General features: G+C 69.4%; 50 protein-coding genes (2 of these 50 only partly in view). 26 read left to right on the top strand and 24 right to left on the bottom strand.

All coding sequences use genetic code 11. The features are described 5' to 3' along the window. Positions 1-213, bottom strand: partial view of a serine hydrolase gene (locus HUA74_RS07755; protein WP_174454009.1) — the 5' portion only. The gene continues 1,074 nt to the left of window position 1, outside the view; only the first 213 of its 1,287 coding nucleotides appear in the window; its start codon is at positions 211-213; its stop codon lies beyond the left edge, outside the window. A gap of 75 nt (positions 214-288) precedes the next feature. On the opposite strand from HUA74_RS07755, the gene HUA74_RS07760 reads away from it, so the two are divergent. The 6 genes from HUA74_RS07760 (at position 289) to trxA (ending at position 5,927) form a co-directional block, all read left to right on the top strand. Further along, positions 289-930, top strand: coding sequence for a TetR/AcrR family transcriptional regulator (locus HUA74_RS07760; protein WP_174454010.1), 642 nt, complete (start codon positions 289-291; stop codon positions 928-930). A 143-nt stretch (positions 931-1,073) separates the two neighbouring features. Next, positions 1,074-1,733: an LON peptidase substrate-binding domain-containing protein gene (locus tag HUA74_RS07765; RefSeq protein WP_141642161.1), complete on the top strand. Its 660-nt coding sequence runs from the start codon at positions 1,074-1,076 to the stop codon at positions 1,731-1,733. A gap of 95 nt (positions 1,734-1,828) precedes the next feature. After that, positions 1,829-3,721, top strand: a complete 1,893-nt coding sequence (nadE, locus tag HUA74_RS07770; protein ID WP_174454011.1) for an NAD(+) synthase — start codon at positions 1,829-1,831, stop codon at positions 3,719-3,721. A gap of 146 nt (positions 3,722-3,867) precedes the next feature. Beyond that, the gene (locus HUA74_RS07775; protein WP_174454012.1) at positions 3,868-5,037 is read left to right on the top strand and encodes an outer membrane protein; all 1,170 of its coding nucleotides are present in this window, start codon (positions 3,868-3,870) and stop codon (positions 5,035-5,037) included. A 146-nt stretch (positions 5,038-5,183) separates the two neighbouring features. After that, entirely contained in the window at positions 5,184-5,507 is a 324-nt protein-coding gene (locus HUA74_RS07780) for an FKBP-type peptidyl-prolyl cis-trans isomerase (protein WP_141642158.1), read from the top strand. Between the two features lie 39 nt (positions 5,508-5,546). Then, positions 5,547-5,927: a thioredoxin gene (gene trxA / locus HUA74_RS07785; protein WP_141642157.1), complete on the top strand. Its 381-nt coding sequence runs from the start codon at positions 5,547-5,549 to the stop codon at positions 5,925-5,927. Between the two features lie 103 nt (positions 5,928-6,030). Here trxA and HUA74_RS07790 read toward each other — a convergent pair whose 3' ends face one another. Beyond that, complete coding sequence (locus HUA74_RS07790) at positions 6,031-6,624, bottom strand: DUF2378 family protein (protein ID WP_141642156.1); 594 nt, start codon at positions 6,622-6,624, stop codon at positions 6,031-6,033. 66 nt (positions 6,625-6,690) lie between these two features. Beyond that, the gene (locus HUA74_RS07795) at positions 6,691-7,569 is read right to left on the bottom strand and encodes a hypothetical protein (RefSeq protein ID WP_174454013.1); all 879 of its coding nucleotides are present in this window, start codon (positions 7,567-7,569) and stop codon (positions 6,691-6,693) included. Positions 7,570-7,704: 135 nt separating this feature from the next. On the opposite strand from HUA74_RS07795, the gene HUA74_RS07800 reads away from it, so the two are divergent. Both HUA74_RS07800 and HUA74_RS07805 read left to right on the top strand, forming a co-directional pair. Then, positions 7,705-10,251 (top strand): TonB family protein, encoded by a 2,547-nt coding sequence (locus HUA74_RS07800; protein ID WP_174454359.1) that lies wholly within the window; start codon positions 7,705-7,707, stop codon positions 10,249-10,251. 163 nt (positions 10,252-10,414) lie between these two features. Then, entirely contained in the window at positions 10,415-11,254 is an 840-nt protein-coding gene (locus HUA74_RS07805; RefSeq protein WP_174454014.1) for a hypothetical protein, read from the top strand. Positions 11,255-11,264: 10 nt separating this feature from the next. On the opposite strand, the gene HUA74_RS07810 is transcribed toward HUA74_RS07805, so the two are convergent. Next, positions 11,265-12,512, bottom strand: coding sequence for a sterol desaturase family protein (locus tag HUA74_RS07810; RefSeq protein WP_174454015.1), 1,248 nt, complete (start codon positions 12,510-12,512; stop codon positions 11,265-11,267). Between the two features lie 66 nt (positions 12,513-12,578). On the opposite strand from HUA74_RS07810, the gene HUA74_RS07815 reads away from it, so the two are divergent. Continuing rightward, entirely contained in the window at positions 12,579-13,166 is a 588-nt protein-coding gene (locus tag HUA74_RS07815) for a Crp/Fnr family transcriptional regulator (protein ID WP_174454016.1), read from the top strand. Between the two features lie 14 nt (positions 13,167-13,180). Here the strand turns inward: HUA74_RS07815 and HUA74_RS07820 are convergent, their stop codons facing one another. From HUA74_RS07820 to HUA74_RS07875, 12 genes are all read right to left on the bottom strand, one after another. After that, positions 13,181-14,149 carry a WD40 repeat domain-containing protein gene (locus tag HUA74_RS07820; protein WP_254614129.1) on the bottom strand — a complete coding sequence of 323 codons (969 nt, stop codon included), beginning with the start codon at positions 14,147-14,149 and terminating at the stop codon, positions 13,181-13,183. A 39-nt stretch (positions 14,150-14,188) separates the two neighbouring features. Beyond that, positions 14,189-15,181, bottom strand: a complete 993-nt coding sequence (locus tag HUA74_RS07825; protein WP_174454017.1) for an Ig-like domain-containing protein — start codon at positions 15,179-15,181, stop codon at positions 14,189-14,191. A gap of 117 nt (positions 15,182-15,298) precedes the next feature. After that, on the bottom strand, positions 15,299-16,006 hold the full coding sequence (locus HUA74_RS07830; protein WP_174454018.1) for a hypothetical protein: 708 nt from the start codon (positions 16,004-16,006) through the stop codon (positions 15,299-15,301). A gap of 155 nt (positions 16,007-16,161) precedes the next feature. After that, complete coding sequence (locus HUA74_RS07835; protein ID WP_174454019.1) at positions 16,162-16,806, bottom strand: hypothetical protein; 645 nt, start codon at positions 16,804-16,806, stop codon at positions 16,162-16,164. Positions 16,807-16,946: 140 nt separating this feature from the next. After that, on the bottom strand, positions 16,947-17,552 hold the full coding sequence (locus HUA74_RS07840) for a hypothetical protein (protein WP_254624963.1): 606 nt from the start codon (positions 17,550-17,552) through the stop codon (positions 16,947-16,949). A 51-nt stretch (positions 17,553-17,603) separates the two neighbouring features. After that, complete coding sequence (locus HUA74_RS07845) at positions 17,604-18,260, bottom strand: hypothetical protein (RefSeq protein ID WP_174454020.1); 657 nt, start codon at positions 18,258-18,260, stop codon at positions 17,604-17,606. Between the two features lie 312 nt (positions 18,261-18,572). Continuing rightward, positions 18,573-20,024, bottom strand: coding sequence for a sulfatase-like hydrolase/transferase (locus tag HUA74_RS07850; RefSeq protein WP_174454021.1), 1,452 nt, complete (start codon positions 20,022-20,024; stop codon positions 18,573-18,575). A 69-nt stretch (positions 20,025-20,093) separates the two neighbouring features. Next, a complete protein-coding gene (locus tag HUA74_RS07855; RefSeq protein ID WP_141642147.1) occupies positions 20,094-20,663 on the bottom strand; it encodes a MarR family winged helix-turn-helix transcriptional regulator in 570 nt (189 codons plus the stop codon). A 188-nt stretch (positions 20,664-20,851) separates the two neighbouring features. Next, on the bottom strand, positions 20,852-21,481 hold the full coding sequence (locus HUA74_RS07860) for an EcsC family protein (protein ID WP_174454022.1): 630 nt from the start codon (positions 21,479-21,481) through the stop codon (positions 20,852-20,854). Positions 21,482-21,519: 38 nt separating this feature from the next. Next, on the bottom strand, positions 21,520-21,963 hold the full coding sequence (locus HUA74_RS07865; RefSeq protein ID WP_141642145.1) for a hypothetical protein: 444 nt from the start codon (positions 21,961-21,963) through the stop codon (positions 21,520-21,522). A gap of 101 nt (positions 21,964-22,064) precedes the next feature. Further along, positions 22,065-22,457, bottom strand: a complete 393-nt coding sequence (panD, locus tag HUA74_RS07870; protein WP_141642144.1) for an aspartate 1-decarboxylase — start codon at positions 22,455-22,457, stop codon at positions 22,065-22,067. Positions 22,458-22,551: 94 nt separating this feature from the next. Further along, positions 22,552-23,394, bottom strand: a complete 843-nt coding sequence (locus HUA74_RS07875; RefSeq protein ID WP_141642143.1) for an LEA type 2 family protein — start codon at positions 23,392-23,394, stop codon at positions 22,552-22,554. Between the two features lie 174 nt (positions 23,395-23,568). Between HUA74_RS07875 and HUA74_RS07880 the strand changes: the two genes are divergently transcribed. The 5 genes from HUA74_RS07880 to HUA74_RS07900 all read left to right on the top strand — a co-directional run bounded on the left by HUA74_RS07880 (position 23,569) and on the right by HUA74_RS07900 (position 29,218). Beyond that, positions 23,569-25,014: an alpha/beta hydrolase gene (locus tag HUA74_RS07880; protein WP_254624964.1), complete on the top strand. Its 1,446-nt coding sequence runs from the start codon at positions 23,569-23,571 to the stop codon at positions 25,012-25,014. A gap of 13 nt (positions 25,015-25,027) precedes the next feature. Next, positions 25,028-25,762 (top strand): ATP-binding cassette domain-containing protein, encoded by a 735-nt coding sequence (locus HUA74_RS07885; RefSeq protein ID WP_174454024.1) that lies wholly within the window; start codon positions 25,028-25,030, stop codon positions 25,760-25,762. Next, entirely contained in the window at positions 25,759-26,928 is a 1,170-nt protein-coding gene (locus tag HUA74_RS07890; RefSeq protein ID WP_174454025.1) for an ABC transporter permease, read from the top strand. Before HUA74_RS07885 ends, HUA74_RS07890 begins: the two co-directional genes overlap by 4 nt. Positions 26,929-27,023: 95 nt before the next feature. Next, the gene (locus HUA74_RS07895; protein ID WP_174454026.1) at positions 27,024-28,091 is read left to right on the top strand and encodes a DUF2804 domain-containing protein; all 1,068 of its coding nucleotides are present in this window, start codon (positions 27,024-27,026) and stop codon (positions 28,089-28,091) included. Between the two features lie 11 nt (positions 28,092-28,102). Beyond that, positions 28,103-29,218, top strand: a complete 1,116-nt coding sequence (locus tag HUA74_RS07900; protein ID WP_174454027.1) for a zinc ribbon domain-containing protein — start codon at positions 28,103-28,105, stop codon at positions 29,216-29,218. A gap of 29 nt (positions 29,219-29,247) precedes the next feature. On the opposite strand, the gene HUA74_RS07905 is transcribed toward HUA74_RS07900, so the two are convergent. The 3 genes from HUA74_RS07905 to HUA74_RS07915 form a co-directional block, all read right to left on the bottom strand. Then, positions 29,248-30,606, bottom strand: coding sequence for a phosphoenolpyruvate kinase (locus tag HUA74_RS07905; protein WP_174454028.1), 1,359 nt, complete (start codon positions 30,604-30,606; stop codon positions 29,248-29,250). Between the two features lie 24 nt (positions 30,607-30,630). Beyond that, complete coding sequence (locus HUA74_RS07910; RefSeq protein ID WP_174454029.1) at positions 30,631-33,183, bottom strand: M1 family metallopeptidase; 2,553 nt, start codon at positions 33,181-33,183, stop codon at positions 30,631-30,633. A 103-nt stretch (positions 33,184-33,286) separates the two neighbouring features. Then, complete coding sequence (locus HUA74_RS07915) at positions 33,287-33,826, bottom strand: hypothetical protein (protein ID WP_174454030.1); 540 nt, start codon at positions 33,824-33,826, stop codon at positions 33,287-33,289. A gap of 144 nt (positions 33,827-33,970) precedes the next feature. On the opposite strand from HUA74_RS07915, the gene HUA74_RS07920 reads away from it, so the two are divergent. The 3 genes from HUA74_RS07920 (at position 33,971) to HUA74_RS07930 (ending at position 37,877) form a co-directional block, all read left to right on the top strand. Continuing rightward, positions 33,971-36,040 carry an MASE1 domain-containing protein gene (locus HUA74_RS07920; RefSeq protein WP_174454031.1) on the top strand — a complete coding sequence of 690 codons (2,070 nt, stop codon included), beginning with the start codon at positions 33,971-33,973 and terminating at the stop codon, positions 36,038-36,040. Positions 36,041-36,203: 163 nt separating this feature from the next. Further along, positions 36,204-36,866, top strand: coding sequence for an NlpC/P60 family protein (locus HUA74_RS07925; RefSeq protein ID WP_174454032.1), 663 nt, complete (start codon positions 36,204-36,206; stop codon positions 36,864-36,866). 69 nt (positions 36,867-36,935) lie between these two features. After that, positions 36,936-37,877 (top strand): biosynthetic peptidoglycan transglycosylase, encoded by a 942-nt coding sequence (locus HUA74_RS07930; protein WP_174454033.1) that lies wholly within the window; start codon positions 36,936-36,938, stop codon positions 37,875-37,877. Between the two features lie 28 nt (positions 37,878-37,905). On the opposite strand, the gene HUA74_RS07935 is transcribed toward HUA74_RS07930, so the two are convergent. The 3 genes from HUA74_RS07935 to HUA74_RS07945 form a co-directional block, all read right to left on the bottom strand. Further along, on the bottom strand, positions 37,906-39,822 hold the full coding sequence (locus tag HUA74_RS07935) for a DNRLRE domain-containing protein (RefSeq protein ID WP_174454034.1): 1,917 nt from the start codon (positions 39,820-39,822) through the stop codon (positions 37,906-37,908). A gap of 222 nt (positions 39,823-40,044) precedes the next feature. Further along, positions 40,045-40,632, bottom strand: coding sequence for a hypothetical protein (locus HUA74_RS07940; RefSeq protein ID WP_246137867.1), 588 nt, complete (start codon positions 40,630-40,632; stop codon positions 40,045-40,047). Continuing rightward, positions 40,629-41,360, bottom strand: a complete 732-nt coding sequence (locus HUA74_RS07945) for a hypothetical protein (RefSeq protein ID WP_254624965.1) — start codon at positions 41,358-41,360, stop codon at positions 40,629-40,631. The genes HUA74_RS07940 and HUA74_RS07945 overlap by 4 nt, the downstream gene beginning before the upstream one ends. A 238-nt stretch (positions 41,361-41,598) precedes the next feature. Here HUA74_RS07945 and HUA74_RS07950 point away from each other — a divergent pair, with 238 nt between their 5' ends. The 9 genes from HUA74_RS07950 (at position 41,599) to HUA74_RS07990 (ending at position 51,186) form a co-directional block, all read left to right on the top strand. After that, positions 41,599-42,159, top strand: a complete 561-nt coding sequence (locus tag HUA74_RS07950) for a MarR family winged helix-turn-helix transcriptional regulator (protein ID WP_254623611.1) — start codon at positions 41,599-41,601, stop codon at positions 42,157-42,159. Continuing rightward, positions 42,146-44,020: a chloride channel protein gene (locus HUA74_RS07955; RefSeq protein WP_174454035.1), complete on the top strand. Its 1,875-nt coding sequence runs from the start codon at positions 42,146-42,148 to the stop codon at positions 44,018-44,020. The genes HUA74_RS07950 and HUA74_RS07955 overlap by 14 nt, the downstream gene beginning before the upstream one ends. A gap of 5 nt (positions 44,021-44,025) precedes the next feature. Beyond that, complete coding sequence (locus HUA74_RS07960) at positions 44,026-45,399, top strand: DUF2156 domain-containing protein (protein ID WP_174454036.1); 1,374 nt, start codon at positions 44,026-44,028, stop codon at positions 45,397-45,399. Positions 45,400-45,593: 194 nt separating this feature from the next. After that, positions 45,594-46,907, top strand: a complete 1,314-nt coding sequence (locus tag HUA74_RS07965) for a cytochrome-c peroxidase (RefSeq protein WP_174454037.1) — start codon at positions 45,594-45,596, stop codon at positions 46,905-46,907. A 13-nt stretch (positions 46,908-46,920) separates the two neighbouring features. Beyond that, positions 46,921-48,039 (top strand): metallophosphoesterase, encoded by a 1,119-nt coding sequence (locus HUA74_RS07970; protein ID WP_141641362.1) that lies wholly within the window; start codon positions 46,921-46,923, stop codon positions 48,037-48,039. A 15-nt stretch (positions 48,040-48,054) separates the two neighbouring features. Further along, a complete protein-coding gene (locus tag HUA74_RS45500; RefSeq protein ID WP_254624966.1) occupies positions 48,055-48,879 on the top strand; it encodes a c-type cytochrome in 825 nt (274 codons plus the stop codon). Positions 48,880-48,925: 46 nt separating this feature from the next. Continuing rightward, on the top strand, positions 48,926-49,594 hold the full coding sequence (locus HUA74_RS07980) for a TIGR02269 family lipoprotein (RefSeq protein WP_174454038.1): 669 nt from the start codon (positions 48,926-48,928) through the stop codon (positions 49,592-49,594). Positions 49,595-49,598: 4 nt separating this feature from the next. Further along, positions 49,599-50,318, top strand: coding sequence for a double-CXXCG motif protein (locus tag HUA74_RS07985; RefSeq protein ID WP_174454039.1), 720 nt, complete (start codon positions 49,599-49,601; stop codon positions 50,316-50,318). 139 nt (positions 50,319-50,457) lie between these two features. After that, positions 50,458-51,186: a 2OG-Fe dioxygenase family protein gene (locus HUA74_RS07990; RefSeq protein WP_174454040.1), complete on the top strand. Its 729-nt coding sequence runs from the start codon at positions 50,458-50,460 to the stop codon at positions 51,184-51,186. A gap of 28 nt (positions 51,187-51,214) precedes the next feature. Here HUA74_RS07990 and HUA74_RS07995 read toward each other — a convergent pair whose 3' ends face one another. Next, positions 51,215-55,273: an MG2 domain-containing protein gene (locus HUA74_RS07995; RefSeq protein ID WP_174454041.1), complete on the bottom strand. Its 4,059-nt coding sequence runs from the start codon at positions 55,271-55,273 to the stop codon at positions 51,215-51,217. Positions 55,274-55,486: 213 nt separating this feature from the next. After that, positions 55,487-56,417 carry the final stretch of an MG2 domain-containing protein gene (locus HUA74_RS08000; protein WP_174454042.1) on the bottom strand. It continues 3,266 nt past the right edge of the window, so 931 of the gene's 4,197 nt are visible here — the last part of the coding sequence; the start codon falls outside the window, past its right edge; the stop codon is at positions 55,487-55,489.

The raw sequence follows: 56,417 nt of genomic DNA on the forward strand, positions 1-56,417 counted from the left end.
GACGATGACGACGGCCCCGACGATGCGCTGGTCCGCGAGCGCCTTGTCGATGACCGGGTCCAGGCTCGCCGCGAGGGCGCTCGATTCAGGACTCACGACGACAGCGCTCGGTCGGGCGCTCGCCTCGACGGCGCGCGGCTCCGGCTTCACGGACGTTGCGGGAGAGACACCAAGACCTGCGGCCACCAGGAAGGTGGCGATGGCGGAATGCATCGGGCGGAACTCCTATTTATGTAGCGAGTGTTTTATAAATAGGAAGCCCATTTCCTGATTTCAATAGTGAGCGTTATGAAAAGCGACATCGCCCCTCGGCCCCGGCCGCGCGGAAGGCCCCGCGAGTTCGATGAGACGAAGGCCCTGGACCTGGCCGTGGAGGTGTTCTGGCGGCTGGGTTACGAGGGCGCGTCGGTGGCGGACCTCACTGGCGCCATGGGCATCACCGCGCCCAGCCTCTACGCGGCCTTCGGCTCCAAGGAGGGCCTGTACCGGCGCGTGCTGGAGCGCTACCAGCAGGGCCCCGGGGCCCACACGTGGCTGGCGCTCACCGAGGAGCCGACCGCGCGGGGCGCCATCGAGCGGGTGCTCCGGGAGTCGGCCCGGGCCTTCACCCGCCGCAAGCAGCCGCCCGGGTGCATGATTTCGACGGGTGTCCTCCGGTGCGCGGAGGCCCACCAGCCCGTCGCCGACCTCGTCGCGGGCCTCCGCTTGAACGCGGTGAAGTTGGTTCGCGAGCGCATTGCCCGGGGAATCGCCGCCGGGGAGCTGCCCCCGGAGACGGACGCGGGGGCCCTGGCGCGGTATTTCGGCGCCGTGGTCCAGGGCATGTCCATCCAGGCGCAGGACGGCGCGAGCGAGGCGGAGCTGCTCGGCCTGGTGGAGGTGGCGATGCGGGCCTGGAATGGAGGGGCTGGCCGCCCGCGCGCACGGTAGTCGTCGAAGGGGCGTCCCGACGGAAAGTCCCTGCGAATCCAGTGGGTTGTGCCCGGCCCCTCCGGTGCGGGCCGCGGTGGGACGCGGGTTTGCGGTGCGACGGGCGCCCGAGAGGCTTATCAACACGGGTAAGGATGCCCGACATGACCGCCCAAGAACGCGTCGAGCGCGCCGCCGCCAGTGCGCTGAAGGTCTTCCCGCTGCCGTCGGCGGTGCTCTTCCCCCATACCGTCATCCCCCTTCACATCTTCGAGCCGCGCTACCGGGCCATGGTGAAGGACGCGCTCGCGACGGACCGCGTGGTGGCGCTGGCCCAGTTGGAGGACGGCTGGGAGGGCAAGTACGAGGGCCGGCCACCGATGCAGTCCATCATGTGCGCCGGCGTCATCGTCTGGGACGAGGAGGTGGAGGAGGGGCGCTACAACATCCTCCTCCAAGGTGTCAGCCGCATCCGCATGGTCACCGAGCTGACCACGGACAAGGCGTACCGAGAGGTGCAGGCGCTGTCGCTGCCGGACCTGCCGTATCAGGGGCCGGAGGAGGAGCGGCTGCGTCAGGCCGTCTTCGAGCTGGCCGGGCGCGTGCCGCCGACGTTCGCGGAGAACCTGCTGCCCGTGACGGCCCGTGCGGCGGGCGGCAAGCTCGCGGACGTGGTGGCCTCCGCCATCAGCCCGGAGGCCGAGCGGCGCCAACAGCTCCTCGCGGAGCTGGACGTGAAGCGCAGGCTGGAGGCGGTGCTGGAGGACGTGGGCGAGCTCATCGCCCGGCTCCAGCCCGTGCGGCCCCTGGGCCCGTTGAACTGACCCACCCGTGCGCCCCGGGGCTTGGGGCTTGCCTTGTGCTTCGCTCCGAGCATTGCTGAGCCCCGCGTCGGAAGCGAAAGGGGAGCGGGAGAATCATGCGGCTCGTGAAAGTCGGCATCGCCAGCGTCAACACCACCGTCGGAGCCTTCGTTCGCAACACGGACCGGGCCCTCGTCCTGGCGAAGCGGATGTCCGAGGACGGCGTCACCGTGGGCGTCTTCCAGGAGCAGCTCCTCGCCGGCTACCCCGCCGAGGACATGGTCCAGTGGCAGGGCTTCATCGACCGACAGTGGCCGGAGCTGGAGCGCTTCGCGCGCGAGACGGCCGCGCTTTCCACCGTCTTCGTCGTCGGCGTGGGCGTGGCCCTCCAGGGACAGCGCCTCAACTGCGCGGCGGTGGTCGCCGGAGGCCGCGTGCTGGGCCTCGTCCCCAAGGAGAAGCTGCCGACCTACAGCGTCTTCTATGAGGCGCGGACGTTCGGCCGCGGCCAGCCCGGCATGAAGGAGCGCTACCGGGGAGTTCCGCTGGGTGACTACCTCTTCCAGTTCGACTTCGGCCTCGTCGCGCCGGAGGTCTGCGAGGACATCTGGAGCGCGGACGGTCCCATGCGCCGGCGCACGTACTCCGGCGCGGAGCTGGTGGTGAACATCTCCGCCTCGCCCTTCCGGCTGGGCTTCGTGGAGACGCGCCGCGAGCTCATCGCCACCCGCGCCGCCGACCACCAATGCACCATCGCCTACTGCAACGCGGTGGGCAGCAACGACGGCCTCATCTTCGACGGAGGCGGCTTCCTCAACCAGAACGGCCGCCACGTCATGGAGACGCCGCGCTTCCAGGAGGGCTTCGCTGCCGCCGTCGTGGACCTGGACCGCACCTTGCGCCTGCGCGGCGAGGCCACCACGTGGCGCGTGGACCGCGAGGCGTGGCTGACCACCGGTGGCCAGGGCACCGCGGTGCTGGACTGCACCGACGCGGTGCGTACCCGGCGCGAGTCCCTGACGTACCCCGTGCCCGCGCACCGCAGCTTCTTCCTGCCGACCCCGGACAAGCGAAGGCCCGCGCGCGAGGCGCTGTGCGAGGACATCCTCGACGCGCTGTCGCTGGGAGTGGGCGACTACTTCGAGAAGACGCGCGCCTTCAAGGTGCTGGGCATCGCCCTGTCCGGTGGCCGTGACTCGCTGTTGACGCTGCTCATCGCCCACCGCTACGCGAAGCGCGCGCGGCCGGAGAACCCCGGCTCGCTCATCCAGGCGTTCTACATGCCCAGTCGCTTCTCCAGCGACTCCACCCGCGACGCGGCGGAGACGATTGCCCGCGAGCTGGGCGTGGCCTTCCAGGTGGTCTCCATCGACGAGGCCTTCGAGCGCGAGCGCGACGTGGCCGCGCGGATGCTGGGCGGTGTCCCCGTCACGCCGATTACCGAGCAGAACATCCAGGCCCGCCTGCGCGCCCAGCGCATGTGGAACTGGAGCAACTCCTGCGGCGGCCTGTTCCTCCAGACGGGCAACATGAGCGAGAAGTCCGTGGGCTACACCACCATCGGTGGAGACCTGATGGGCGCGCTCGCCGTCATCTCCAACCTGCCCAAGACGGTGGTGATGTACCTCTTGGACTACCTCCAGGAGGTGACGGGCTACGAGGGCATCCGCAAGGTGCTCGCCAAGCCCGCGGGCCCGGAGCTGGCGCACAACCAGGTGGGGGAGGAGGAGCTGATGCCCTTCCCCATCCTCGATGCGTGCTTCTACCTGTTCGCGAGCGAGAAGCTCACGCCCTCGGAGATGCTCCAGGCGCTGACGCCCATGTTCCCGGAGGTGGAGGCGGCACGGCTCGGCGGTTACGTGGACAAGTTCGTCCGCCTCTTCACGCAGTCCATCTACAAGTGGGTGCAGTCGCCCCTGTCGCTGCACGTCGGCAACCTGGACCTGGACCGCGAGCGCGCCCTGCAACTGCCCGTCGTCACCGGCTCGGAGTGGATGCGCGAAAAGTAGCCTGCTCGTGCAACCGTGTTTCCCGGGCTCCACGCCTGGCTGGCTGCTCAGCGGCCAGCCACGCGGGAAACGCTACCCAGGTGTGCCTTGCCGGATGTGTCTTCGCAAACAACCTTCATGTCAGCCACTCGACGACGGAGGGTTGGATGAAAGCGAAAATTCTGGCAGGCGCCATCGGGGCGCTCTTTTACGGCACCTCGGCACTGGCCTCGGACGGCGATTGCCCACCACCACGGGCGAGCGCGGGGAACCCGGGACAGGGAGTGTTGCTGGCTCAATCGCAGGACACCTCTTCTGGTGACTCGCTTCAGGAGGAAGACATCATCATCGAGACGGAGCCCGTGCCCGATTCCATGGGGACGGATGACGACTCGGGAGTCGGCGGCAGTGGACAGAGCGGGCAGGATGACTCCTCGTCCTCGAGCTCGTCCGCCATCGGAGGCAGCCAGGCCGCTCCACCCGCGCAGGGTGAGGTGTACCTGAACATGCCGCTGCGCTGCGAGCCGTCGAACCAGGACTCCCAGCAGCAGCAGGGGACCGGTGGCAGTGGCTCCAGCGGACAGCAGGACGACATCCAGGGCCTGCAGGCCCCGCCGCCGCAGTCCTCGCCCCAGCCTCGTCCCGAGGCCGCGCCCGCGGCGGAGCCCCGCTCCGAGTCATACCCGGCGCTGCCCCAGGATGACGCCACGGGTGGCAGCGGCATCACCGCGCCTCCGCCCTCGGACTTTCGTCCCTCGGCTGAAGCCGCGGAGCCTGTCGAGCCGCTCGAGGTGAAGAAGAAGGACAAGAACGACATGAAGGGTCTGAGCGTGATGCTGGGCGGCGGTGTGGAGGGTTACACCGGCGCGTTGGCACCGCAGCTCAACCCGGGCCCCACCGCGGGCGTGACGGCGGCCATCCGGCCGTCCAAGGTGTTTGGCATCGAGCTGGGCTATACCGGCGCCATCAACGACATCGATTCCAAGCGTGGCGAGGTGAGCGTGGACGGTCCTGACCTCGTGCGCAACGGTGGCACGGCCGTGGCGACGCTGGGTCTGTTCCCCTCCGCGTGGCAGCCGTACGTGCTGGGCGGCATTGGTATCAACGATTACAACTTCCGGGGCGGCCAGTCGCTGGGCTACCGGGATGACACCGTGGGCAGTGTCCCGGCGGGCGTGGGCCTGCGGGGCCACGTGGGTCACTTCACGGTGGATGCGCGCGCCAACTACAACTTCCTCTTCGACAAGGAGTTCGCCCCCGGCATCGAGTCCGGCGGCGGCGACTTCGACAACGGGGGTAGCTACCAGGGCGTCGTCAGCGTGGGTGGTACGTTCTGACGCGGGCGTCTTGAAGTCTTCACGCACGGCGTGAGTCGGTGGCGCGGTGCCCGGTAGCCAACGGGCCCGCGCCACTGTGCTTTCCAGTGCGGCGCCAGCGGGGTTGGCGAGTTAAGGTGGAACCTTCCACTGCAACAGGAGAGGGAATGAGCCTGGGTATCGAAGACGTGAAGGTCGGCACTGGCACGGAGGCCACCGCCGGCAAGACGGTCACCGTGCACTACGTGGGGACGCTGACGAGCGGCAAGAAGTTCGACAGCAGCCGGGACCGGGGCGAGGGCTTCACCTTCCGTCTGGGTGCGGGTCAGGTCATCAAGGGTTGGGACGACGGCGTCGCCGGGATGAAGATTGGCGGCGTGCGCAAGCTCACCATTCCTCCCGACCTGGGCTACGGCGCGCGCGGCGCCGGTGGTGTCATCCCCCCCAACGCCACCCTGCTGTTCGAGGTGGAGCTGTTGGAAGTCCGCTGAAGTCACGCTCCGCGCAGGCGGGGAGAAACGAGGGCCGTCATGGCGACGGTGGAAATCACCAAGGACAACTTCAAGGATACGGTCGGCAAGAACGGCATCGTCATCCTGGACTGGTGGGCGTCGTGGTGCGGTCCGTGCCGCATCTTCGCGCCCACTTTCGAGGCGGCGTCCGGCAAGCACGCGGACATCGTCTTCGGAAAGATTGATACCGAGGCGCAGTCGGAGCTGTCCGGAGCGTTCGAGATTCGCTCCATCCCCACGCTGATGGTGTTTCGTGACGGCATCCTGCTCTTCGAGCAGGCTGGTGCGCTTCCCGCCGCCGCGCTGGAGGACCTGGTCCGCCAGGTGCGCGCGCTCGACATGGAGCAGGTGAAGAAGGAAGTCGAGGAGCGCCGGAGCAAGGAAGCCCCCAAGGCCTGAGTCGGTGCGCCTGTCGGGCGGGCTTCGTGCCTGTCCGCGCCGCTGGCCGGAAGCGTCTCACGGTGCTTCCGGCCGGTCGGCGGTCCCCTCGCGGAGCGGGGGGCTACCAGTGGATGAGCAGCGAGAAGTCCTTGAAGGGCGGCTCGCCGGTCTCCAGCTCCACGCGGAAGCGCCGCTCCGGGTTCGTCTGGAGCAGGCCGCTGCGGACCAGGCCGCTGCACCACGCGGGGCCGAAGAACTCGTCCTTGAAGCGCACGCGCGCGGTGGTGTCGGAGACGCGCTCGTACTCCCGCTCGCCGAAGGTGCTGGTGGCGCCCGCGAGCCCCGAGCCCACGGACAGGCCGCGGTGCGGGTCCTCGCCGGTGATGGCCATCACCATGGCGCCCACGGGCGCGGAGAAGACGTGGCTCGCCGCGGTGAAGGACAGCTGCTCCACGGCGTGGGAGTAGTCCTCTCCCAGGGTTTGCTCCACGGTGCTCGCGCCTTCGTGGAGCAACTCCAGGTACTCGCGGGCGGAGCGGTGTGAGGGGGCGCCCCGTACGGGGACGCTGGCGATGGGCGCTCCGGCGGCCCGGGCCAGGTTCCGACCCATCCGCTGGGCGATGCTCTCGCGGAGGCTCTGCACGAACAAATCGAGCACCATGTGCTCGGGACGGCAGAGGGCCATGCGGGCTTGCAGGTGCAGAGGAGAGTCCATGTGACTTTCCTAGCGGCGCGGGGCGGGCCAAGTCCAGCGGGGGTGGGGTGCCCGCGGGTCCACCTGTCATTTGGCGACCGTGCAAACACCTCCACCGTTGAGGTGGGCCTGATCGACAATGCTCTGGGTGACGAATTGCTGGAGCGTGCGCACATCATGCGCTCCGGGCAGGTACACCACGGGCTGACCCGCTGCGTCGCGAAGCTCCCGACCTTGGGCATCCTTCAAGTCGGTGAGTTGCTGTGAGGCAAGCCCCTCCGGGGTGATGAGGTGGTCCGAGGTGGCCGTCGCGGCGATGGCGTCGAAGCGCAGCTGCACGCCTCTGTGGGTGCCGAGCCTGTCGTAGAACATGTGTTCGGCGTGGATGGTGACCTCCACGTCCGCCCGGGAGCCCTCCGGGACGATGATGCCCTGGGTGCCATCCACCCCGTTGATGCAGTCCACCATGCGTGCGTCGACGGGGAAGCCCATCCGGAAGTCGAAGATGCCCACGCCCGCCTTCACCGCGCGGCCCTCCACCCAGTAGCTGAAGCCGCGCTCGCGCATCATCGCGAGGTCCTCGGCGGAGACCTGGCCGTCCGCCAGCTCCGTGTCGTCGCGGGGTGGGCTGACTCGGAAGCCCACGTCCCAGCGGCCCGCCGGCAGGCCCGTCAGCTCCGTCAGCGGGATGTCTCCTTTCTGCACGTCCACCAGCACATGGCGGCGGCTCTCACGCGCCTCGCCCGACGCGGAGGTCAGGGTGAAGTCTCCGAGCGAGACGAGGTACTTGGTGAATTGCACGGACCAACCGTCCTGGAAGAGCGTGTCTGGCAAACCCCGCTGGGTGCCGTCTCCGCCGCTCATCGTCACGCGCACGTCTCCGGGGGGCACGGAGTCACAGGCCGGGAGCGCCAGTGTCAGCGCGAGCACCGCGAGGAGGCCAGGTCCGCTCGATTTCAAATTCATGTTTCGCGGATGTATATGTAACTAAGTTGCAATTCAAGGGGTCCGTGTTGTATCTCCGGGCGGTCGACGTTCCGGTGGCGAGGTGTCCCGGGTGCCGCCGAACCCAGGAGTGAGGTCCTCGCCGTGTGGATTGCGATGCTGGTGTTGTGTGCGGTGGGGGCGCTGGAGGAGGCGCTCATTTCGCCGCCGGTTCCGGTGGAGGTGGCGGCGCCGGTGACGCCCGGTGACGCGCCGGTGCTGGAGGACACGGCGACGGTGGTGGTTCGCCTCACGATTGATGAGGTGGGCGCGGTGTCGCGGGTGGAGGTGCGCGAGTCGGCGGGAGCCGTGTTTGACAGGGCCGCGATGGGCGCGGCGGTGCGCTGGAAGTTCGAGCCGGCGCGGCGGAGCGGAGTGCCGCTCGAGGTGCAGGTGGACGTCCCGGTCCACTTCGCTCCCATGCGGGCGCGCGAGGCCGTCGCGGACACGCCGCACGGGGCGATGGGGGCAACACCGTCGCCACCTTTGATGTCGGAACTCGCCGTGGACGATTCGACGTCGCCGTCGGGCGCCTCATCCGAGGAGGCGAAGGCGGCCTCCAGGTCTTCGTCGCCCGGCTTCTCCACCACGGTCCGAGGTGTGGCCGAGGCACCACCGCCCGTGGCCGTCGGAGACTTTCACATCGAGGTGGGACAGCTCGCGGACGTCCCGCGCAACTCGGCCTCCGACCTGATGTTGCTCGCGCCCGGAGTGATGCTCGCCAACCACGGAGGCGAGGGTCACGCGGAGACGGTGTTCATCCGAGGCTTCGACGCGGGCGAGGGCAAGGACGTGGAAATGCGCCTCAACGGCGTGCCCCTCAACGAGGTCTCCCACGCCCACGGCCACGGTTACGCGGACACGTACTTCATCATCCCGGAACTGGTGGACTCGCTGCGAGTCACCGAGGGCCCCTATGACGCCTCGCAAGGTGACTTCGGCGTGGCGGGGACGGTGGAATACCAGCTCGGCCTCGCGCGTCGAGGGCTCACCGCTTCGGCCAGTTACGGCAGCTTCGCCTCACGTCGGCTCGCGCTGGTGTGGGGCCCACCCGAGTCCAGCGAGGCCACCTTCGTGGGGCTGTTGTTGCGACAGGGCGAGGGCTTCGGACCGAATCGCTCCTTCGCCAATGCGACCGCCATGGCGCAGGTGGAGCTGCGACTGGGAGATGACACGCGACTGCGACTGCTCGGTGCCAGCTACGGCGCGCGGTTCGCCTCGGCGGGCGTGGTGCGGGAGACGGACGTGGTGGACGCCCGGTTGCCGTGCGCGGCGGACGCGGACTCGCAGTTCTTCTGTTTCTATGACGAGAACCAGGGAGGCGCGAGCCAGCGCCACCTCGTCTCCGCGGAGCTCCAGTCGCGTCTCAAGCGCGGCGGACGGCTGGTGCAGCAGGGCTACGTGGTGCTGCGCCAGACGCGCATCCGCGACAACTTCACCGGCTTCATCCAGGACACGCCTCCCGGCGAGGACGCGCAGCGCGGTGACGGCACGGAGGGCTACTACCGGGGAAGCACCCTGGGCCTGCGCGGGCGCTACACGCCAGGGCTCACTTTGCTGGGGCAGTCACGCCCGCTGGAGCTGGGCTATGTGGCTCGCTACGACGACGTCCGCACGCGCTCACGTCGGCTGAGGGACAGCGGTGGCGCGCCATACTCCACCCTGTTCGACAATCAGGTGCGCACCACCAACCTGGGTGGATACGCGTCCCTGCGAGTGCAGCCGCTCGACTGGCTGGCCCTGCGTGTCGGTGTGCGGCTGGATACGTTCCTGTTCGGCGTGGAGGACCTGAACCGTCCCGCCGTGGACCGTGATGGGCCGCGCATCCCGGAGGAGTCCCTGGATGCCTATGGCTTCTTCGCCAGCCCCCGGGCCAGCGCCGAGGTGAAGCTGTCACCTCGACTCACGTGGCTGACCAGCGCGGGACTGGGCGCGCGCTCCAGCGACGCCGCCGCGCTGTCCGACGCGGAGCTGGCGCCGTATGCGCGCGTCGCCTCGGGTGAGACGGGGCTGGGTTGGAGGCTGGAGGGCGAGTCGCGGCCGTACTCGCTGGAAGCACGCGGCGCGGTCTTCGCCACGCGCGTGTCCCAGGACTTCGTCTTCGACGAGCGACTGGGACGCAACCAGCCCATCGGCGCATCGCAACGGCTGGGAGCCTTCGCCACGGGTCGACTGCAATGGGAAGACTGGCTCGACACGCAGGCCTCCGTCGCGTGGGCTCGCGCGACGCTGCCGACGCCAGGTGCGTCCGCGTGGAAGCTGTGGGACGGCGCGGTGATGCCCTACATCCCGGCGCTGCTGGGGCGGGTGGATGCCTCGGTGAGAGGACATGTCACCGTGGCGGGCGAGCGGCTCGGATGGAACGTCGCCCTGGGGCACAGCGCGGTGGGACCCAGGCCGCTGCCGCTGAATCGCTACAGCGACCCCGTGTTTCTCTTCGACGTGGGCGCGCGCGCGCGCTGGGACTGGATGGAATTGGGCGTGTCCGTGGAGAACGTGCTGGACGCGCGCTGGCGCGAGACGGAGCTGAACTACGTCTCCAACTTCCGGGGACCCGATGCCCCCGCGTCACTGCTGGCCACGCGCCACTTCTCCGCCGGAGCACCGCGCACCTTTCGAGGCACCTTCACGCTGTACCTGGACTTCGAGGAGGACGCTCCATGAGGCACCTGTCCCAGTCGCCCGAGAGGCCCGCTTCGTCGCGGGTAGTCCTGGCGCGACACACCGCCGTACTGAGCCGAGGGCTCGCGGAGGGACCCCAGCACCCCACGCTCTCCCGTCCACGACACGACACCTCGTTGTGTCGGTGCCCGCGGGAGAAGGCCCCATGACACGTGTGTTTCATGGCTCCCGTCGCGCCTTCATGTTGTTCATGGGCACCACGCTCGTCGGTGGTGGCTCGGCGTGTGGACTGTCCGGCACCGGCGGGCGAGGCATCGTGTTCCGCATGGGCCTGCGCACCGCGCTCGCGCCCGGCGCGGCTCAGGTGGGCGAACTCACCACCGATACAGGTTGGAGCGTGCGGCTCACCTCCGCGCGGATGGTGCTCGGGCCCATCTACCTCTTCGAGAATCCCTCTCCGCTCCAGGCGCGGACGCGCGGCGTCTTCAAGTCGCTGCTGAACGCGTTCGTGCCCACGGCGCATGCGCATGACGGGGACTTCTTCTCGGGAGGGACGGTGCTCGGGGAATGGGACCGCGAGGTGGTGTTCGACCTGCTCGCCGGCGGTGAGGCCCAGGTATTGGGGCGCTCACCGGGCATCGCGGGTCGGGCCCGGTCCTTCTCGCTGCTGCTCCAGCCTCCTTCACGGGCTCTCGGAGACGAAGCGGCGTCCCTCCAGGGACACTCGATGCTCCTGGCGGGTACGGCCTTCCGGGGAGAAGCGCGGGTGCCCTTCCGGGTGGCGCTCGACTTCCCGCCGCCCGTGGAGCTCCAGCGCGTGGACTTCGTGCCGATTGATGCGGACCTGGACGACGACGGACTCTTCGTCGTGGAGGCCCGGCCGCATCAATGGTTCGAGGGCGCGCACTTCGACCGGCTGACGCTGCCCGCCGACGGAAGCCCGGTGGACATCACACCGGAGACGCAGGTGCACCGAGCGCTGTCCGTCAACGTGCGGCGCTTCACGGCCTTCTCGGGTGCATGGGAACCCGAGAAGGCCGGGTGAGCAGCGCGGCTCAGCTCACGCCGCGTGCCACGGGCGAGGGACTCCGGCTGCTCGCGCGCGCGACGCTGATCCACACGAGGGTGACGGCGAGCCAGCCCACGGTGAGCGCCCGCCACGACAGCGGAGCGCCCGCCTGGACGAGCCACAGCGTCACGGCGCCGCCCATGGCGAACACGCGAGCCATCTCCAGTGGGAGGCCCCAGCGCTTGGACTCCATCATCCCGCCCCACGCGGTCGCCATGCCCCAGAAGAGGACGCTGAGCATCAGCTTCTGCCATCCCACGAGCGGCGAGGCGTGGTGGCTGACCAGGAGCATGAAGGGCATCGACGCAATCATCTGGAAGACGAGGTAGCCGCGGATGTTGGGCAGCTCGGTGGACTGGAACTTCACCTCCACGCCATCTCGCTTCCACGGGGTCGACTCGCGGGCCGGCAGGTCCGAGGGGCGCCAGCCGGTGGGCATCACCCACAGGCGCAGCCGGTCCCACCAACTGCGCGTCTTCACCGCGTCACTGACGAGCTTCCCCCAGAACTGGAAGTTGATGACGGTGGGGTCCCAGGTGTTCGGCGGAGAGGTGACGCCGTAGGAGCACTCCTCCGTCTCGTCGGCGTAGGTGCCGAACATCTTGTCCCAGATGATGAGGAAGCCCGCGTAGTTCTTGTCGATGTAGAGGTCATTGCGCGCGTGGTGCACGCGGTGGTGCGAGGGCGTGTTGAGCCACGACTCAATCCACCGGGGCAGCTTGGGGATGACGCGCGTGTGGGGGATGAACTGGAGCACCAGGTGGAAGGCCACCATGGCCAGCACGGCCTCGGGCGAGAAGCCGACGACGACGAGCGGCCAGTAGAAGAGGAACGAGAAGATGCGCTGCGTGACGCTGGCCCGCAGGGCCACCGCGTAGTTCAGCTCCTCGGTGGAGTGGTGTGGCGAGTGCGCCGCCCAGCCGATGTTGGTGCGATGCCCGAAGCGGTGGAACCAGTAGAAGAGGAAGTCGACCCCCAGGAAGAGGCCGAGCAGCGCCCAGGGTGACGCGACGTCAATCTTCCAGGGCGCGAGCTGACCCAACAGGGTGAAGAGGGGCAGCATCAGCAGCGCCACCGCCACGTTGACGCACTGGTTGAGGACGGCGGTGCCCACGCTCGCGATGGAGTCCTGGAAGCTGTAGTACCCGTTGCGCTTCGCCACGCAGTAGACGAACTCGCCCAGCGCCAGGGCGATGACGAAGGGTGTGGCAATCGCGTAGACGTTGATGGACATGTCCCCGGTGTACGGCGCCCGGCTCGATTGCCGCCTTAACCTGGGTTAACCTCCGTCCTCGTCCCCGTGAGATTCCCGAAGCTCTACGAGCAGCTGTCCCCGCTCGGTCCCATTCCCGAGAGTGAGTGGGAGAGGGCCGAGTCGCTCGCGAGGGAGCAGTCGGTCGAGCGCAAGGCCCACTTCCTGCGCCCCGGAGACGCGGCGGACCGCTTCGCGGTCGTGCTTCAAGGGGTGTTCCGGCTGGTGCGCGTGTCGGCGCGAGGCGGCGAGTCAGTGAAGGCCTTTCGCGCCGAGGGTGAACTGCTGGGCGCGTACGCGGAGATGCTCCAACGCATGCCGTCAATGACGGCCATCGAAGCGCTGGAGCCCGCACGGGTGTTGGTGTTCCGGACGCAGGACTTCCAGACGTTGGAAGAGGGCCACGGGTGCTGGGTGCGCGTGGCGCGCCGCGTCGCCGAGCGGCACTTCCTGCTCAAGGAGCGACGGGAGCAGGAGTTCCTGGAGCTGTCCGCTGAGGAGCGGCTGGACACCTTCTGGGCGGAGCACCCGCATCTGCGCGGGCGGGTCCCGCAGCGCGACGTGGCGGCCTACCTCGGCATCACCGAGGTGGCCCTGAGTCGCATCATGTCGCGCAAGCGCAAGCGCACGGAGTGAGCTTCACCGGGCGGTCACGGCAGGGGAATCACCACGAGCTCGCTGCGCACCGTCACATAGAGGGAGTCCCCAATCAGGCACAGGCCACCGAGGTCGGCGTGCCCGACGTCGTGGACCGCGAGGCACTCGGTCGAGTCGAGCGACCAGACACGCACGGTGCCGTCGGAGCTGCCCGTGCACAAGAGTCCGCGTCGCGGGTCGACGGCGACGGAGTCGACCCAGTGCGCATGGCCGTGCCACTCGCGCACGACGTGTCCGGTGTGGCTGTGCACCATCCTGGCGATGAAGTCCCAGCTTCCACAAATCAGGTGCTCGCCATCGGGATGCCAGGTCAATGCCTCGATGGTGTTGGACGGGCGGTTCCACACGATTCCAAGCTGACGCTGGCGCTCTTCGCTGAGCGGCGCGTGTCGCGCGGTCGCCATGGGCAGTTGGAAGCTGGCGCGGACCTCGAGCGTGGGGCCGTCGAGCAAGGTGATGGCACCTTTGCCACCGCCGACGGCGACGAGGCCGTGCGCCGGGCTCTGGGCGAGCGCGTAGAGCGGCGAAGTCTCGAACCTGCGCAGGAGCTCACCCGTCCACGCATCCCACAGCAGCGCGAAGCCATCGCCACTGACGGAGAGCACCCGGTCTTCAGCGATGACCTCGGCGGCCCGCACCGGCTCACCGTGCCCCGCGAAAACCTGGAGGCGGCGCCAGTCCGTCGAGTCCCACAGGGCGAACTCTCGAAGCTTGTGGCTTCCGAGCACGCGCCCGAGCACCGGCTCGCACGCCAGACGGAACATCGGTGGCTGGTGGATGGCGCTGGTTTCGAGCACCCGCGAGCACTCCCCAGTCGCGAGGTCCCAGAGGAAGATGTGCTTGCCGGCATTGGCGGCGACGTGACGACCGTCGGGCCAGGGCATCGGCGCGCCGAGCGGCTGATGAGGCTCGAAGTCGGGAGCGTCGTCCGGGTCGGGCCTCTGGCGGAAACGGCGCAACATCTCCGCAGCATAGGGCGTTCGCCACGGAGATGAACCTGCTCAATATCGCTCGAAGACGAAGGTGAAATTCTCCAGAGGCGTTGGGCCGTAGGTGAGGCGCAGGAAGCGGTCTCCGGCGGGCGCGGTGAACTTCAGCGTGTGGGAAATCGCGGGGAGACACACGGCGGGTGCCGGCGTCACCGTGGAGGCAATCACCGTCTCGTCTTCCGTCACGTCGTGCACCACCACGGGGACCTCGTGACTCAGGTACATGATGACCGGCTCGTCGCGCTCCGCGGAGACGACCTCCGAGTAGCCGAGGAATGACGTCCCGTTCGTCGGCAGCGTCAGCTCGTAGAACTCGTGGGGCGAGTCCGTCGCGGGATACATCGTTGTCGGAGACGCACCCGCCCTTACGGCCAGGGGGGACTCCAGCAGCGCGTGCCCGCAAGCGTGCTCCGTGACGCGGTCCCGCTCGCCCGTGGTGAAGTCCAGCCGACCATCGCCGAGTCCCGCGTGCACTGTGTCCAGCGCGTTGCCCGCGACATCCCGCAGCGACGTGAGGTCCAGCGAGTAGCGGTTGTCCTCCTCCAGCGGGGGAAGGTCCGACTCCGGACGCGGAATGGAGAGCGACAAGGTCAGTGCGTCCTCGGACCAGGTGCCGGTGAGGACTCGCGAGGCGTTGGCGGGCGTGCTCACGTCCAACAACGTCACCTGCGCGGCGGTGGAGTCCATGGGCTCGCTGAAGGAGACGGTGACGAGCCGCCGCAGGCTCGTGTTCGTCGTGTCCACCTTGTAGGTCTGCACGGGCAGCACGTTCGTCGCGCCTTCCTCGGGGCTGGACGCGGTGACGTGGGGCTTCGTGGTGTCACCTCCCGCGTCCGGGCCCGCATCCGGTGAAGGCCCCGCGTCTGGTGGAGGTCCCGCGTCCGGGCCCGCATCCGTCGGAGTGCCCGCATCGGAGCTCGGGGTGATGGGGTCATCGTTGTCACAGCCCGTCAGGGTCAGGACAGCGCAGGTGGTGAGCAGGGCGGCGACGTGGGTCAGACGCATGTTCGGGTGTTTCCTTGCGAAGTGAGCGGGGCGAACGGGTGAAGCGCGGGGCGCCCTCGAACACAGAGGACGCCCCGCTGGAGGGGCCACGGTGGGCCCGGGCTACAGGGGTGGGGCTCAGCAGTTGAAGATGGCGGGGTTCGTGTCGTCGCAGTCGAACCGCTGCTTCACGTAGCCAGCGGGCGCCTCACAGGCGTAGCGGTACACGGGCGTGTTGGTGCCGTACCCGTCGCCATCCTGGTCCCGGTAGAAGCGGTCCCGGTTGTCGTACAGGTACTCGGGGACGAGGCCGACCTGGTTCCCCGTCGCGGGGCCCGTGGCGACGATGTACTCGCGGCCCACGACGAGGTCATACACACGGGCCTGCGTCAGCGAGCAGGCGACTTCCGACACGGCCTCGCTGATGAGCGCCGACACGGTGGTGCTGGTGGTGGTGTCCACCACCGTGAAGGCCACGTTCTGCGACAGGTAGAACGAGATGGACTCCACCGTGGAGGTGCCCGACGTCACGGCGACGGGGGTGAACGTCACCGAGCCCTCGGCTCCGGGCGGCAGATTCAGCGTGTAGTGCTTGTGCCGCGTGCTGATGTCCGGCGCGGTGGCGATGCGCGTGGCGCTCGTCGTCACTGTCACGTTGTCCGCGCTGTTGCTCGCGTGGGTGCAGGCATGGGTCGTCATCAGCGTGTCGTCCACCGACACGCACCCAGCCTCCAGCGGCGCCTCCAACTGGCCCACCGACTCCAGCTCCGCCTCGTCCATGGGGCCGCAGGCCGCCAGGGACAGCCCGAGCAACGCACCGCAAAGGGTCTGCTTCAGCATCTTCATTGTGGGGTTCCTTTCAAACGCCGGGCGCGACGCGCGGGCACCGAAGCGGGCTTCCACCGCCACTCCACGGCGCGGTTACTCATGACGTAAATGTAATTGAGTTGCAATAACAGGGCGGACGTTTTCCACGGCCGGGTGTGGCCTGTCGTGCAGGGCTATTCGAGGTGTTCGATGACCATGCCGACCTCGGGGAGCGAGGTGGGGCCGAGCGTGAGGGTGTACTGGACGCGGTCTGTCAGCTCGTAGCCGACCATGTGTCGAAGGCCCGAGCAGAAGTCGCCCGTGGACTTGGTGCCCGCCGGCGTGAGCTGCGTCTGGATGGCGGTCTCCACCAGGCTGACGGGCACGTCGGGGGTGCTGAGGTAGACGACGAAATCGCCGCTGGCGAAGGCCTTGTAGCTGAAGGTGCCCGTGTACTGGCCGTTCTCCTCACGGAGCTTCACGGTGTAGTGCGTGTGGAAGTCGTCCACGCGAGGGTTGCGACTGGTGGTGGCCGTCACGGTGACATAGGGGCCGTGCGCGACGTGCCAGCACGCATGTTCTCCGTCGTCGCCGAAGTCGAAGCCCTCGCTGGGGACGTAGTCGGGGTCCACTTCACAGGCGAGGCCCTGGGGCGCGGCGACGTGGCCCTTGTTGCAGTGGCACCAGTCGCCCTCGGCCTCACGGTGGATGTGGCCATTGGGAGCGCACGGGTCTTCGGCGTGAGGTTCGGGCTCGACGCTCGGGGGCGTCTCGCCACCACCGCAGGCGGAAGCCGCCACGGCGCACGAGGCCAGAAGGGCACGGAGGTTCAATCGCATGCGGGAGCGCTCCATGGGGAGGCGAGGGGAGGACGTCATTGAGAGACATGGGTGTGCCAGGGATGGCGTGGACGACGCGGCGTGGGGCGGAATGCCCGGAGCGTTTCCGGGCACCCGCGTGGGTGGAGAGACGACGAGCGCTATTCCTCGGGGTGGTGCGCGGCCTCCTCGATGACGAGCGAGAAGGCGGCGTTGCGGCTCAGGATGGAGCGGAACTCCAGGTGGTACTCGGTGTCGGCTTCGAGGTCCGCGACGATGGCCGTCTTCAGCGCGCCGCATACTTCGGTGGGAACCTGGTAGCGGCACTCGCGTGCGACCTCGAGGCCCGTCGCCGCGTCGTAGATGCGCAGGCCGCGATGGCGTGACAGCAGGAAGGCGAACTCACCGGACTCGTCGGGGAGGAAGGACACGCGGCCCGCCCAGCCCCACGAGGTGGCGCTCGACGGGAGGGTGATGTTGTACGCGGTGTGGGGCGTGCTGACGTCCACCAGCACGGGCGCGCCCAGGGCGGCGGCGGTGACGGGCTCGAAGGGGCCCAGCTCCGCGTGGATGCAGGCGTGCTCGACGACCTCGGCCAGCTCCTCGGGCTCCTCGCAGGAGGGCAGCATGCCGAGCAGCGCGGACTCGTCGGTGGACAGCTCGGACTGGGTGACCTCCTCCTCGGCGGCGGTGGTTCCGCAGCCGGTGAGAAGGAGCGCGACACTGGTGGCGAGCAGGGACTTCTGGAGCAGGGACTGGGGCTTCATCGAGGGACTTCTCCTTATGGGACTGCTGGGGTGAATCCGTGGCGAAGGGGTTCAGGGGGCGTCTGGAGGCAGGACGACCCAGGCGGCGGAGACCTCGCCCGAGGCGAGGTGTTCGGCGGGGAGTTGGAGGTGCGCGCTTCCACCAGGGAGCCGCAGCTCGGGTGTGAGGCCAAAGGCCACGTCGAAGGAGGCGGCGTCCGGGAAGGTGACGCGCGTCACGCAGCCCGCGACGAAGCAGCGCGCCGCCTGGGTCTGGACGGGCAGCACGCTCGTCGTCACCTGCTGGCGCCAGAGGTCCAGGGCCTCGCGAGCCTGATGCGTCCAGGGCGCCTGGCTCTCTCCCGAGGCGACCAGCGAGGCGAGGACGGCCTCGCGGCGCGCGCCCGGCTCGGAGGGCGCACCGCGCAGAGCCTGGACGAGGCGAAGGCGTGACTCCGAAGTCGGCCGACGCGCTCGGACAGGAGGCGAGGGGACGCGGGGCTCCGCCATCCCGGATGCCGCGAGTGTGGAAGGCGGGTCGGCGTCGGGGCTTTCCGTGGGCTCCGCCGCATGCATGGGGCGCAGAGGCGGGCCTGCTTCGGAACGGAGCGGCGCCGGCGCGGTGGCTGCCTGCGTGAAGGAAGGCTCCACGGGGCGGCGAAGGAGCACGGACGTGAGGCCCGCGAGCGCGAGTCCTGTCACGCCCACGCTCCAGATGAATCTGTTCATGAAAGCCGCTCCTGCTCGGTGGCTGACGGGTAACGCGATGTCGCGCCCGACCCCGGTTCGTCGTCGAGCCCCGCAAATATGCAACTGATATCTAAAAGTAATCAAGTTGCATTTACGGGTCGGTCCTCGCGCCTACCCGGGGTCGGGTGCGCCCATGGGGACGGTGCGGCGCGTCCGGGGGCCGGGCGCACGTCGCGGCGTCGGCCTCACAGCGGATGGCGTGGCGGAGGGCGCTCTCCGCGGAGGAAGAGCGCTCGGTCCGGAGTCGACTCGACGGGCTTATCCGAAGCCCGGAGTCACATCACTTCCGTGTCAGACGACGGGCTGCTTGGGCCAGGTGAAGCCGGGAGGCGTGGTTCCGTTCGTCTTCATCGCCCGGATGAGGTGCTCATTCAGCTTCAGGAGTTGGCGCTTGCTGTCCGGGGTGATGTTCCGAGGGTTGGCGAGGTTCGTCAGCTCATCGGGGTCCGCGTCCAGGTCATACAGCTCGTACTCGAAAGCGGAGCCGTCCTGCGTGAAGTACGCGGCGTACAACCACTGCTTCGTGCGCAGCGCGCGAATGTGGCCGGGCGTCGTCGCGGGCATGCCCTGGGCCAGCGCCGTGTCATCGAAGGTGAAGTGGATGGAGTCCTGGAGGGATGTCGTGGGCGCGGTGAACAGCGGCGACAGGTCGATGCCCTTGAACTGGCCCTGGAAGTCCCCCAGCACGCCGGCCACCGAGGCCAGCGTGGGCAGCAGGTCGATGTGGCTGACCAGCTCCTTCGTCACCACGCCCGAGGGGAACAGCACGGGGTTGGAGATGATGAGCGGGACGTTGATGGTTTCGTCGTAGGCGTTGAAGGTCTTCTCGACGAGCCCGTGGGACAGCCCCATCTCCCCGTGGTCGGCGAGTCGGACGACGAGGGTGTTGTCGGTGAGGCCGCGGCGCTCCAGCGCCTGGAGCAGCGTCGTGATGTCCTGGTCGACGAGCGTCTGGAGGTACGCATAGAAGCGCGCGTAGCTCGTCCGCTCGGCGTCGCTCCAGGTGGGGACATTCCAGTTCTGCGCGCTCGACTGGAACCAGGACTGCACCGAGGGCTTCGTGGACAGGTCCTCGTTCCACGACGCCGGGGGCTGCTGGGGCAGTGACTCCCAGTCGGTGGGGTTGTAGCCCGCGGCCTCGTAGTTGAAGGGCGCGACGTAGACGTCATGTGGATTGACGAACGAGGCGACGAGGCAGAACGGCACGCTCGGGTCCACGCGCTCCAGGAAGTCGAGCATGCTGGGCCCGTCGAGCGGAGTGCCCGGAGGATTCTCCGAGGCGCCGGTGACGGTGCCCAGGTAGCGCGCGTCGTTGTTGTAGCCGCCCGCGCCCTGCGTGCTCCCGGCTTGCAGGGACGTGCCCGCGTCCGGTCCATCCCAGGGCCCGAAGCCGTGCGTCGGAGGAGGATTGCCCAGGTGCCACTTGCCCCGGTAGCCCACCTGGTAGCCCGCCTTCGCCATCACCTGGGCCAGGGTGGTGATGTCGGGAGGCAGGGACTGCTCACCCGTGTCGACGACGCCGGTTTGCGCGGGGAAGAGGCTCGTCCACAGCGTGGCCCGACTGGGCGAACACATGCAGGTGTTGGTGAAGGCCCGCTCGAAGCTCAGCCCGGTGCTCGCGAGGCGCTGGAACGAGGGGAGGTGCTGCTCCGCCCAGCCCTTGGGCCAGTGGCGGAACTGGCGCTGCTGGTCCGTCAGGATGATGAGCAGGTTGGGCGGCGTGGAGGCGTTGCCGAGTCGCATGGGCCACTCCAGGACGACGAGGGCCTCCAGCGTACTCCGCGATGTTCCTCCACGCCGGGATGAGAACCGTCAGGCCGCGTTGGCGGTGACGCCTACGTCCTCCACGGCGGTGAGTCGGGGGTGAGGCGTGGCGCGCGTGCCGTCCGCGTCGGTCTCCTCGGCGGCAATCTCCTCCGCGCGGTTCCAGCAGCCCAGCGCTTCCACCCAGCCCTCGAGCAGGTCCATCAGCGCGCTGCGCTGCTCTCCACCCAGCGGCATCAGGAGGCGCGCCATGCGCTCCTGCACCACCGTGTCCGCGCGCTCCGCCAGGGCGCGGCCCTGCTCGGTGAGGCGCACGCGCACGCGGCGGCGATCATGCCGCACCGAGCGCTCACGTTGGACGAGCTTGGCGTCCTCCAGGCGGTCCAACAGCCGGCTCAGACGGGGCAGGGCGATACCACCCAGGCGGTCGGCGAGCACGTTGACGGGCAGCAGGCTCTCCGCCTTCAGCCACCAGATGGCCTGTACCTCCATGGGGTCCAGCTCCTGGTGAGGCAGGGCGCCCAGAGGGCTGCTGAGGGCGCCGCAGCGCGCCACGTCGATGACCAGGTTCCGCAACCGCGCCACCTGCACACGCACTTCCGCCGAAAGCTCGGACATCTTCGTGCCTCCGCCTTTCGGGCGCCGCCCCCGTCCGGCCTTGGGGGTTCATCGGTCGCCCGCCATGGATGGGGGCTTTCGCCCCGCCTGGGAACGGGAACGAAGGGGTGAAAAGGGCATATCGGACCCGTTGAATTAATCGGGGCGCCCGTCGCCAGGCCCCCGTGGATCCTCACCGCGTGTGGCCGTCAGCCCGTCTGCTGGGGGCGGTGGGCCTTGGCCTTCGCGTGGGCCTTGTCGAAGCCCTCGTAGAAGCGCACGGCCTGCTCACCCACGCGCTGGATGTGCTGGTTGTTGAAGTAGGCCGTAATCGGCGCGGCCACCAGCGGCATGGCGCGCCCCAGCGTGTGCAGGCCGCCCTTTTCCAACATCAGCGCGGCGAGCTTCCCCAACACCTTGGGGCTGGAGCGTTGGATGGGCCCCAATCCGTTGGCGTAGCCGAACAGGTCGAGCATCTCCCCGCGCGCGCGCTCCGTCTTGAGGTTGACCTTGTAGAGCGTGGCCAGGTCGGTGAGCAGGATGATCTGCAGATAGGCCATGAACAGCAGGTCCGCCGGCAGGGCGATGAGTCCGAAGACGCCGCTGACTCCGCCCACCATGCTGGCCAGGTTCTTCTTCTCGTCAATGAGGCGCTGCGCCAGCTCCTTCACTTCCGCGCGGGGGTAGCGCTTCTCCAGCTCCGCCACCCGCACCCGGGCACGCTTCGTCTCCTGGAGGACGATGTCCGACAGCCGAGCCGAGCCGAGCTTCTTGAGCTCCGCCGGGGTCAGCTTCTTCATGAAGGCCAGCCGCTCGGCCACGCTGTCGTAGAAGCCCATTGTCGACGCTCCTCCAGGGGGTGGGTTTCCCGCGTCCTCTAATAACCCCGCTCGGCGAGGTAGAGGTCCACCAGCGCGCCTTCTTCGTACCAGGCGTGCCGCATCTCCACGTTGAACCAGCGCGAGTCCGGCTTGGCTCCTCGCACCTCGAGCTTTATCTGGTTGGGGGACGTGTCGATGACGGCCGCGCGCGCCTTGCAGGCATAACCCGGCTCCTCGCCGTAGCCACCCTCCAGGCAGACTTCGTCACCCACGGACAGTCGCCGGGTGTACTCCGTGGCCAGGTAGAGCGCCTCGTCGCAGCTGGAGCGCACCGAGGACTTCCCGTGCGCCACACAGCGCGCCTGGAGGGGCGCCTTGACGACGGGGATGGCTCCGTAGAGCGGATCCTCGTCATTGGGGTTGGGCCGGAAAGAGCCCACTGCGGAACAACCGGAGAGTCCCAGCGCGAGCACGCTGGCTCCCACCCACATCCGCCTCATCGTGGTGATTCCTCCGGGGCCATGGGCCCCCTCTAAAGGTGGGCGGAGCATGGCAAAAGGCGCGCGGAGGGGAAAGCCGGCGGAGGGCCTGGACCGCCGGTTCAGGCGAGGCGGCGAGCCGGCCCCGGAATCTCTTCCGTCTGTCCGGGGACGATGCGGTTCTTCGCATCGACGAAGACGACGGTGGGCTTCCAGGCGCGGGCCTCGGACTCCTCCACCTCCGCGAAGGTGGCGATGATGACCAGGTCCCCCGGCTTGTTGAGGTGGGCCGCGGCGCCGTTGATGCAGATGACTCCGCTGCCGGGCTCGCCCTCCAGGGCATACGTCTCCAGACGCGTGCCCTGGGTGACGTTCCAGATGGCGACCTTCTCGTTGGCGATGATGTCCGCCGCGCGGAGCAGGTTCTGGTCGATGGTGACCGAGCCTTCGTAATCCAGGTCGGCCTGCGTCACCGTCGCGCGGTGAATCTTGGACTTGAAGAGGATGCGGCGCATGGCGTGTGTCCCAAAGGGCGCCCAACCGTAACGGCAAGGGCGCCCTGGGACAACCACGAGGTTGCCTCCCGCCCGCTTGCTGCCCGGACGGGCGTTATTTCACGATGTTGACGAGCTGGCTCAGGTTGAGCGGCACGGACTGGGCGTCCGAGGTCAACTTGCCATCCAGGCTCAGCTTGGCGTTGCCGCCCGAGCGCAGGGCCATGGCCGCGGAGGCCGCCCGCGCGAAGTGGATGGTGAGCGGCAATGTCACCTGCTTCGTCCCACTGCCGTCGAGCATGCCCAGGTTGCCGGTGGACAGCGTGCCCACATCCGCCCCGGCGACCTTGAGCGCGCCGGTGATGCCGGCGACGGGCAGGGGGAAGCTGTTGCGGTTGGTGATGGAGAGCGGGAACTCCACCGTGGCGCTGGTGAGGCCGATGTTGGTGATGCGGGGCGGCTGGAAGGACACCTGCGGAATCTTGGGCACGTCGAAGGTGCCTTCCTTCTCGAGCGGGAAGTTCAGCACGCCGATGGGCGTCTGCACGCCGACGCTGCCCTGGGCCTTGTAGGCGGCGCGGTCCTTGTTGAGGAAGGTTTCGACGACGGGGGCGATGTCCGCGAACCTCACATTGGCGGGGAAGACCAGCTCGCTCCTGCCGTTGGCCTTGAGGTCCAGGCCCTTCTTGGGCTTGCCGGCCACCACCTGCTTGCCCTCGACGAAGAAGGAGTAGTCGATGCTCGCCAGCTCCAGTCCGAAGCCGTTGGGGTTGTTCACCTCGTAGACGAGGTCGACGGTGGCGTCGGAGAGCGACGCGCTGGAGAGCCGCGCCGTCTTGAAGGTGAGGGTGGGTTTCTTGAAGACCCCCTTCAGCGTCTTCTGCAGAGAGGCGCAGCCGCTGAACGTGGTGAGGGCAAGAGCGGCCAGGACGAGGACGGCGCGTTTCATCGTGGGCATGGGCGTATCACCAGACGGCCCCTCGCGGCGGGCATTCACGGCGTTGGCGAGGGGTGTACCGCGAACAGCACGGGTGCTATGCGTGGGGCCGCCGCACCATACATGGAGACGCCTGTGCCTGGTGTCTGGACCCACATTCCCTCCCTTGTCTGGCGTGGAGCCTGGCGCGCCTGGATGCTCGGGTTCGCGATGGTGGCGGTGGCCGCCTGCTCGCAGGGAAGCTCGCCCTCCCAGGGGCGCAAGCTGGAGCTGAAGCCCTGCCGGCTGGAGGGCCTGTCGCTCCAGGCTCAATGCGGGACGTACGAGGTCTTCGAGAACCGCGAGGCGAAGTCGGGCCGCAAGCTGTCCCTGCGGGTCGCCGTGGTGCCCGCCCTGGCGGCCCAGCCCCAGCCAGACCCCCTGGTGTACCTGGCGGGCGGCCCCGGGCAGTCGGCCACGCGGACGGCGGAGATGCTGTTGGCCGTGGAGCGCATCCGCCGCCACCGCGACATCGTGCTGGTGGACCAGCGGGGCACGGGCGACTCGAGCCCGCTCGACTGCGAGCTCCGTCAGAAGGAGGAGGGGCTGTCGGCGCTCTTCGACGAAGGCGACGTCCCGCGACGCCTCCACGCGTGTCGCGAGCGGTGGGAGGCGGACGTGCGCCAGTACACCACGCCCATCGCGATGGCGGACCTGGACGAGGTGCGCGCGGCGCTGGGCTACGAAAAGCTCAACCTCTGGGGCGTCTCCTACGGGACGCGCGCGGCGCTGGTGTACATGCGCCAGTTTCCGGAGCGGGTGCGCACGGCCATCCTCGACGGCGTGGCGCCCATGGGGCTGTACCTGCCCCTGTACATGCCGCGCGACGGTCAGCGCGCGCTGGAGCTGTTGCTGTCCCACTGCGAGCAGGACGCGGTCTGCGAGAAGACCTTTCCCAAGCTGCGCGCCCGCACGGAGGCGTTGCTGGCGAAGCTGGCGGAGGCCCCGGTGCGTGTGCGGGTGCCGCATCCGCGCACCGGTGTGCAGGAGGACGTCGTCCTGACGCAACAGGCCTTCCTGGGGGCGCTGTTGATGCAGCTCTACTCCGCGGAGGGGGGCTCGCTGGTGCCGCTGATGTTGGACCGGGTGACGCGGGAGGACTGGGCGCCCTTCGTCGCGCTGAGCCTGGGGGGCGGCGACACCCTGGACCGGACGATGAGCCGGGGACTCCAGTTCGCCGTCATCTGCGCGGAGGACGCGCCCTTCTTCACCCAGGAGGATGTGGAGCGCGAGGCGAAAGGCACCTGGTTCGGCGCGCTGATGGGCCTGGAGATGATGGCCGCGTGCGAGGGCTGGCCCCGCGCGACGCTGCCTTCGGGCTACCGCGACGCGGTGGTGTCGGACGTGCCCACGCTGCTGTTGTCCGGAGAGCTGGATCCGGTGACGCCGCCTGCCTGGGGGGAGGAGGCGAAGCGCACGTTGAAGAACGGTCTCCACGTCGTGGTGCCCGGGGTGGGCCACAACGCGCTGGTTGCCGACTGTGCCCGCTCGCTGATGGTGGAGTTCGTGGCCAAGGGCAACGTGGAGGGCCTGAAGCCCTCGTGCGGCGGGAGTCTCTCGCGGCCCCCCTTCTTCACCTCTTTCGCCGGCCCCGTGCCCTGAGGACGCAGCGTCGATGATACGAGCCACGAACCTGCACAAGCGCTTCGGGAAGGTGACGGCCGTGGAGGACGTGTCCTTCACCGCCGAGGACGGGATGATTACCGGCCTCCTGGGTCCCAACGGCGCCGGGAAGACGACGACGCTGCGCATGCTCTACACGCTGGTGCGCCCGGACCGGGGCACCGCGACGGTGGACGGCGTGGACGTGACGGCCCGTCCAGAGGACGCCCGGCGTGTGCTGGGGGTGCTGCCGGATGCGCGGGGCCTCTATCCGCGCCTCACCGCCCGCGAGCACGCGCGCTACTACGGCGAGCTGCATGGGCTGTCTGGCGCCGCGTTGGACAAGCGCGTGGACGAGCTGGTGGACCTGCTGGACATGAAGGAACTCGCGGACCGGCGCGCGGAGGGCTTCAGCCAGGGCGAGCGGGTGAAGGTGGCGCTGGCGCGTGCGCTGGTACATGGGCCTCGCAACGTGCTGCTGGACGAGCCGACCAACGGCCTGGATGTCATGAGCACCCGCGCGGTGCGCACGCTGTTGCGGCGACTGAAGGACGAGGGGCGCTGCGTCGTCTTCTCCAGTCACATCATGCAGGAGGTCGCCGCGCTGTGTGAGCGCATCGTCGTGGTGGCGCATGGCCGCGTGGTGGCGGAGGGGACGCCGGACGCCCTGCGCGCGAGCACCGGCAAGGACAGCCTGGAAGAGGCCTTCGTCGCGACCATCGGCAGTGAGCAGGGGTTGATGCAATGAGGCGCCTGATTGGCACTGTCTTTCGCAAGGAGCTGAGGGACTACCTGCGGGACCGGAGGACGGCCTCCACCTCCCTGCTGTGGGCGTTGCTGGCTCCGCTCCTCTTCCTGGTGTTGATCAACGTGATGGCCTCCTGGAGGAAGGACAAGCCCCTGGAGCTGCCCGTGGTGGGTCGCGAGCATGCCCCCAGCCTGATGGCCTTCCTGGGTCGCCTGGGTGTGACGCTCAAGGACGCCCCGGAGGACTACGAGGAGCGCATCCGCGCGGGCTCGCTGGACGTGGTGCTGTTGGTGCCCCAGGACTACGGCCGGGACTTCTCCTCCGGGCGCACCGCGGATGTGAATCTCATCATGGACAGCTCGCGCCAGTCCGCCCAGCGGTCGGTGCAGCGGGCGCAGCGGCTGCTTCAGGGGTACTCGCGGCACGTGGGCGACCAGCGGCTGTATGCGCGCGGCATGGCGCCAGAGCTGGCGATGCCAGTGCGCGTGGAGGAGCTGGACCTGTCCACGCCGGAGCGCACCGCCGCCATGGTGCTCAACATGCTGCCCTTCTTCCTGGTGATGGCCGCCTTCGGAGGAGGCATGCAGCTGGCGAGTGACACCATGGCGGGTGAGCGCGAGCGGGGCTCGCTGGAGCCCTTGCTGCTCAACCCCGTGCCGCACGGTGCCCTGGTCACTGGCAAGTGGCTCGCCACCGTCGCCATGGCGGGGGTCACCGTGGTGGCGTCGCTGGCGTGCTTTATCGTGGTGGTGCGACATGTCCCGCTGGAGGACCTGGGCGTGAGGGCCAACTTCGACGCCCCCGCCACCCTGGGCATGGCCGCGGCCATGCTGCCACTGGCGCTGGCCGTCTCCGCCCTGCAGATGTGGGTGGCCACCTATGCGCGCTCCTTCAAGGAAGCGCAGATGTACCAGTCCATGTTGATGGTGGTGCCCATGTTGCCGGGCATGATGTTGATGCTGTCGCCCATGCAGACGAAGTTGTGGATGTTCGCCGTCCCTGTGGTGGGCCAGCAGTTGCTGGCGAGCGAGGTCCTGCGCGGCGAGGTGCTGGGGCCACTGCCCTTCCTCATCGCCGCGGCTTCCTGTGTCGTGGTGACGCTGGTGTCCCTGCGTGTCACCACGGGGCTGCTCTCCCAGGAGCGCATCGTCTTCGGCCGGAGCTGAGAGGCCCACCGACAGTGTCGCCGAGGCGTCGGTTGGCGCCCCGGGTCGTCGAGCCTGGGTGACTTCGGCCGGCGGTTGGCTTCCAATGGGCGCGGATGACGCCCGAGAGAGAAGCCCTCCTGCCCCTGGCGCCGGCCTCCGTGGCCACCTCGCAAGGTGAGCCCCGATTTGGCACATACCAGGGTGAGCTGCCCGAAGTGGACCTGCCCAAGCTGCTGGGACGGTGGGCTCCGGCCCGCGCCACCCGGCTGCTCAAGCGCAAGCGGTGGCACTACACCTTCGTGGCGACGCAGGAGGTGGCCGCGCTCTTCGCGGTGGTGGACCTGGGCTACTCGTCCAGTGCCTTCGCGGTGGCGCTCGACCTGGCCGCGCGCAAGCCCTTGTGTGACGTGAGCTTCCTGGGCGCGCCGGGCCCCATGCTGTCGCTGGGCGACAAGCCCGGCGCGGGACTGTCCGCTTCCTTCAGGACGCTGGGCGGCAAGCTGGCCATCCGCCGGGGCGAGACGGACGAGCGCTACCAGGTGGAGGTGGACGTCAGCCGCGTGCGCACCGGCAGCCTCAACACCTTCCAGTGGGCAGGCGAACTGCTCGTCGCGGGTGGCCCTCCCGCGCTGACGGTGATTGCGCCCGTGCAGGGTGACGGGCTCGTGAATGTCACGATGAAGCGCAACGGCCTGTTGTCCTTTGGCAGCCTGGAGGCGGGCGGCAAGCGCTTCCGGCTGGACGGGGGCGTGGGCGGCATCGACTACACGCAGGGCTACCTGGCGCGGCATACGGCGTGGCGCTGGGCCTTCGCCGCGGGCCGGCTGGCGGATGGCACGCCCGTGGGCCTCAACCTCGTCGAGGGCTTCAACGAGAGCAACACCGAGGCCAATGAGAACGCGCTGTGGCTGGGAGACCGGCTGTACCCGCTGGCCCGCGCGCGCTTCGAATACGACACGAAGGACCTGCTCGCGCCGTGGCGGCTGACGACGGTGGACGGCGCGGTGGACCTGCGCTTCCAGCCCTTCTACGTCCACCGCGAGGAGCGCAACCTGCGCCTCATCATCAGCCACTTCGCCCAGCCCGTGGGCTTCTTCGAGGGCACGGTGACGGTGGGCGGCCAGACGCTCCAGCTCTCCAACGTCCCCGGCGTCACCGAGGACCAGGACATGCTGTGGTGAACGTGTCCCCCATGTCCTGCCCGCACTGCGGTCAGCCACTTCCCGAAGCGCGCATCGCCGCGTGTCCCCACTGTGGCCGGGACGTGAAGCCTTCCTTCGACAAGCCGCTGTTCTCCGAGGACACCGCCGAGTCCGCCCGGCGCACCGCCGAGTCCGCGGGCCGCGCCGTGCAGTCGATTCTGGAGGACCCTCGTCTGCGAGAGCGGCTTCCGGGCGGCTCGCTTCCGTTGCTCGGCTCGGGGCTGGTCGCCGCCGCCGTGCTCCTGCCGGGGCTCCCCATCATCGGCGGGAGCATCGGTCTGCCTTGGTCCGTGACGATGCTCGCGGGCAGCATCCTGCTCGGTGCCCGTGAGTGGAGCGCCGCGGGCCGCCCCGTTCCCCCGCCCCTGGAGAAGCTCGCCCAGGTGGCCTCGCACGCCGCCTTCCTGCCGCTCTTCACCGCGCTGGCCGTCACCTTCGCGTTCCTGTCCCTGGGCTTCGGACTGGTGCCGCTCGTCTGGGTGGGGGCCGCTGTCGTGCTGGGGTATGTGCAGTGGCGCGTGTTCCAGGCGTCCTCCGCCTCGGCACCCGAGCTGCGGCCTTCACCCGAGGCCTCGCGACTGAAGCGCTGGGTGTGCGCGGGCGCCGCCGTGTGCGCGGTGTCGATGCTGTTCTCCTGGGGCACGGGGATGCGCTCGTCCACGTCCCTGGGCGGCTACGGCTACGACGACAAGCTCGTGTACGAGGTGGACAACACCGGCCGCTCCACGGGCCACACGAATACGGACAGCAGGTACACGTGGAAGCCCGGCCTCACCAACACGTCCTCCTTCTTCGCGAAGTCGGGACGCGCCCGGCCCGGCGCGCCGCTCATCGTCCTGGCCCTCATGTCCCTGGGGCTGCTGGCCGCCGTGCCGCGTGCCCGTGACGCCGTGCCGCCCATGCTCCCGTACCTCCTGGCCGGCGTCGTCACCCTGTGGGGACTGCTCGGTCTGGGATTGCACGCGGGCCCGCTCCTCTTCCTGCTCGGCGCGGTGGCCATCGACGTGGCCCTGGTGCGCGCGCACCGCGCGGCGAGCAGCGGAGCAGGCGACGCACCTCCAGGGGGCGAGGATGCGCCGCCGGGCCCGGGTTCCGCCGAGAGCTGAGTCGCCTCGGCGGAAAAGGGCTCGCCCGGCTACGAGCCCCGGGCGCGACGTGCCTCGACGATGGCGCGGAAGGAGCGGCTTCGCAGCTCCTCCAGCGTGAGGCCGGTGGCCAGCGCTTCGTCCTGGCTGAGCGCGCCGCAGCTCAGGCCCCGGAGGAAGAAGTTGAGCAGGCCCTGGCCCGTCGCCGCGTCGTCGAACACGTCCCCCACCAGCGTCGCCTGGGCCGCCTTCTCCATGAAGGCCTTGAGGCGCCGGGTGGCGGTGTCCAGGCCCTCCAGGAAGAAGGCATACACGGCCGCGTAGCGCACGGGCAGCTGCGCGGGGTGCAAGTCCCAGCCCTGATACCACCCGCGCTCCAGCGAGTGACGGATGTGGCGATAGGACAGCTGCCACACCCGCTGCACCGACTCGCTGTTCTCGCGCAGCTGCGTGGGCAGCAGCGGCATGTCGCCCTGCTTCTTGTTCGGCGGCACGGGCATCACGTTCGTCGCGCCGTCGGCCAGCTGGATGCCGGTGCCCGCGAGGCAGACCTGCACCAAATCCCGCAGGAAGTCGCAGGCGGGGTGCAGCATGCTCTGCACGTGGGCGCTGACGCTGAGCGCGGCGGTGTAGTCATACAGCCCCAGGTGCACGCTGGAGCAGCGCCCCTCACCCGCGGCCACCAGCGCCGGCAGGTGCAGGCTCCCCTCTTTGTTGAAGAGGGCCTGGGGCGTCTCCACCATCAGCTCCAGCCCGAGCGCGCCGCGCGTCAGGCCGTGCTCCGTCTCCAGCACTTCCAGGATGCGGGCGAGCGCCGCAACCTGCTCGGGCACGGAGACCTTGGGCAGGGTGACGACGAACGACGGCGGCAGCTTTCCGCCGCTGTGCTCCAGGAGCGTGGTGACGAAGAGGTCCAGGGTGCGAGAGGCCCGCTCGAACAGCTCCTCGGTGAAGGACTTCACCCGGATGCCCACGTACGGCGGCAGCGAGCCCTGGGCCAGTCCCCGCGCCATCTCCTGGGCGGCGGCGACGGCGTGCGAGTCCTCCTCCTCGTCGGGACGGTGGCCATAGCCGTCCTCGAAGTCGATGCGGTAGTCCTCCACCGGCTCGCTTCCGAGCTTGTCCAGCACCCGCTCGTAGACGCGCTGGGCGAAGCGCCCGCGCTGGGGAAGGCCCAAGCCGTGGGCCAGCTCCGCCGCGTCCGGCGCGTAGGTCTTCATGGCCCCCAGGGCGAGGTCCCCCAGCTTCCGCGCCGCCTCCGCGCGGAAGAGGTGGGCGCCGCCGTACACGACGTGCACCGGCTGGCGACGGGGGGACTCCCCCGGGTACTCGCGCGCGAGCTCGGCGTTGGCCCGCCGGAGGGACTCGCGCGCGCTGGAGAGGCTTGCGGGCGTCAGGGTGGTCTTCATCGAGAGCCTCTCAAGAGGGGTGCGTCAGGGCTGGCGCTTCAGCCACGCGGAGACCTCCGGGCCGCAGCGCTCGCGCAGCTCCACGTCCTGCGACAGCCGCTCCAGCGTCTGCGCGGTGGCCTGGTTCGCGTCGCTCACCGGGTTGTCGCGCAGCAGCGCCTTCACCGCCTCCAGGTGCTCGCGCGTGCGCAGCATGCCCAGCGATTCCACGATGCGCCGCACCAGCATGGGCGCGCCGCCCGTGCGCGCGACGACGTCCTTCCACTGCTTGCGCATCTGCGCCCACCACGCGTCGCGGCCGGTGCGGTTGGCCAGGAGCCCCGTCACGAAGCTGGCCACGTCCTGCGTCTTCACCGTCTCCGAGAAGAGCAGCCCCTGCGCGCGCTCGGCCAGCGCCGGGTCCTCGAAGGCGGTGAGCGCCATCAGGTAGCGGCGCTGCGTGGCCGGGTCCGGCTCCTTCGGCACCTTCTGGAGGAACGTGTCGAAGAGGGCTGAGTCTCCCGCGCGCGCCACCATGGCCACCGCCACGTCGAGCAGGTTGGGCTCCAACGCGTCACGCTCTCCCTGGAGCATGCGCGCCACGCGCGGGCGGGCCTCCGCGAGCGCCTCTGGGCTGCGAGCCAGGCCTCCCACCGCGCGCACCAGCGCGGAGCGGCGCAGCTTCACCCGGTCCGACTCACCGGATGCCGCCTGCCAGCCCAGCTTCTTGAGCCCCGGGCTCAACAGCTTCTCCACCCACGCACGCACGCGCGCCTGGTCCTCGCCATCCACCAGCCGGTTCTCCACGTACGCGAGCCTGCCCACCAGCTCGTCCAGGACGGAGTCGTCCTCCTCGTTCCCGAAGCGCGCCGCCAGGTCCAACAGGTCCGCCACCGAGCCCCGGCCCGAGCGCACCAGCGCCCACTGGTCCTCCAGCAGGGCGATGCGCTCCGAGGGCGCCAGAACCTGGAGGTTCGAAGCCAGTCCCGCGAGCGACGCCTTGTCGTAGGCCATGCGGTAGAAGCCGGTGGAGCCCGCGTTGGCGCACAGCCACTTCACCGCGCCCGTGCCCTCCAGCTTCACGGTGGCCTGCTTGTCGCGGAACAGCACACGCTGCTCCCGCACGCCGGAGGCGTCCTCGTAGCGCAGCACCATGGGCACCGGCCACTTCTCGCCGCTCTCCACGCCCGGCTCCGAATAGAAGCGCTGCTGCGACAGCGCCACCTCGCGTCCCTCCACATGCGCCGTCACCAGCGGGAAGCCGCTCTGGCCCACCCACGCGGTGGCCAGCTCCTCCACCGGCTGCTTCGCGGCCGCGCCCAGCGCGTTCCACAGGTCTTCCTTCACCGCGTTGGCGCGCGCGTGCTTGCGCATGTAAAGGCGGATGCCATCGCGGAAGGGGCCTTCCCCGAGGAAGCCCTCAATCATCCGCAGCACCGCGCCGCCCTTCTCGTACGTAATCGCGTCGAAGCTCTCACCGGCCTCGCCCGCGTTGCGCACCTCGCCGTGGATGGGGTGCGTCGACTTGAGTGCGTCCAGGTACAGCGCGCTGGTGCGGTGCGAGTCGAAGTCCAGCCACATGCGCCACTCGGGGCGCCACTGGTCGACAATCTTGAAGGCCATCCACGTGGCGAACGCCTCGTTGAGCCAGAGGTCGTCCCACCACACCATGGTGACCCAGTTGCCGAACCACTGGTGCGCCAGCTCATGCGTCACGACTTCCGCCACGCGCTTCTGCACCGACAGGGGCGCGGTGGCCGGGTCCAACAGCAGGGTGACCTCGCGGTAGGTAATCAGGCCGGCGTTCTCCATCGCGCCCGCCTCGAAGTCCGGGATGCCCACCTGGTCCAGCTTGGTGAAGGCATACGGCAGGCCGAAGTAGTCCTGGAGCAGGGGCAGCACCGCCAGCGCCACGTCCTGGCCAAAGCGCGTCAGGTGCTCCTTCTCCTTCAGAGACCAGGTGCGCACCGGCACGCCCCCCACCAGCTGCGCCGGCGTGCCCACCAGCGGGCCCACCACCAGCGCGACGAGGTAGCTGCTGAGCACCTCCGTCTCCTGGAACGTCACCTTCGTCAGCGCGCCGTCCTTCTCCTCCTTGACGATGGGGCCGTTGCCCAGCACGGCGAGCCCTTCGGGCACGCGCACGCTGAGCGACCATTTCGCCTTGAAGGCGGGCTCGTCGAAACAGGGGAAGACGCGGCGCGCGTCGGCGGCCTCGAACTGGGTGGCGGCCACCTTGCCCGCCAGGTACAGGCCGCGCAGGCCGTCGGTGAAGGACCCCGTCCACCCGAGTTCCAGCGTGGCGGGCCCCTTGGGCAGCGGCGCGTCGAAGCTCAACACCACCGTCTCGCTCACCTCCACGGGCCGGATGGACGTGGGCTGGTGCCGCGCGTTGCCCGAGCGGAAGGACACCTCGCCCAGCTTCAGGGCGATGGCGTGGAGGATGATTTCGCGCGTGGGCTCGGCCAGCTCCACCTCGATGGTCTGCTGTCCGGAGAAGGACTTCGCGTCCAGGTCCAGGGTCAGCGTGGCCGCGTAGCGGTGGGGGCGAACGGCGGTGGGGAGCCGGAAGTTCTTGTCTTCGGTCGGATGCGCCATAGGGAGGCGGAATCTAGCCTCGCTCGCGGCGCGCGTTCCCACTTCTGTCACGCGGGTGCAAGAAACCTGTCGTCCGCCGGGTGGGGTGTCGTCCGCCACACCCTTACCGCCCCGGCTCCCCGTCCGGGCCCGCCTTCCGTCCGCGAGGGCCACGGCCCGGCACGAGCTGCTGGAAGAGGCTGGACTCCCGCTGGAAGAAGCCGTCCGTGTGGAACGAGTGGGGCAGCTCCAGCAGCAGGAAGTCCAGGTGGTGACACAGCTCGTGGAGGAAGGTGCGCAGGTACGTGCGGAAGGCCACCACGCGCGCCTGCTTCGCGGTGCGCATCCAGACCTGGAGTCGCGGCCGGCGCCCCGGCTCCCAGGCGTAGAGGCCGTGCAGCTCGCCCTCCTCGGACGAGGGGCGCACGTCCAGCACCTCCACCCGGACGCTGGGGACATCCAGCCGCTCGCACAGCGCCTTGCCCAGCCCCGTCGTGGCGCGCTCCAGCGGGCCCCGCTCACCCGTGGCCAGCGCTTCCCGGACCTCGTCCACCAGGGGATGCAGGGCCGTGGGCTCCCTCACCCGGAGGGCCGTCACTCCATCGCTCATCCGATAGGTGCGTCGCTGCTCGGGACTGAGGCTCTCGTAGTAGGCGAAGGGCACGGGGGGCGGCGGCACTCTAGCGAGCACGGCGCGTGGGCGCCTGCCTCCGACTCCAGGCCGGCCTGGGCGAACGGGGGCCCTCCTGCTCCGTCGGCCCGGCCGCGCTTCCTCGCCCTGGCTGTTTACCTTGCGATGGGGGTCGGAATGGCACTCACGCTGGGGCGCGCCGCCTGGGAGCGAGCGGTACTGCTCGCGGTGTCCTTCGAGGTCCTGAAGGTCGTCAGCTCCCACTTCGTGTTTCCGCCCCTGAGCAGCGCCATCCTCTGGCTGCCCGCGGGGCTGACGCTGGCGTTCCTCTTGCGCTCGCCCACGCGCATGTGGCCCGCCCTGCTGGCCGCCGTGTTCGCCGCGGAGCTGGGCTCGGTCCTGTCCCAGGGCCTGCCCTGGGGGCTTGCCGCGACGTGGGGGCTGGGCAATGTGCTGCGCACCTGGCTGGGGGCGGCGCTGATGCGTCGCTTGCTGGGTGGAATCGTCCGCTTCCATCGCGTGCGAGACGTCACGGGGCTGCTGGTGCTCGGGGCGGTGGTGGGGGCGCTGCCGAGCGCCACGCTGGGCGCGCTCGGCGCGACGAGGTGGTTGGGCTCCGCGTCGTTCGCGAGCGAATGGATTGTCTGGTGGCTCAGTGACGCGTTGGGCACGGTGCTCGTCGCGCCGCTGCTGCTGACGTGGTGGCCCGTGGCGCGCGCGACCTCTCCGCCGAGGCGACTGGTGGAGTCCGTCTTCATGATAGCGGTGGTGGCGCTCGTCGGCGTCCTGGTCTTCAGTGTCGAGGACACGACGGGGTCAGCGGCGCTCTCCACCACGCTGCCCTACGCGGCGTTTCCCCTGGTCATCGCCGCGGCGCTGCGGCTGGGGCCTCGGGGGGCGGCGAGCGCGTCCGCGGTGATGAGCGCGGTGGCGGTGGAGTACACGCGCCTGGACATAGGGCCCTTCGGGGCGCTGTCCGTGTCCGCGTCGGAGCGCGTCCTGTCCGTGCAGGTGTTCATGTCCGTGCTCAGCCTGACGGCGCTGACGGTGGCGGCCGTGGTGGCGGAGCGGCGGCGCGCGGAGGCGGCGCAGCGCGTGCTGGCCACCGTGGGCGGGGTGCTCGCCGAGTCCCCTGAATGGAGCGTCACGCTGCCTCGGGTGGCGCGGCTGCTCGTGCCCGAGCTCGCGACAGGTGTCGCCATCTGGTTGCAGAACGCCGACGGAGTGGTGGAGCGGGTGGCGGCGGCGGGCTGGACGCCCGCGCGCGAAGTGGGGCTGCGAGGACGGTTTCCTCCGTTGCCAGCGCAGGCAAGCGACTGGACGGGTCCGGAGGGCTCGGGGGTGCTGGTGCCGCTGCGAGTGCGCGGACAGGTGGTGGGCGCGCTGGCGGTGGCGATGGATTTGGAGGGGACAGGGCGACGCAGACGGGAGCACGTGCTGGCGGACGACGTTGCGCGCAGGTGCGCGATGGCGCTGGAGAACGCGCGGCTGCTGGAGGAGGCCCGTGAGGCCGTCGCCGTGCGTGAGGACTTCATCGCCGTGGCGGCGCACGAGCTGCGCACGCCGCTGGCCACGCTCACCCTGCGGGTGCAGGGGTTGATGGCGCTGCTGCGCGGAGGCACCGAGAACGGCTTCCTGCTGGAGCGACTGGAGGCCATCGCCCGACAGTCGCGACGGTTGACTCGCCTGGTGGAGAACGTGTTGGACGTCGGCTTGTTCAAGGCGGGCGGGCTGGAGTTGCGGCGCGAGTGGGTGGACCTCACCGCGCTGGTGGAAGACGTGCTGGAGCGCTCCATGGAAGAGGCGACGCGCGCCGGGACACCGCTGCGACTGACGGCCACGGCCCAGCGGGTGCGCGGGTGGTTGGACCCGGGGCGCGTGGAGCAGGCCCTCTCCAACCTGGTGTCCAACGCCATCAAGTTCGGCGCGGGGGGAGAGGTGGACGTGTCGCTGAGTCAGGTGGGAGGCCGCGCCCGGCTCGTCGTCACGGACCGGGGCATTGGCGTTCCTCCCGAAGCGGTGGAGCGCATCTTCGGCCCCTTCGAACGGGCGGTCTCCACGCAGGAGTACGGAGGCCTGGGCATGGGGCTGTACCTCACGCGCCGCATCGCGGAGGCACATGGTGGCTCCGTCCAGGTCAGCAGCACCCGGGGGGCGGGCGCTTCCTTCGTGCTGGAGCTGCCGGTGGAGCCGTCGCTTCCGCTCCTGAACGAAGACCCGGCGCGGCAGCCCCGCGCGGGCGCCTGAGGCGAGTCGCTGGGTGCCGGAGGCGCCTGTGGAGCGACTTCACGGCTCAGGGTGGGAAAGGGATTCGCCAGGGGGAGGGATGGCGCGTCTGGGGTGGATGTTCGCGAGCCAACGTCTGGCGGGGGCTCGAGGCAAGGCACGTCCATTGCTGTGGTGTGCGGGTATGCACCGTGGAGTGTGGCTGGGGGCGCTGGTGGGGTTGGTGTTGTGGGGCGGGACGGCCGAGGCCGCGAGGCGCACTCCGCCGAAGCGGGCCGCCAAGGTCACCCTGTCCGACCGGGCCCTCTGGCGCGCGAAGGCGTGGGTGGGGCTGGGCTCGCTGTCGACGGTGAGCACGGCGGTGAACGACGACTGCTCGGGCCTGACGCAGCTGGCGTACCGCAAGCCCGGACTCAGCCTGATGCCGGAGCTGACCCTGCCTGGTGAGAACGGGGTGAAAGCCATCTACCGGAAGGCGGGCACCCTGGGCGCGCTGCGCGAGGCGCCGAACGCCGGGGACCTGGTGTTCTTCCGGGAGACCATCGACCGCAACAAGGATGGGCGGCTCAACGACGGCCTCACGCACATCGGCATCGTCGAGCGGGTGAGCACCGACGGCACCGTGACGTTCGTCCACCGCGCGGGCGGCGGGGTGAAGCGCAGCCGCTTCAACCTGGCGCGCCCCGAGGCGAGGAAGGACGAGAAGGGCCGCGTCCTCAATGACTGGCTCCGCCGCCGCGACAAGCGCAACCGAGGCTACCTGGCCGGTGAGCTGGTGGCCGGCTTCGCCTCCGTCGATGAGCGTTGGAAGGTGGAGCCTGTCACCGTGTCGCGCGCTCGCCGCTGAGGGCCGCGCGCGCTCGTGGCTCCGTCGGGGGCGTGACGTCGGAGGCCGGAGGCGGTATGCACGGCGCTGATGTCGACCACCGATGGACGACCGGAAGGGCCTGGGCCCTCGGAGCACACCGAGGCGGTGACGGAAGGCCCCAGGCCTGAATCGCTGGTGGCTGTCGTTCCTCCGGCGCACACCGTCGCTCGCCCCGCGCCGACACCGGGCCGCAAGTCCTGGCGGCTCAAGGCCCTGCTCGGGGTGACGGTGTTGCTGCTGGGCTTCGGGGTGTACGAGTACGTCACGCTCCCCGAGGCGGAACCGCTGGTGCGGGAGAACCCGAAGTCGACGGCCCTGATGGACCGGCGCGCCGAGGAGGCTCGGGAGGCGGGGAAGAAGGTCCGCCGCCGCCATCAGTGGGTGTCGCTGACGTCCATCTCGAAGCACGCGATAGCCGCGGTCCTGGTGTCCGAGGACGCGGGCTTCTACGGACACGAGGGACTGGACACGACGGAGGTGCGCAAGGCGCTGGAGGAGGCCTGGGCGAAGCGTCAGCTCGGTCGCGGCGCGTCCACCATCACCCAGCAACTGGCGAAGAACCTCTGGCTGTCCACGGACCGGAGCCTGTTCCGCAAGGCGAAGGAGCTGGTGCTGGCCCATCGCCTGGAGGAAGCGCTCACGAAGAAGCGCATCCTCGCGCTGTACCTCAACGTCGTGGAGTGGGGGAACGGCGTCTACGGCATCGAAGCCGGTGCGCGAGAGCACTTCGGCGTGTCCGCCGCGCAGCTCTCCGTGGCCCAGGGCGTCATCCTCGCCGCGATGCTGCCGGCGCCCCGCAAGCGCTCGCCGTCGTCGGGCTCTCGGGCGCTGTGGAAGCGCTCGCATTGGATTGTCGACCAGCTCTCGTCCGTGGGGCGAATCAGCGGCGCGGAGGCGACCACCGCCCGCGCGGACATCGACCGGTTGCTGGGTCGGACACCCGCCGCGGACAGTGGTGGAGAGGATGAGGGCGCGGACGACGACGCCTGAGGCTCGTCCCGTCCGCGCCGTGCTCGGCTCATTCGGGCGTGAGCTGAAGGAACAGCAGGTCTCCCGCGCCTCGTGAAGCGTAGGTCGCTCCATCGGGTGACAGGGCGTCATTGAACGGGACGCAGAGCCGCGCCTGTCCACCGGACGTCACCTGGAGCGCCGCGTTGCCCGGGCCCGTGATGCCCAGGGCCCGCGAGTCGAGGTGCGCACCCCTGGCGTCATAGCGCGCCACGAAGTGGAGGACGTCACCCTGGGGGATGGACGCCTTCCCGAGCGCACCGCCTCCCAGGTCGAGCCGCCCATCCCGCGTCCAGCCTCCGACAATGAACTCACGCTCCGCGCTCACTCCCAAGGCATGGGCCTGACCCGCGCTCCTTCCGCCCAGGACATGAACCCAGCCGTCCGCGGCCGTCGCATGCAGGGTGCCGAGCAGCACGTCCTCGCTCGCGTCGATGTCCTTCCCGCCGAAGGAGAACCTGCCGTTGATGTCGCCGACGAAGGCCACGTCTCCCTGGGCGAATGGCGCGAGCGCGCGGATGCTGCCCCGTGCGCCATTGAGCGCACGGAACCACTGGGGCGTGCCGTTGGCGGAGAGCTTTCCGAGGAAGGGCGTTCGGACCCCCGTGGCCCCCAGCACCTGCGAGTCGGTGTCGCCGCCCACGTAGATGAAGCCCGCGCCATCCGTGGCGAGCGCCTCCGCGCGCGTGCCCGAGTCGCCACCAGGAAACGCGAGGGACCAGGCGTTCGCGCCATCCGCGTGGAACTTCGCGAGGAAGAGCGCGGGCACGTGGTCATCTCGCGTCCTGTTGCCCGGGTCCGCATAGAGCCTGCCTCGGCCCAGGCTCATCTCCCCCTGGAAATGGCCGGTGACGACGACGCTGCCTTGCGAGTCGATGACCACCGCCTGCGCGCGAACCAGCCCCGTGCGGGTGATGCCCGAGGACGGAGCGGGGTGTTCCGCGCGAACGCCTCGGGACCAGAGGGGCTCTCCTTCGGGTGACAGCTTGAGGAGGAAGAAGCCGGAGGTCGTGGGTGATTCCTCGATGAACGGCAGCGCGCCCGTGCCCAAATCTGGAGCGCCTTGATAGGCACCCACCAGCCACGCCTCACCCGAGGCCGAGACGGCGAGCCCCGTCGCTTCCACCTTCGCGCCCAAGGCATACGCGTGGGACCAGCGATGCGCGCCGTCCGCGCCATAGCGCGCCACGACGAGGCCGCGCTCTCCCTGGAAGACGTCGCCGCCGAAGTCACCGCTGCCGGTGAAGGAGCCCGCCACGAGGAAGTCGAGGCCGTTCTCCGCGGTCGCCATCACCTGGACGTGCTCGTCGCCCGGGCCGCCCCGGTGAAGCACCCAGTCGGGGGCAGGCACTGGATTCGTCGGAGGGACAGGCTCCATCTCCACCACGATGCGTGGATGCAGGGCTGGGTCGCGGTCCTCGCGCGAGCTGAAGTCCGCGCCGTCGGCACCCGACGAGTAGAGCCCGAGGTTCACGACGCCGTTGCCCGTCACCGCGCGTGTCACGTCCAGCTCCGCCCAGCTTCCGGAGCGCAGCGCCCCCGCGGTGAACAGGGCCGGGCCGAAAAGCGAAGGCTGTTGGTCGAAGGTGACGACGTCCTCCTTCCATTGAGGGTCGACGCGATGGACGACAGGGCCGTCCGTCGAACCATTCGTGACGAACAGGCGCAGGGTGGCGCGCTTCACCCGTCCTTGCAGGCCCTTCACCTGGAAGCGGAGGAAGGTCCGGTACTCGATGGGCGTCCGGTCCACGCAGAGCTGCTCCTCCGCGCCCAGGTTCGTCGACGGCCGCGAGGAGTCGACCTGCGCGTCCGCGATGGCGATGAAGGTGTTTGCTCCCGCGGCGGGGTCGCCGTGTTGCTCCAGCGGCTCCCTGTCCAGGGACGAGGTGTTGCCTCCGCAGTGGGGGAGCAGGGCCAGGACCGCCAATGCGCCTGCTTCCCGCCACCCTCGCTTCCAGCTTCTTCCGTGCATCCATCCCCCCATGCCAAACGCTCGTGGGGGGCTCGCTGTGCATCGTGGGTGCCGCGCTCACCGGGCGAGCGAGGTGCGCGGCACGACGCCCGCCTCGTCCCAGGGGATGAGGCGAGGGCAGGGCGCTTCCATCTCAGGGAAGTGTCGACGTCCACGCGGGGTGGTTCGGGGTTCCTCCTAGAGTCCTCCGACCTCCAGCGCGCCGCCCAGTCCCGGGAAGGGCTTGGTGAGCACGGCCTGGAAGACGATGTCCTCGAGGAGGATTTCCACGGGGAGCTGCGGCGTGCCGAGGTCCCCGCGCACCACGGTGTTGCTGACGATGAACCAGACGCGTCTGCGTCCCACGGCGTCCTTCAGCGCGGGACTGTCGATGCGCACCGCCGTGCGGGTGGTGGGGGCGAAGTTGCGCGAGGGGAGGACCTCCGCCGCCTGCGCGTAGTACGCCGGTCGGTTCAGGTCCGTGTAGAAGACCGGGTCCTCCGGCGTGGCCTGCCCGGTGAAGGACAGGCGCATGGCCGTGCGCAGCGTCAGCGACGAGGACGGATTGACGACCTCGAGCGTGGCGGCGACCTGCTCCACCACGAGGTCCAGGTCCTCGGTGTTCACCGACTCCTCGGGCAGGTCCAACGCCACCTCCGCGTAGACGGGTTGGAGGACGGAGGTGACGGGCACCCTCACGTCGAAGGGCTCTGTCGCGATGGCGATTTCCGCCGAGCAGCCGGACAGGAACAGGAAGCACGAAGCCAGCAGGGCGCGGGTCATCATCGGAAGGTCCAGGAGAGGTCGAGGACGGGAAGGACGGGCAGTTCCTCGCCCGGAACGGCTGGGTCGCTCAGGTCCACATAGGTGGCGCCGAGCCCGAAGCCGAGATTCTCTCCGCCGTAGCGGATGCCCGCGGCGGCACGGAAGGTCGCGCCGCCCTTCACGCGCACGCCGGCCTCGCCCACCACGGACCAGGGGCCCGCGAAGTTGAGGGCGGCCCCGCCCGTGAAGGAGAGGTAGTCGGAGGTGTAGCGCGCGTAGCGGGCCTCGCCCTGCACGAGCAGCGGACCGAGCACCAGGCCATAGACGCCGTAGACGGAGGGGCCGCTCAACTCCGGCTCGAAGCGCTGGAGGGAGGGCGTCTCCGACTCGACGATGTCCGAGTAGACGGAGCCGCCGATGAAGTGCGTGTAGCGCGCGCCCAGCACCACGCGGTGCGGGCCCGCCGCCACCGCCCAGCGCAACCCCACGTTGGGCGCGAGCATCACGTCCGCGAAGACGGAGGTGTCCACCACCAGCCCCGCGAAGAGCGGCAGCGCGCCGCGCTGGAGTCCCAGCACCGGCGCGTCGATGACCTCGGCCGCGTCCGTTCCCATCAGTCGCGCGGTGTTGGTGCGCACGCCTGGGGGCGGCTCGGCGGAAGACGGCGTGGAGAGCAGCAGGACGGCGAGGATGCAGGGCAGGATGTACCTGGCGCCACCTGGTGCGCCGGGACGTCTGGAAGGACTCAAGCCGGGAGCTCCTGTGAAAGGGGCCCCGTGTCTAGCGTGTCGCTTCACCGCGTCGACTCGTGCGTCGCCCAAGTTGGTGAACTGTCGACAGATGTTTCACGCGGTCATTCGCGACCTGCCCGGAGCTTCGTCTCATCCGGGAGGAGGCGACCCTCCGGCAGCCAGGTCGGCCGGTGCGCGTCCACCCGCCTTTCTCATTGCGGACGCGAGCCGTGGACCGTACGTTCCGCTCAATTCAATGGGCTCCCATATAAATCGGACCAGCGGCGAAGACGTGCGCGAGGTGATGGACGGCATCCGCCGAATCGTGCGGCTGCTGAGGGTCTCCGCGAGGGCCTCAGAGCGACTGGTGGGCATCAGCGGAGCGCAGCTCTTCGTGCTCCAGCAGCTCGCGGAGGCGGGGCCCTGCTCCATCAACGCCCTGGCCGAGCGGACGCTCACGCACCAGAGCAGCGTATCGGTGGTGGTGGCGCGGCTGCTGGAGCGAGGGCTGGCCACGCGGCGCCCCTCGGCGGAAGACGGTCGCCGGGTGGAGGTGGCGCTCTCACCCGCGGGGCGCGCCTTGCTGCGCGAGACACCCGCGATGGCGCAGGCCCGGCTCATCACCGGGCTTCGACGGCTGGAGCCTGGCGCGCGCGAAGGGCTGGCCCAGGGGCTGTCCGCCCTGGTGAGAGAGCTGGGGCTGGAGGGAAACGAGGCGCCGCTCTTCTTCGAGGACGAGCCCTCTCCTGGCCGGGCCCGCGCGATGAAGAAGACGCCCCGCAAGAACAAGAAGGAGAAGTCTCATGGAGCGGCCTGAAGCGAGTCGAGTGGAGGCGGGGCAGGGAGAGGAGGCTCGCGCGAGGCTGCCGGTGGCGCCGTCCATGGGCCCCACGCTCGCGGGCATGCGCGCGCCCGCGACGGTGGACGTGGTGGACCGGAGGGTGGTCTTCATCAGCGCCCTCGCGGTGGTTTTGGCCGTGGCGGCGGGACTGGTGGCCCAGGGGCTGGGCGCGCTCATCCACCTCTTCACGAACATCGCCTTCTTCGGCCGGTTCTCCACCGCGGAGGTCTCCCCGGTGAATCACTCGCTGGGCGCGTGGGTCATCGTGGTGCCGGTGGTGGGCTCGCTCATCGTCGGGGTGATGGCGCGTTATGGCTCACGGGCCATCCGGGGCCACGGCATCCCCGAGGCGATGGAGCAGGTGCTCTACAACCAGAGCCGGATTCCACCTCGGATGACGTTCCTCAAGCCGCTGTCGGCGGCGGTGGCCATCGGCACGGGAGGACCGTTCGGCGCGGAGGGGCCCATCATCGCCACGGGGGGCGCGCTGGGCTCCTTGCTGGGGCAGGTGCTGCGCGTCACGGCGGATGAGCGCAAGGCGCTCCTGGCCGCGGGCGCGGCGGCGGGCATGGCGGCGACCTTCGGCGCGCCTGTCTCCGCGGTGCTGCTGGCGGTGGAGTTGTTGTTGTTCGAGTACCGCCCGCGCTCGGTCATCCCGGTGGCGCTGGCCACGGCCACGGCCACCGGTGTGCGGCTGGCCTTCGAGGGGAGCGCTCCTGCCTTCGCGATGCCGGAGCTGGCGCTGCCGGGCGGCGCGGCGCTGGCGTTCTACATCGTGCTGGGCGCGGTGGTGGGCCTGGCGTCCACGCTGGCCACCCGCGCCGTGTACGCCATCGAGGATGCGTTCGAGCAGCTGCCCGTGCACTGGATGTGGTGGCCGGCGCTCGGGGGGCTCGTGGTGGGGGTGGTGGGCTGGTGGTCTCCGCGCACGCTCGGCGTGGGCTACACCAACATCGAGGACATCCTCTCCGGGCGCTTCGTGGGCACGGCCATGCTCGTGTTCTGCGCGCTGAAGTTCGTGTCCTGGTCCGTGGCGCTGGGCAGCGGCACCTCCGGCGGAACGCTGGCGCCGCTGTTCACCCTGGGCGGTGGACTGGGCTCGGGGCTGGGACTGCTGGCGATGCGGCTTGCGCCCGGGCTGGGCGTGGACCTTCGCGTGGCCGCGCTGGTGGGCATGGCGGCCATCTTCGCGGGGGCTTCGCGCGCGTTGCTGGCGTCGGTGGTGTTCGCCTTCGAGACGACGCGCCAGCCCTTGGGGTTGTTGCCCCTGCTGGGCGGCTGCGCGGCGGCCTATCTGGTGTCGGCGCTGTTGATGCGCCACTCCATCATGACGGAGAAGCTGGCGCGGCGCGGCGGGCGGGTCCTCACCGAGTACGGCGTGGATGCGCTGGGGCAGGTGTTGGTGCGCGAGGTGGGGCTCAAGCCCGTGGTGACCCTGGACGCGGACCAATCCTTGGAGTCGGTCCGCGCGTGGCTGCTGTCGGACGCGGCGGGCACCCGTCACCAGGGCTTCCCGGTGGTGAAGGAGGGCGCCCTGCTGGGCGTCGTCACGCGCAGGGACCTGGTGGACGGGCAAGCGCCCGAGGGGCGGCGTGTGCGGGACGTGGTGAGGCGTCCTCCGTCGGTGGCGTATGAGGACAGCTCACTGCGCGAGGCGGCGGACCTCATGGTGGAGGAGGGCGTGGGTCGCCTTCCGGTGGTCCGGCGTGAGACTCCTTCGAGCGTCGTGGGCATCATCACCCGGAGCGACCTGCTGGGCGCGCATCGGCGGCGGCTGGAGAACTCGCGGCGCAGGGAGCGTGGACTGGGTGGGCCGTTGCCGGCCCGAGGAGCCTGAAGCACGTGCACGTGGACGGCGAGGCGGGAACACAGGAGCGCGAGCGGGCACTGGAGCTGCTGCGCCGGTTCGGGTGGAACGCCACGTCCTTCCAGGTGCTGATGCCGGGCTTCCGCTACTGGTTCGACCCGGCGGGGGACGCCTTCGTCGCGTACGTGGACACGGGCGGCGCGTGGGTGGCGGCGGGTGCGCCCATCACCGCGCCGGAGTCCCTGCCTCGCGCGGTGGAGGGCTTCCAGGCCGCGGCGCGACAGGCGGGCCGGCGCGTGTGTTTCTTCGCAACGGAGCCGCGCTTCACGGAGTGGGTGCCCATGGAGTCGCTCTCCATTGGCGAGCAGCCCGTGTGGGAGCCGTCGCGTTGGGAGTCGGTGGTGCGCGGCAGTCGGAGTCTGCGCGAGCAGCTTCGCCGCGCGCGCTCGCATGGCGTCGTGGTGCGGGAGCTCCCCGCGCAGGTGTTGGAGGAGTCCGAGCATCCCACGCGTCAGGCGTTGGAGCGCCTGAGGAAGCGCTGGCTGGCGTCGCGTCGCATGGCGCCCATGGGCTTCCTGGTGCAGCTGCGTCCGGATGCCTTCGCGCGGGAGCGCCGTGCCTTCGCGGCGGAGGTGAAGGGCGAACTGGTGGGCATCCTGCTCGTGTCTCCCGTGTATGCGCGGGACGGCTGGTTCCTCCAGGACCTGGTGAGAGACCCCGAGTCGCCCAACGGCACCGCCGAGGCCCTGGTGGACGCGGCGATGCGCGCCGCCGCCGCCGAGGGCCGTCGCTACGTGACGCTGGGACTTGCGCCGCTGTCGGGCCCGGTGCGGCCGTGGCTGCGACTGGCGCGTGCGTGCGGCAAGCCGCTGTTCGACTTCGAGGGTCTGCGCGCCTTCAAGGCGAAGTTCCGTCCGGACGCGTGGGTGCCACTCCACCTCGCGTACCCCGAGCCTGGCGGTGGTTTCTTCGCCGTGTATGACGCGCTCCGCGCCTTCGCGCGCGGCAGCCTGGTGCGCTTCGGCGTGGCGACGTTGCTGCGGCGGCCCCGGTTGCTGGTGCATGGGCTGGCGGTGTTGCTGCTGCCCTGGACGGCGCTCCTGGCGCTGCCCGCCACCACGCGCTGGTTTCCCTCGGCGCGCGTGCAGTGGGGCTGGGTGTTGTTCGACGTGGGGCTGGCGGCGGGACTCTTCTCGCTGGTGCGCCGGTGGCGAGACGGACTGGCCACCGCGCTGGTGTGCCTCACCGCCGCGGATGCGTGCCTCACCTTCGTGCAGGCCGCCACCTACAACGCGGTGCGAGCGCGAGGGCCCGTGGACTGGCTCGTCATCACCGCCGCGGTGCTGGCGCCCGCCACCGCCTCCGGGCTGCTCGTCCGCGCGCGCGACTTCCGCCTGCCCGCGCGCTGACGCACCGCGCTTTCTCCACGACTCAACATCTCACCTGTCCCGCGGACCCCCTGGGTTTACACAGGTGGACACTCCTCCTCGCGTCTCCTGGACCGCAAGGCGAGGGCAATGCTGTTTTCTGGAAAGAGCTGTTCCGGCCTCGGGCGCCGTGACTTTCTCGCGGCGTCATCCGTCGTCGGTTGGGAGGGGTGACCATGCGAACGCCGTCCGGCGTTGCCCTGTCGCTCGCCGTGTTGCTGTGGGTCCATGAGAGCCACGCCGCGCCCGAAACACAGAGCTCGGCTCCGCCACCCTCGCCGTTGCCTTCGGGAGTGTCGGCCGTGTTGTGGAAGCTGTCGGTGCCCGCGAGCGCGGCGCCGACGCCCGAGCGGGTGGCGCTGGGGGAGAAGCTCTTCAACGACAAACGGCTGTCCCTGGATGACAGCACGTCCTGCGCCACCTGCCATGACCCGAACAAGGGCTTCACGGACGGCAAGCCGGTGGCCGAAGGCGTGAAGGGCCAGAAGGGCATGCGCAACAGCCCCACGGTGCTCAACGCCCTCTTCAATGCCTCTCAGTTCTGGGACGGGCGCTCGTCCACGCTGGAGGACCAGGCGAAGCTGCCCATCCTGAATCCGATTGAGATGGCCATGCCCTCGCCGGAGGCGGTGGTGACCAAGCTGCGGGGGATTCCCGAGTACGTCACCGCCTTCCAGGCTGTCTTCAAGCGGGACATCACCTACGACGACCTGGCGTCCGCCATCGCCGCCTTCGAACGCACGCAGTTCTCCGGCAACGCGCGCTTCGACCGCTTCATCCACGGCGAGACGAACGCGCTCAACGCGTCGGAGCGACGGGGCTGGGCCCTCTTCAACGGCAAGGCGCGGTGCAACGCCTGTCACGCGGGCAACGCGGTGTCGCCGCTGTTCAGCGACCAGAAGTTCCACAACATCGGCGTCGCCGCGCACAAGCAGGACTTCCCGCAGCTGGCGCGCGAGGGTGTGAAGGTCGTCCGGCTGGGCGACGAGCGGCAGATTGACGAACTGGCGCTGCAGACGCGCTTCTCCGAGCTGGGGCGCTTCCTGGTGACGAAGCAGGAGAACGACGTGGGCGCGTTCAAGACGCCCACGCTGCGCAACGTCGGAATCACCGGGCCGTACATGCACGACGGCTCGTTGACGACGCTGTGGGACGTGATGGACCACTACAACAAGGGGGGAGTGGCCAATCCCTACCTGGACGGAGGCATGCAGCGACTGGGGCTGACGGAGCCCGAAATCGATGACCTGGTGGCCTTCGTCTTCACGCTGACCGACGAGCGCTTCACGAAGTTCAATGGTCAGGAGCTGGCGCGGCAGCGCGCGCGCAAGGGCCAGCGGCCGGAGCGGGACACGGCGGTGGCGCTGGGGAAGAAGGGCAACCTGGGAGACCTGGCGCCCAATCCGGACCTGTCGGTGAAGAACCCGGCGGACATCGGTGTGTACGGCACCGAGACGCTGCCCAAACCCGCTTCGACGAAGCAGCCCTGAGGAGGCGCCGTCCATGGGGAACAAGTTCCGAAGCATCGAGACGAAGCACTATGAGGAACGCGACGCCTTCTTCGAGGGCCTGAAGCGGTTGGACCGGCGGGCCTTCCTGCGGGTGGCGGGCATGTCCGCGGGCATCGTCGCGGGGATGGGCCTGAGGACGCCGCAGAGCTTCCAGCTGGTCAACGTGGCGGAGGCTCAGGGGACGAAGCCGCGCTTCACCTTCGCGTACATCTCCGACACGCACCTGTACGAGCAGAAGCTGAATGACCGCTTCGTGCGCTCCATCCTGAAGGCGGTGGATGACGTCAACGGGTTGGACCCGCAGCCGGACTTCGTGTTGTTCGGTGGGGACCTGGCGCAGCTGGGGCAGGCGGGAGAGCTGAAGCTGGGGGCGCAGATTCTCAAGAGCGTGAAGGCGCCCGTGCGGATGATGGTGGGCGAGCACGACTGGTTCCTCGACATGGGGGAGCTGTGGCGGGACTTGTTCGGCGCGCCGAACTACTCGTTCGACCACAAGGGCGTGCACTTCGTGGTGCTCAACTCGATTCTGGAGAAGGACTTCTGGACGGAGCGGAAGCTCACGCCGATGGAGCGGATGAAGATTGTCGCCGGGTTGGACAATGGCATCCAGTCGCGCTTCGAGGTGGGCGGTGAGCAGCGCGCGTGGATGAAGCAGGACCTGGCGAAGGTGGACAAGAAGACGCCGGTCATCGTCTTCAGCCACTCGCCGCTCTACAAGTACTACCGGCCCTGGAACTTCTGGACGGACGACGCGGACGAGGTGCAGGCGCTGCTCAAGCCCTTCGAGCGTGTCACCGTGATTCATGGACACACGCACCAGTTGTTGACGAACCGCATCGACAACATCCAGTTCCACGGGATGTTGTCCACGGCGTGGCCGTGGCCGTATGCGCCGGAGGGGTTGCCGCAGCTCACGGTGCAGATGAATCGGCCGGACCCGTTCAGCCAGTTCGACGGCTGCGGGGATGGGCGGGTGGACGTGCTGGAGTCGGGGTTGGTGGACAAGCTGTACAACCTCTGGGAGCGCAATCCCATCACCGTGCGCGGGAGCTACCTCGCGTCGGGTGGGAAGCAGGATGCGCCGCCCCGGACGAAGCTTCCGAGCTACTGAGCGCGAGGGGACACGATGACCTACCGGATGAAGCTGTGGGTGGGAGCGGGAGCGCTGCTGTCCTTCGCGGGGGGCGTGGCATTGGCCACGAGTCCCGCGCCGCGTCCCGAGGCCCTTCAGACGAAGGAGTTGCCGCGGCATCAGGTGCCGGTGTCGAAGGACGGCAACCTGGTGGTGGGGATGTGTGACGGGGAGACGTCCCTGGAGGTGAAGGGCGTCAAGGAGGGGCAGAAGCTGACGCGCGCGCAGGCGGCGCGGGTGTCGGGCGAGCTGATGGACGCGTGGCGCAAGAAGAACCCGGATGCGAACTGGGACCCGGTGCCGCCGCCCGTGGTGGCGCAGGGACAGAAGCAGGCGCCGCAGCAGAAGAACCCGCCCATGGGGACGCAGAAGCCCGCGACGGGAGGGGCGGTGCGCGAGGGTGGGGTGACGGCGGAGAGTGGTGGCAAGGAGGTCCGCAAGCAGGCGGGGGTGAACATCCAGGACGGACATTCCTACGGCGCGTTCACGCAGCGGGACGAGGCGGTGTGGGCGGCGTCCACGCAGCAGTTCGTGGACGAGGGGCACCGCGTGTTCCACGACGCGGACGCGGTGGGCGGGACGATTGCGGTGTCCTGTGACATGTGCCACCCGGATGCGTCGAACACGCATCCGGAGACCTATCCGAAGTACCAGGTGCAGCTGGGCCGCGTGGCGCTGCTGCGGGACATGATCAACTGGTGCATCGAGAACCCGGTGCGCGGCAAGCCGCTGGCGGATGGGGACCCGAGGTTGCGCGCGATGGAGGCGTATATCTACGCGCAGCGGAAGGGCACGAAGCTGGAGTACGGGAAGAAGTAGCTGTTGATATGACCCCTCGGGTGGAAGGTCTGCCCGGGGGGGCGTCATGAAGCGGTGGCTGTGGTGCTGGTTGGGTGTCTGGCTGTCGTCGTGCGCGACGACGCCGACGCCCGCGAGTGAGCACGAGTATCCGGACGAGTACACGCGGCTGGAGGAGGGCGCGTGCGTCACGTTCCTGTGCGCGGAGGAGGCGTGTGGCCTCTATCGGTGCGAGGACGTGGAGTCCTGGGGCCGCGTGGTGCCGGCGCGGGGTGCGTCGTTCGTCCTGCCGCCGAGCGCGGTGCGCTCACCGCAGCGCAACTGGGGCAACGTCCAGGGGCTTCCCGGGCACGTGCAGCCCGTCTTCGTCATTCGCTGGTACGGGCGGGAGCTGCTGCCCAGTCAGAGGCGATTGCTGGAGATGGCGAAGGCGCTGGCGACGAAGCCGCGCGAGAAGCACCACATCTTTCCCCAGGAGTTCAAAGACTGGCTCGAGCGGCAGGGCATCAACATCCACAAGGAGACGATGCTCATCGACATCGACACCCATCACCGCATCCACAAGGGATTCAGCGGTGGACCTTGGAATGGAGAATGGCGGAAGTTCCGTGATAACCACACGGGGGCGACCCAAGAGGACATGTACCGATACGCTCGGGAGATGATCATCCGCTTCGACCTGGTGGGACCCATTCTGCCGTACCACCTGCTCGTGGGCCCTTCCCTCGACTACTGAGCCCATGACGCGCTTCTTCCATCTGGAGCGGGGTGACGGCGAGCGGCAGAAGGGCACGTACAAAGCCCGGCACAAGTGGGGGCTGCCGGGAGTCACCTGCCCTCACTGTCATGCGACGTGGGCCAGCACGGGCTTCAACTATCCCGCCCTGGACCTGACGAACCATCCCGCGGCGAAGAATCTCGCGAAGGCTTACCTGGAGAAGGACTTCGAGGAGTTCGAGCTGCTGCGCGAGCAGCTCCGGCCCTTGTTGCCACCAGACAGTCCATTGATGCCGGGCGCCTTGTTCGGCCCCCTGGTGGGAACGGCGCGGGGACCCTTCGCTGCCTTCCTGCAGCAGTATGGGGACGTCGTGCTCGTCCGCCCGGACGCGCTGGCGCGTCTACATGCCGCCGGACTGAGGGGACTGAAGGGTGTCAGCACCGAGCTGCGCTTTCGGCCAAAGGATGTCGAGGAGCTGCTGGAACTGGCGGTCGAACCGCGCGGTCTGCTGCACCCTGACTGCATCCCGCGCTCGACGCAGCCTCCGTGTCCGAAGTGTGGTCGACATGGCTTCAGTCTCCCCAAGGAGCCCGTCCTCGACGCGGCGTCACTCCCGCTGGATTTGGACCTCATGCGACTGAGGAACTTCGCGATGGTCCTCGTCGTCACCCAGCGCTTCAAGGACGCCGTGGAACAGCTCGAACTGGACGGACTGAGCTTCCGCGAACTGCCCGTGCGCTGACCTCACGCGCTTCTGACGCGCTCGCCCGCCAGCACGCCGAGCATTTCGCTTGGAGGACCGACGAGCCCACATGAGACGCGAGTGTTGACGACGGTGGCCGGAAGGACGATGACTCGCCAGCAACGTCGTCCTCGCGCCCATGAGCTTCTCTCCGCCCATCTCCGTTCCTTCTGATGCACTCACCACCCTGCGAGACAGGGGCTACGCCGTCCTGGACCGCGCGGGCCTGTCCGAGCTGGTGGCCATCCCCGCCGCCACGATGGACCTCTGGCGGCCCACCTGGGGTGACCTCCCGGCGGACGGCTACCTGCGCGACGGTGGCCGGTATCGCTCGCGTCGACACTCGTGTTTCATCGTCGACGGCGACACCGTCACCCCCGTGCCCCACCGCGCGCACTGGCAGCCCGTCGAGTACAACGCGCTGCACGGCGGCCTGGAGCGCTGGTTCGAGCCGATGCCTCCCGCCGTCGTCTCGCGGCCCGAGTGGCCCCAACTGCTGAGTCGGCTCGCGGCCCTCGGCTCCGCGCTGAAGGGCGCTCAACCCTGGTACGTGGAGTCGCACCAGTTTCGCATCGACACGACGGATGGCATCGGCCGCCCGACGCCCGAGGGCGCGCATCGCGACGGCGTGGACTTCGTCGTCGTCCTGCTCGTCGGTCGCCAGGGCATCAAGGGCGGCGAGACGCGCGTGTTCGAGGCCGCCGGCCCCAATGGCATCCGCTTCACCCTGACGGAGCCATGGTCGGCGCTGCTGCTCGACGACGAGCGCGTCATCCACGAGAGCACTCCGATTCAACCCGTGGACGGTCAGGGGCACCGTGACACGCTGGTGCTCACCTTCCGCGCGAAGGGTTTCCAGGGGCCCTGACGGTTCCCCTGGCCGCCGCGCGGAGGTCTCAGGTCTTCGGAGTGATGGAGACCTTCAGGCCCTCGGCCCAGACCTTGTGCTCGTCCGCGTAGTACAGGTACGCGCGGCTCGGCGGGCCGGTGTACGTGCCGGGCACGGTGGCCACCAGCGACAGGGGTACTTCCAGGCGCATGCGGGGCTTGAGGCCGCGCCAGTAGAAGACGACGTCGCGACCGCGCACCTCGTAGGCGTCCACCAGTCCCCGCGTCAATAGCTCCTTGAGCTGGTCATGCCGCACCTCCAGCCCGCCCGGTACGCCGAAGATGGCCATCGTCGATGGCAGCGCCTGGTTCGTGCGGTTGAGGACCATGAGCCGTGCCTCGATGGGCTCGCCCTCGGTGAGCTGCTGCTTCGACAGGGACACCTCCAACGCGACCAGGCTCTTCTCCGAGTCGCGCGGCATCCGCGCGCTGTAGGTCACCTCCACCGAGTAGGGCAGCTCCGAACTCCCCTCCATGCGCAGCTCCACCCGGCGTCCTCCAGGGCCGAGCAGGCCGCTCATGTCGGGCAGCTTGAGGGTCTCCTGCGCGGAGGCCTCGAAGCTCACGGGCTCGCCCACCAGGACGTCCTCAACGAAGAGTCCCACCTTGCCCGGTGCCGGCTTCATGGCGTGGACGTCGTAGGCGAGGATGGCGCGCAGCGCGAGCACCGTGCCCTGTGTCGACCCGAAGCGCCCGCCGTCGTTCGAGCGCGCGAGGAACTTCAACGCCTGCCGCGCATTCGTGAGGTAGGCGGGCTCTCGCAGCCACGCCAGCATCGCCAGCGCCGTCGTCTCGATGAGCAGCGATTGCCCCGTGCTGCCGACGACGGATTGCGAACCCCCTTCGACCTCGCCCGTCTTCCCCTGACGTCTGGCGAGCTGGGCCATCAACACCTTCGCGCCCGCGTGGTCGCCGGTGAGCGACAGCACATTGGCGGCCAGCGCCGTCACATAGCTGTTGGAGCTCTTCGCCGCGCTCTTCTTCACGAAGGCGACCTCGCGCTCCAGGTTCCGCGCCATGTCGGCGGGCCGGGGTGCGCTCTCCAGCAAGGCCCAGGTGATGTAGGCGTTGGAGGTGTCCGCCTGGTCTCCTGGAGGTGTGAAGCCGCCTCGCCCGTCGCGTTGTTTCAGCAGCCAGTTCCGCGTGCGCGCCAGCATGGCCCCGTCCACTTCGATGACCTGACGCATCTCCGTGAAGCTCAGCAGGGCGAAGGCTGTCAGCCCTCCGTGGGCGGGGCTCTTGCCGAACCACTCGAAGCCTTGCTCCGGCGTCTCGTAGCCCAGCAGCCGCTGATAGCCCTTCTCCAGTTTCTCCTTCGCCGATTTCACCAGCTCCGCCCGCGCTCCCGGGTGCCGCTGAAAGTATTGGAGCGCCATCGTCATGGGGAACGTGGTGGCGCTGGTCTGCTCGAAGCAGCCGGTCGGCTCGCGGATGAGACGGGCGAACGACTCGGTCATGTTGGCCAGGGGGCCCGGGTACACGACGACGGACGCGCGGATGCTGGCGGGGTCCACCGTGTCTGGCAGGGTGAGGGTGTGGACCGCGGGCTGCGTCCGCGACAGCGCGCCGCCGAAGGACTCGCGTCCTGGGAAGCCCTGGGCCTGGATGGCCAGCGTGCGGGTGACGATATCCGTGTGGCCGCCGGCGCTCGTGGTGAGCTTCACCTCCACGGGCTGGGACTGCTGGCCAATCTCCAGCGTGAGCAGCCGCCGCTCACGCGCTCGCGCCGCGAGGTCCCGAGGCACGTCCCCGGTGAGCTTCACGTCACCGCTCACCTCCGCCTTCACCGCGATGTTCGTCAGCGTGGCGTCTGTCCCGTTCACCAGCGCCACCGGCAGGCGCACCACGTCACCCGAGGTGACCTCGAGCGGCAGCTTCGGCTCCGTGTAGAAGGGCTGCACGGACTCCAGCTCGGCCACGGATGCACCGAGCGCGCCGTCCACGTCCACCGCCCCGGCGAAGGCCTTGAACGTCGTCACCGAGTCGCTCATCGCGAAGCGCACCCGCGCCTCTCCAGTGGCTGCGTCGGTGCGCACGCCCGCATTCCAGTAGAGCGTCTCCGCGAAGTCCCTCCGCTCGCCTTTCTGCCGGTCGGGTGATGCGAGGTGGGCGTACTCGCGTTGATACACGAGGGTGTCCCGTACCCGCGAAAAGCCGACGACCTTCATGCCTTCGAATTTCGCCAGCGCGTCGCGAAGCTCCAAGGGGTTACCGCGCGCCGGGTCGAACGGCCGCTCATTCCCCTCCATCAACAGGTACGCCGAGGCGAGCAGGTCCCTCTGGGCGTTCGGGTCGAAGTACCCCCTGTTCCATTTCTTGGCGCCGGGGGGCGTGCCCCTGCCGCGTCGCAGCTCCGCTTCCAGAGGAGAGGGAGGCCATCGTCGCGAGGTGTGGGCCGCGAGTACGCGCCTTGCGGCCTCGTCGTGGTCCGCCATGAAGGTGAGCGGATCAACGAGCGCGAAGCGGCGCCACCCCTGGGTGCCGAGCAGCAGGTCCGTGGCGAGCGGGGACTTGGGGTTCGAGGTGTCGAGGTAGAGGTGCGCGTCGGCGAGCTCCTTCACCTCGGGCTCCAGCAGGACCATCACCGGAAGCAGGGGCGCGTGCTCGCGCTTCTCCTGGAGCTGGAGGACGGCGTCGTCGGTGACGGTGAGCATCACCAGCGCGGAGACGGGCTTGCCGTCGCGCAGCGTGCGCGCGGTGAGCTCCACCTCGTCGCCCGGCGCATGGTGCGCGCGGTCCGCCTTCAACTCGATGGAGAGTGCGTTCGCGGGCTGGCGGAACAGCAGTCGCTCCGCGAGCGGGCGCCCATCCTCGGTCCACACCGTGGCGATGAGCACGCCGTCCGCAACACCGGCTTCCAGTGTCACGTCGCCGTCTTCGCTCAGCGTCGCCTCCGCGACGCGCACGTCGCGCTGGTTCAGGGTCACCTTCGTGCGGCCCACGCCCGCCGAGTCCACCGCGAGCCGCACCTTCTGGCCAGCGGCGATGACCTCGTCCTTCGCTCGGAGGACCGCGCCCGTGGCCTTCACCTCGGGCAGCGGGAAGGTCTTCTTGATTCCGGCGGGTGAGTCGACGCGCAGCGCATAGCGAACGCCCGCGGTGGGTGTGAGTTCGAAGCGTCCGCGGCCCTCATGCTCGGAGCGGACGACGGAGACCTCCCTTCCCGTCGCGAGGTCCACCACCGCGCCCGTCAGGTCCGCGGGCTTGCGCATGGGCGTCCTCGCCTCGAAGTAGACACGCGAGGTCAGCCCCGCGACCAGGTCTCCGCCCTCTGGACACAGGGCGACGTCGAGCGTCTGGAGCAGGATGGGAATCGTCTTGGCCGCCGTCTCCACCACGCCACCATCCTGGAGGGTGAAGGAGAGCGTGCCGTCGCCGCGCTCGATGGCCTCGGGCAGTTCGAAGCTCACGGTGCAGTGGCCCTGGGCATCCACCTCGCAGGGCTTCTCCGCGACGCTCTTGCCGTCGACGAGCGCGGTGGCGGTGACCTTGGCGCCCTCGGGGATGCCGCCCTCCGCGCGTTGGACCTCCAGGGTGGCGGTGACGGTGTCGCCGGGGCCGTAGCCGTCGCGGAGGAACGCAATCTGGGACTTGAGTCGGGGGGCACGGTAGTCGCGCACGTCGAACTTGCGCATCACCTGGGCGGTGCCCGTAAAGGGGTCGTTGACGACGAGCGTGTATCCCCCGCCGGGCAGGTCGCGAGGGATGGGCCAGGCGTAGCCCCAGACGGAGTCCGAGGTCTCCACCTCGCCCCGTCCGACGATGGTTCCCTGGGGCCCCGTGATTTCGATTTGCCCGCGCCGGGAGGCGACATGGGGCCTGCGGCTGAGGGCCTCGAGCACGAGGCCGCGAATCAAGACCTGCTCGCCCGGGCGGTACATCGGCTTGTCGAGGCTCACGTAGGTGTACGGCCGGTCCTGGGCCGTGAGCGCCTCTGGCCGGGCCCCGGGCCCCCCCACGAACTCCTTCCGGGGGAGCACCGGCACCCGTGGGAAGGTCGTGGCGAGACCCACCAGGACGGCGAGTACCGCGAGCACTCCCAGACTCAGCGAGCGGAACAAGGTCATGTCGGCTCTGTGCGCAGGCGCCGTGGGAAGCTCCACGCCGGCTCATCGCGTGGGGCCGTGGCTCCTCGTACTCCGCGCGACGATACCTCGGAGGCGACCAGGAGTCGCACTCATGGTGTTTCTGTTCCGGGGTTTCTGCTGCAACAGCAGAAGCTTCCAGGAGGCCGTGTTTCGAGGCCGTCCCCCTGGAAGCTCCACGCGGGCTTCAGTGACTCAGGATTTCGGGGCGATGGTGACCTTCACGCCCTCGGTCCAGACCTTGTGCTCGTCGGTGTAGTACAGGTACGCGCGGCTCGCGGGACCGGTGTACGTGCCGGGCACCGACGCCACCAGGGACAGCGGCACGTCGATGCGCTTCTTCGCCTCCATGCCCCGCCAGTACAGGACGACGTCGCGTCCCAGCACCTCGTACGCATCCACCACCTTGCGCTTCACCAGCTCCTTGAGCTGGTCATGCCGCACCTCCAGGCCACCGGGCACGCCGAAGATGGCGACCGCCGTCGGCAGGTGCTGACCGGTGCGGTTGAGGACCATGAGGCGGGCCTCGGTGGGCTCGCCCTCGATGAGCTCGTGCTTCGCCAGGGCCACCTCCAGCGACACCTGCGTCTGCTTGGAGCTGTCCGGCACCAGCGCGTTGAAGGTGACCTCCACCGTGTAGGGCAGCTCCGAACCATCCTCCATGCGCAGCTCCAACTGGCGCCCACCGGGGCCGAGCAGCTTGCTCACGTCCGGCAGCTTGAGCGCCTCCTGCGAAGCACCCGTGAAACTGACCGGCTCACCCACCGGACGGCCCTCCACGAAGACGCGCACCCGTCCCGGGGAGACGTTGGCCGCGTGGGCCTTGTCGTAGGCGATGATGGCGCGCAGCGCGAGCACCGTGCTCTGCGTCGCGCCATAGCGGCCACCGTCGCTGGACTCCGCCATGTACTTCATCGCGCGCTGCACGTTCGCCAGGTACTCCGGCTCGCGCAGCCAGGCGAGCACGGACAGCGCCGTCGTCTCGATTTCGAGCGTGTCCCCCGAGCTGCCGACGATGGACTGCGTGCCGCCGCCCACCACGCCGTTCTGCTGCTGGAGCTTCGCGAGCCTGCCCATCAGCGACCGGGCCGACGCGCTGTCACCCGCGAGCGACAGCACGTTGGCC

Origin of the sequence: Myxococcus sp. CA051A, assembly GCF_013336705.1 — a bacterium.
Lineage (GTDB): Bacteria > Myxococcota > Myxococcia > Myxococcales > Myxococcaceae > Myxococcus > Myxococcus llanfairpwllgwyngyllgogerychwyrndrobwllllantysiliogogogochensis.

Bases quoted from the DNA above. Each gene is read 5' to 3' on its own strand.
- HUA74_RS07760 (WP_174454010.1), top strand. From the start codon at position 289: ATGAAAAGCGACATCGCCCCTCGGCCCCGGCCGCGCGGAAGGCCCCGC.
- HUA74_RS07765 (WP_141642161.1), top strand. From the start codon at position 1,074: ATGACCGCCCAAGAACGCGTCGAGCGCGCCGCCGCCAGTGCGCTGAAG.
- nadE (WP_174454011.1), top strand. From the start codon at position 1,829: ATGCGGCTCGTGAAAGTCGGCATCGCCAGCGTCAACACCACCGTCGGA.
- HUA74_RS07775 (WP_174454012.1), top strand. From the start codon at position 3,868: ATGAAAGCGAAAATTCTGGCAGGCGCCATCGGGGCGCTCTTTTACGGC.
- HUA74_RS07780 (WP_141642158.1), top strand. From the start codon at position 5,184: ATGAGCCTGGGTATCGAAGACGTGAAGGTCGGCACTGGCACGGAGGCC.
- trxA (WP_141642157.1), top strand. From the start codon at position 5,547: ATGGCGACGGTGGAAATCACCAAGGACAACTTCAAGGATACGGTCGGC.
- HUA74_RS07790 (WP_141642156.1), bottom strand. From the start codon at position 6,624: ATGGACTCTCCTCTGCACCTGCAAGCCCGCATGGCCCTCTGCCGTCCC.
- HUA74_RS07795 (WP_174454013.1), bottom strand. From the start codon at position 7,569: ATGAATTTGAAATCGAGCGGACCTGGCCTCCTCGCGGTGCTCGCGCTG.
- HUA74_RS07800 (WP_174454359.1), top strand. From the start codon at position 7,705: ATGCTGGTGTTGTGTGCGGTGGGGGCGCTGGAGGAGGCGCTCATTTCG.
- HUA74_RS07805 (WP_174454014.1), top strand. From the start codon at position 10,415: ATGACACGTGTGTTTCATGGCTCCCGTCGCGCCTTCATGTTGTTCATG.
- HUA74_RS07810 (WP_174454015.1), bottom strand. From the start codon at position 12,512: ATGTCCATCAACGTCTACGCGATTGCCACACCCTTCGTCATCGCCCTG.
- HUA74_RS07820 (WP_254614129.1), bottom strand. From the start codon at position 14,149: ATGTTGCGCCGTTTCCGCCAGAGGCCCGACCCGGACGACGCTCCCGAC.
- HUA74_RS07825 (WP_174454017.1), bottom strand. From the start codon at position 15,181: ATGCGTCTGACCCACGTCGCCGCCCTGCTCACCACCTGCGCTGTCCTG.
- HUA74_RS07830 (WP_174454018.1), bottom strand. From the start codon at position 16,006: ATGAAGATGCTGAAGCAGACCCTTTGCGGTGCGTTGCTCGGGCTGTCC.
- HUA74_RS07835 (WP_174454019.1), bottom strand. From the start codon at position 16,806: ATGCGATTGAACCTCCGTGCCCTTCTGGCCTCGTGCGCCGTGGCGGCT.
- HUA74_RS07840 (WP_254624963.1), bottom strand. From the start codon at position 17,552: ATGAAGCCCCAGTCCCTGCTCCAGAAGTCCCTGCTCGCCACCAGTGTC.
- HUA74_RS07845 (WP_174454020.1), bottom strand. From the start codon at position 18,260: ATGAACAGATTCATCTGGAGCGTGGGCGTGACAGGACTCGCGCTCGCG.
- HUA74_RS07850 (WP_174454021.1), bottom strand. From the start codon at position 20,024: ATGCGACTCGGCAACGCCTCCACGCCGCCCAACCTGCTCATCATCCTG.
- HUA74_RS07855 (WP_141642147.1), bottom strand. From the start codon at position 20,663: ATGTCCGAGCTTTCGGCGGAAGTGCGTGTGCAGGTGGCGCGGTTGCGG.
- HUA74_RS07860 (WP_174454022.1), bottom strand. From the start codon at position 21,481: ATGGGCTTCTACGACAGCGTGGCCGAGCGGCTGGCCTTCATGAAGAAG.
- HUA74_RS07865 (WP_141642145.1), bottom strand. From the start codon at position 21,963: ATGAGGCGGATGTGGGTGGGAGCCAGCGTGCTCGCGCTGGGACTCTCC.
- panD (WP_141642144.1), bottom strand. From the start codon at position 22,457: ATGCGCCGCATCCTCTTCAAGTCCAAGATTCACCGCGCGACGGTGACG.
- HUA74_RS07875 (WP_141642143.1), bottom strand. From the start codon at position 23,394: ATGCCCACGATGAAACGCGCCGTCCTCGTCCTGGCCGCTCTTGCCCTC.
- HUA74_RS07880 (WP_254624964.1), top strand. From the start codon at position 23,569: ATGCTCGGGTTCGCGATGGTGGCGGTGGCCGCCTGCTCGCAGGGAAGC.
- HUA74_RS07885 (WP_174454024.1), top strand. From the start codon at position 25,028: ATGATACGAGCCACGAACCTGCACAAGCGCTTCGGGAAGGTGACGGCC.
- HUA74_RS07890 (WP_174454025.1), top strand. From the start codon at position 25,759: ATGAGGCGCCTGATTGGCACTGTCTTTCGCAAGGAGCTGAGGGACTAC.
- HUA74_RS07895 (WP_174454026.1), top strand. From the start codon at position 27,024: ATGACGCCCGAGAGAGAAGCCCTCCTGCCCCTGGCGCCGGCCTCCGTG.
- HUA74_RS07900 (WP_174454027.1), top strand. From the start codon at position 28,103: ATGTCCTGCCCGCACTGCGGTCAGCCACTTCCCGAAGCGCGCATCGCC.
- HUA74_RS07905 (WP_174454028.1), bottom strand. From the start codon at position 30,606: ATGAAGACCACCCTGACGCCCGCAAGCCTCTCCAGCGCGCGCGAGTCC.
- HUA74_RS07910 (WP_174454029.1), bottom strand. From the start codon at position 33,183: ATGGCGCATCCGACCGAAGACAAGAACTTCCGGCTCCCCACCGCCGTT.
- HUA74_RS07920 (WP_174454031.1), top strand. From the start codon at position 33,971: ATGGCACTCACGCTGGGGCGCGCCGCCTGGGAGCGAGCGGTACTGCTC.
- HUA74_RS07925 (WP_174454032.1), top strand. From the start codon at position 36,204: ATGCACCGTGGAGTGTGGCTGGGGGCGCTGGTGGGGTTGGTGTTGTGG.
- HUA74_RS07930 (WP_174454033.1), top strand. From the start codon at position 36,936: ATGTCGACCACCGATGGACGACCGGAAGGGCCTGGGCCCTCGGAGCAC.
- HUA74_RS07940 (WP_246137867.1), bottom strand. From the start codon at position 40,632: ATGATGACCCGCGCCCTGCTGGCTTCGTGCTTCCTGTTCCTGTCCGGC.
- HUA74_RS07950 (WP_254623611.1), top strand. From the start codon at position 41,599: ATGGGCTCCCATATAAATCGGACCAGCGGCGAAGACGTGCGCGAGGTG.
- HUA74_RS07955 (WP_174454035.1), top strand. From the start codon at position 42,146: ATGGAGCGGCCTGAAGCGAGTCGAGTGGAGGCGGGGCAGGGAGAGGAG.
- HUA74_RS07965 (WP_174454037.1), top strand. From the start codon at position 45,594: ATGCGAACGCCGTCCGGCGTTGCCCTGTCGCTCGCCGTGTTGCTGTGG.
- HUA74_RS07970 (WP_141641362.1), top strand. From the start codon at position 46,921: ATGGGGAACAAGTTCCGAAGCATCGAGACGAAGCACTATGAGGAACGC.
- HUA74_RS45500 (WP_254624966.1), top strand. From the start codon at position 48,055: ATGACCTACCGGATGAAGCTGTGGGTGGGAGCGGGAGCGCTGCTGTCC.
- HUA74_RS07980 (WP_174454038.1), top strand. From the start codon at position 48,926: ATGAAGCGGTGGCTGTGGTGCTGGTTGGGTGTCTGGCTGTCGTCGTGC.
- HUA74_RS07985 (WP_174454039.1), top strand. From the start codon at position 49,599: ATGACGCGCTTCTTCCATCTGGAGCGGGGTGACGGCGAGCGGCAGAAG.
- HUA74_RS07990 (WP_174454040.1), top strand. From the start codon at position 50,458: ATGAGCTTCTCTCCGCCCATCTCCGTTCCTTCTGATGCACTCACCACC.
- HUA74_RS07995 (WP_174454041.1), bottom strand. From the start codon at position 55,273: ATGACCTTGTTCCGCTCGCTGAGTCTGGGAGTGCTCGCGGTACTCGCC.